The organism is Alicycliphilus denitrificans K601, assembly GCF_000204645.1.
GTDB classification, from domain to species: domain Bacteria; phylum Pseudomonadota; class Gammaproteobacteria; order Burkholderiales; family Burkholderiaceae_C; genus Alicycliphilus; species Alicycliphilus denitrificans.
The window spans coordinates 109,551-167,221 of sequence record NC_015422.1 but is presented as its reverse complement, the minus strand read 5'-3'; the positions used below and the strand labels follow the sequence as shown (position 1 = coordinate 167,221).

The following is a 57,671-nucleotide window of genomic DNA, read 5'->3' as shown; positions in this document are numbered from 1 at the left end:
GCACCGCAGTGAGCTGCAGGCGCTGATCCTGGAAGTCTTCGCCGCACTCACGGCGGCACAGGTCGTGGAGCGCCTGGATGCGGCGGCAATAGCCAACGCCCGCGTCAACGACATGGCCGGCCTGTGGGCGCACCCGCAGCTCAAGGCGCGCCAGCGCTGGCGCAGCGTGGGCACGCCCGCGGGCGAGGTGCCGGCCCTGCTGCCGCCGGGCGTGAACAGCGCCTTCGAGTACCGCATGGATGCGGTGCCCGCCGTGGGCCAGCACACCGCCGCCATCCTGGCCGCGCTGGGCTGGACGGACGGGCAGATCGACGCACTGCAGGCGCCACAGGCCACCTGAATCAAAAATCATAGCTATCTACGCTTGCCCCACAAGCCCTGGAGACACCAATGAAGCAAGAAATCCAAGTGAGCATCCACCCCCTGGCCCAATTCGCCGCCCAGCTGCAGTGGAGCGACGTGCCCGCGCCCGTGCAGGACCGCGCCGTCGACCTGTGGGTGGACTGGTTCGGCTCCGTGCTCGCCGGCTGCAAGGCGCGGCCGGTGGCCAGCATCGCGCGCTTCGCGATGTCGCAGGGCCCGGCCAGCGGCCCCAGCGAGGTCATCGCGCAAGGCGCGAGCAGCTCGCCCATGATGGCCGCACTGGCCAACGCCGCGGCCAGCCACTTCGCCGAGCAGGACGACGTGCACAACGGCTCGGTGTTCCACCCGGCGGCCGTGGTGTTCCCGCCCGCGCTGGCCGTGGCGCAGGCCATCGGCGCCAGCGGCGCCGAGCTCATGGCAGCCTGCGTGGCGGGCTACGAAGTGGGCATACGCGTGGGCGAGTTCCTGGGCCGCAGCCACTACAAGGTCTTCCACACCACGGCCACGGCCGGCACGCTGGCCGCCGCTGCCGCCGTGGGGCGCCTGCTGCAGCTCACGCCCGCGCAGATGCAGCACGCCTTCGGCTCTGCCGGCACGCAGTCGGCGGGGCTGTGGGAATTCCTGCGCACCGCTGCCGACAGCAAGCAGCTGCACACGGCCCACGCCGCGGCGGCCGGCCTGATGGCGGCCTACCTGGCCAGGGACGGCTTCACCGGCGCGCAGGACATCTTCACCGGCGCGCAGGGCATGGCCGCCGGCATGTCCAGCGACGCCAATCCCGCGAGGCTGACCGACGGCCTGCCGAACGGCGGCGTGGGGCGCTGGGCCACGGCCGAGACCAGCTTCAAGTGGCATGCCTCGTGCCGCCACACGCACCCGGCCGCCGACGCGCTGCAGCAGGTCATGCGCGAGCACGGCCTCAAGCCCGCCGACATCGCCCAGGTGACCTGCCACGTGCACCAGGGCGCCATCGACGTGCTGGGGCCGGTGGTCTCGCCCACCACGGTGCACCAGAGCAAGTTCTCCATGGGCACGGTGCTGGCATTGGCCGCGCATTTTGGCCATGCGGGTTTGACCGAATTCGACGCGCAGTTCCTGGCGCCGGACACTGTCGCCTTGCGCGAGAAGGTGCGCATGGAGCTGGACGCCGAGGTCGACGCCGCCTACCCGCAGCGCTGGATCGGCAAGGTCACCGTGCAGACCACGGACGGCCGCCGGCTGCATGGCCGCGTGGACGAGCCCAAGGGCGACCCCGGCAACACCCTCTCGCGCGAGGAGATCACCGCCAAGGCGCTGCGCCTGGCCGCCTATGGCGGCGCCGTCGGCACGGCCCAGGCCACGAGCGCCGTCGCGTCCCTGTGGCAGGTGGCGCAGTGGCCGCGGGTGGGTGATCTGCTGGCCGCCGGCGCGTGACAATACGGCACCGCCGGTTTTCCATTTCCAACCAAGAAGTCGCATCCGCGCCCATGACCCTGGAGACACAAGCATGAAGTCTTTCACCCTCACCACCCGCCGCGCCGTTGCAGGCGCCTGCGCACTGCTGGCCCTGGGCCTGGCCGGCGCGGCGCAGGCCGCCTGGCCCGACAAGCCCGTCACCCTGGTCGTGCCCTACAGCGCCGGCGGCCCCACCGACGTGGTGGCGCGCCTGCTGGCCGTGCCCATGGGCCATTCGCTCGGGCAGACGGTGGTGGTGGAGAACACCGTGGGCGCGGGCGGCACCATCGCGCCAGCCCGCGTGGCCAAGGCGAAGAACGACGGCTACACCATCCTGATCCACCACATGGGCATGGCCACGGCGCCCGCGCTGTACAAGAAGCTGCCCTACGACCCGCTCAAGGACTTCGAGTACATCGGCCAGGTGCTGGACGTGCCCATGACCCTGCTCTCGCGCAAGGACTTCCCCGTCAACACCTTCCCCGAGCTGCTGGACTACGTGAAGAAGAACCAGGACAAGGTGACGCTCGCCAACGCCGGCATCGGCGCCGTCTCGCAGCTGTGCGGCATGCTGTTCATGCACCAGGTCGGCGTGAAGCTCACCACCGTGCCCTACAAGGGCGCGGGCCCGGCCATGAACGACCTTATGGGCGGCCAGGTGGACCTGCTGTGCGACCAGACCACGCAGACCGCCCCCGTGATCCAGGACGGCAAGCGCGCCAAGGTGTTCGGCGTGACCACGCCCAAGCGCCTGTCGTCCATGCCCAACCTCCCCACGCTCGACGAGCAGGGCCTCAAGGGCTTCGACGTGAAGGTGTGGCACGGCATGTACGCGCCCAAAGGCACGCCTAAGGAGGTGATCGAGCAGCTCACCAAGGCGCTCAACGTGGCGATCAAGGACGAGAACGTGAAGAAGCGCATCGCCGAGCTGAGCTCCGACCTCGTCTCGCCCGACAAGGCCACGCCCGAGGGCCTGCGCAAGCACCTGGAGGCCGAGGTCGCACGCTGGGACAAGGTCATCAAGGCCGCCGGCGTGAGCGCCGACTGACCCGTCCCCATACGCCTGACCGCCTCCCCGCCATGACCGACCTCGTGCGCAACGCCTGCTCCTTCCTGTTCGTACCCGCCACCCAGCCCGATCGGCTGCCCAAGGCCCTGGCCAGCGGCGCCGACATGGTGATCGCCGACTGGGAGGACGCCGTGACGCCGGCCGACAAGGAGCGCGCGCGCAGCGCCCTGGCCGGGGCCGTGGCCGCGCTCGATGGCGCGCGGCGCGCGCGCCTGCTGGTGCGCATCAATGCCGAGGGCACGCCCTGGTTCGCCACCGACCTGCAGGCCCTCCAGCAGCTCATGGCGCAGGGCCTGGCCGGCGCCGTGGTGCCCAAGGCCGAGAGCGCGCAGACCCTGCAGGCCGTGGCCCGCGCCGCGGGGCCGCAAGCCGCGCTGCTGCCGCTCGTGGAGTCCGTGGCCGGGCTGTACGCCGTGGACGTGCTGGCGGCGGCGCCCCAGGTGGCGCGGCTGGCCTTCGGCCATCTGGACTTCCAGGTGGACGCCGGCATGGCCTGCGGCCCGGACGAAGCCGAGCTGCTGCCCATGCGCATGGCCGTGGTCCTGGCCGCGCGCCGCGCCGGAATGGCCGCGCCGCTGGACGGCGTGACCGTGGACACGCGAAACCCCGAGCGCATGGCCAGCGACGCCGAGCGCGCGCGGCGCATGGGCTTCGGCGGCAAACTGTGCATCCACCCGGCGCAGGTGCCGGTGCTGCACGCCGCCTTCGACCCCGGCGAGGCCGCCGTGGCCCATGCGCGCCGCGTGCAGCAAGCCATGCAAGAGGCCGGCGGCGGCGTCTGCGTGCTCGACGGCCGCATGGTGGACGCGCCCGTGCTGGCGCAGGCGCGGCAGACCCTGGAGCGCCACGCGCACGCGCAGCGGCGCAGCGCCTGAATCCGCACGTCCGCACGCGCCCGCCAGCCCCGGCCGGCGCGTGCCACAATTTCCCGTGACCGTTCCCGCTTCGACCTCCACCCACTCCCGTGCGCAACCGCTGTGGGTCATGCTGCTGGCCCTGCTGTCGGGCTTCGCGCTGAGCCAGTCCTACCGCACCATCACCGCCATCGTGGCCCAGGGCCTGCAGGCCGATTTCGGCCTGTCGGCGCAATCGCTGGGCGCATTCGCCGGCCTGTTCGGCCTGTCGTTCGGCGTGGCGCAGCTGCTCATGGGCATCACCATGGACCGCTACGGCCTGCGCCGCACGGTGCTCGCGTCCGCCCCGCTGTCCATCGCCGGCGCCGCGCTGTCGGCGCTGGCGCCCAGCCACGGCTGGCTCATGGCGGGGCAGCTGCTGATCGGCATAGGCTGCTCGCCGGCCTTCCTGGCCTGCACGGTGTTCATCGCCCGGCATTTCCCGAGCGAGCGCTTCGCCTTCTTCTCGGGCCTGAGCCTGGGCATGGGCGGCCTGGGCCTGATGCTCACCGGCACGCCGCTCGCCTGGGTGGTGCAGCACTGGGGATGGCGCACGGGCTTCGGCATCCTGGCGGTGCTGAGCGCCCTGTCCTGGCTGCTCATCTTCGCGCTGGTGCACGAGCCCTCCCTGCCCGGCAGGGCGCCCCACGCCCAGGAGAGCTGGGGCGATTCCCTGCGGGGCCTCGCCGAGCTCCTCACCCTGCCCCACACCTGGGGCATCCTGGCGCTGGGCATGTCGTGCTACGCGGCCTTCCTGTCGCTGCGCGGCCTGTGGCTGGGGCCGCTGCTGATGGACCGCTTCGGCTTCTCGCTCGTGGACAGCGGCAACGTGGCGCTGGTGCTGTCGCTGATCTCGCTGTTCGCCCCCGGCGCGTTCGGCCGCATGGACCCGGGCCCGCTGCGCCGCCGCGCCTGGGTCGCCAACGCCTCGCTGCTCATGGCCGCCATGTTCGCCGCCATGGCCCTGCTGCAGCAGGCCGGCGCCACCGTGGCGCTGATGATCCTGCTGGGCCTGCTGTGGGGCTTCAGCGTGCTGCAGTACACCGACGTGCGCGCCTCCTACCCGCCCGAACTCACGGGGCGCGCCCTGTCCCTCTACACCATGTCCATGTTCCTGGGCGTGGCGCTCATGCAGTCGGCCACCGGCGCCGTGGCCGCCTGGGCCGCTGGCCGGGGCATCGAGCCCTACCTCGCCGTGCTGCTGGCCATCGCCGGCTGGCTGGCGCTGGCCTCGCTGGCGTTCAGGATGCTGCCGGCGTCGCCGCTGCTGCGGCGCTGACCGCCGGCGCGCAAGCAGGTCACAGCACCGGCGCCAGGAAGCTCGGCGCCAGGCCGGACAGCTGTTCGGCCGCGGCCCGCAGGGGCGGCAATATCTCACGCTCCGCGCGCGCGCGGTCGAAATCGGACGTCAGCAGACTCGCGCCCAAGGCCGCCACCACCTTGCGGCGCTCATCGTAGATGGGCAGCGACAGCCCGCTGACATGCGCGTCATATTCCCCCTCGACCCAGGCGTGGCCTTGCTGGGCGATGCGCGCCAGCTCGTGGCGCAATTCGGCAGGGTCCGTCTGCGTCTGTCCGGTGAGCGGACACAACGGGGTCTGGCTGAAATACTGGTCCTGGTAACCGGCCCCCTGGTAGGCGAGCAGGACGCGGCCGGGCGCCGTGGCATAGGCCGGCAGGCGGCTGCCCATTCCCAGGTGCGGCGACATCACCTTGGCCGATGGAATGCGCAGCACGAACACCACCTCGTTGCCCTGCATGACCGCGACCGCGCAGGACTCGCGCAACTGCAGGCACACCGTCTCCAGCACGCGCTGCGCGTGCCCCCAGAAGGGCTGCGACGTCAGGTAGGTCAAGCCCAGGCTGAGCACCTTGGGCGTGAGCCGGAAGCCCTTGTCCGGCGTCGGGCAGGCGTAGCCCAGCTCGCACAGCGTGAGCAGGATGCGCCGCGCCACGGTGCGCGGCAGCTCCGTGTCCTGCGCGACCGAGCTGACCGTGTGCGCGCCGGTGCGCCCCATCGCTTCGATCACGCGCAGGCCGCGCGCGAATGAGCGGACGAAACCCTCGCTGTCTGGAGTGGCCATGGTGGTGTTTCTTTCTCTTCCTCAAGGGAGGGTGGGGCAGCGCGGGCGTGGCCCGCCTGCCGCGGTCTGAGAGAGGGGGTTCACGGGATACGAACCCCTCAGGCTCCGAAAAACGGGGATTTTATGGTTGACATGCTAATTCTTTCGGCCTGTAATGACCGTTAAGCGATTTTATAAATCCGCTTAGCGGACAAATCAAGCCGTAGTTCAACAAACAAGGAGACAAATCATGTGGAGCAGGATTTTTCAGATGGGCGCGCCGGTGATTGCAGCCGTGTCGCTGGCCCTGCCGCTGTCCGCGCACAGCCAGGGTGAGGTTTTCAAGGCCTCCAAGCCCATGCACATCGTGGCGCCCAGTTCACCCGGGGGCATCCTGGACCAGACCAGCCGGCTGGTGGCCAAGGCGCTCACCGACATCGTCGGCCAGCCGGTCATCGTCGACAACCACCCAGGCGCCGGCGGCACCATCGGCATCCAGACCATGCTGCGCGCCGAGCCCGACGGGCACACCCTGGTGATGGGCAGCCTGGGGCCCAATGCCGCCAACTACACGCTGCAGGACAAGCTGCCCTACACGGCCGCCGACATGACCGGGGTGATCCGCGTGCTGACCATGCCCGACGTGGTCGTGGTCAACCCCAAGCTGCCGGTGAAGAGCATCGCGGAGCTCAAGGCCTACGCGCAGAACAGCCCCAACGGCGTATCGATGGCGGTGTCCACCAGCGGTTCGTCCGGGCACCTCGCGGGCGCGATGCTGAACCAGCGCGCGGGCATCAAGGCGGTCGAGGTGGTGTACCGCGGCGCATCGCCGGCACTCACCGACCTGGTCGGAGGGCAGGTGGACTACATGGTGGACAACCTGATCACCGCCCTGCCCCTGGTGCGCTCGGGCAAGCTGCGCGCCATCGCGGTGACGACGCGCGAGCGCAGCGCGGAGCTGCCCGACGTTCCCACGCTGATGGAGCTGGGCTACAAGGATTTCGACGTGTCGGTATGGCTGGGCCTGTTCGTGTCGTCCAAGACGCCGGCGGCCACGGTGCAGGCCTTGAACGCCGCGCTCAACAAGGCGCTGTCCGACCCCCAGGTGCAGAAAACCATAGCGCAGCAAGGCGGCTCGGCCACGGGCGGCAGCACCGAGGAGTTCGCCCAATTCGTGCGCAATGAAACCACGCGCTGGGCCGAGGTGATCCGCGCCGGCAACATCAAGCCCTGAACCGCAGCGCACAGGAGGACCGAAGATGAATGCACAAGCACGCCCCATGGACGGGAAGGTGGTCGTGGTCACGGGGGCTGGCAATGGCATCGGCCGGGCCACCGCCCTGCTGCTGGCGGGCCAGGGCGCCAGCGTGGTGGTCAACGACCTGGGGGCCAGCGGCAGCGGCGAGGGCAGCGATGCCGGGCCCGCGCAAAAAGTGGTCGACGAAATCACGGCCGCGGGCGGCGTGGCAGTGGCCAACACCGACAGCGTGGCCACGCCCGAGGGAGCCAACGCCATCATCCAGACGGCGATCACGCGCTTCGGCCGTATCGACGGCGTGGTGAACAACGCCGGCATCCTGCGCGACCGCATCTTTCATAAGATGAACCGCGAGGAATGGCAGGCCGTGATCGACGTGCACCTCAACGGCAGCTATTACGTCAGCCGCGCCGCGGCGCCGTATTTCAAGGACCAGGAAAACGGCGCCTACGTGCACATGACGTCCACCTCGGGCCTGGTCGGCAATTTCGGCCAGGCCAACTACGCCGCCGCCAAGCTGGGGATCGCCGCGCTGTCCAAGTCGATCGCGCTGGACATGGCGCGCTTTCACGTGCGCTCCAACTGCATCGCGCCCTTCGCGTGGAGCCGCCTGATCGGCACCCTGCCCAGCGAGACCGAGGCCGAGAAGAAGCGCCTGGAGCGCATGCAGTCGATGAAGCCCGAACAGGTGGCGCAGGTCGCGGCGTTCCTGCTCGGCAACGCGGCCCGGGACATCAGCGGGCAGATCTTCGCGGTGCGCGGCAACGAGGTCATGGTCATGAGCCAGCCGCGCCCGGTGGCGTCGGTGCACAGCGGCGAGGGCTGGGACGCGCAGTCGCTGGCCGACCGCGCCATGCCCGCGCTGCGGCGCGCATTCACGCCGCTGGAGCGCTCGCCCGAAGTGTTCAACTGGGACCCCGTCTGATCGGGGGGAGCACATCCATGGCCATCGACTACGACACCCTGCGCCAGTGGCAGATCGCCGACCAGCGCGACCGCTATGGCGTGGATGACTGCATCCGCTACGCCTTGAGCCTGGGCATGGGCGCCGATCCGCTCGACGAAGCCAACCTGCGCTACGTGCTGGAAGGCGAGAACATGTCCGTCATGCCCACGTGGCTGGCCTGCGTGGGCGCGCCCGGCGCCTGGGCGAGCGACCCCGGCACGGGCATCGACTGGATGCAGATCCTGCACGGCGAGCACCGCATGCGCTTTCATGCGGCGCCGCCGCCCAAAGGCGAGGTGCTGAGCCAGACGCGCATCAGCCGCGTGGTGGACAAGGGGGCCGGTAAGGGCGCCCTCGTCGTGACCGAGCGCCGCGCCAGCAACGCCGCCACGGGCCAGCTATTGGCCACGGTGGAGCACGTGTCCTTCTGCCGCGCCGACGGCGGATTTTCCTCGCCCGCCCAGCCCGGCGACTGCGCACCGCAGGCCCTGCCGGCGGTGCCCGAGCGCGAGCCGGATGCCACGATGGATATGGCTACGCTGCCCGGCGCCGCGTTGCTGTACCGCCTCAACGGCGACCGCAACCCCATCCATGCGCAGCTCGGCGCGGCCAGGGCGGCAGGGTTCGACCGGCCCATCCTGCACGGCCTGTGCACCTTCGGCATGGCCGCACGCGCCCTGGTGCGCATGGCCTGCGGCAACGACCCCGCACGCCTGGCCAGCATTGCGGCGCGCTTTTCGGCGCCCGTGTTCCCGGGCGACACCCTGCAGGCGCGCCTGTGGTTCGAGCGCGATGGCGATGCGCGCCAGGCACGTTTCTCGGTCTGGGCCAGGGAGCGCGGCCGCATGGTGCTGAGCCACGGCGTGGCCGACATCCGCAAGCCCCTGGCCAGCGCCGGCACCGCACGAGGACAAGCCCATGTCACCGCTTGAGCAATGGGCGCGCGAGCGCCCCGAGGGCATCGCCTACCGCATGGTGCCCTCGGGCCATGCGGTGAGCTGGCGCGAACTGGAGCTGCGCTCGCGCAAGCTGTCCGCTGCCATGATGCAGGCCGGCCTGCGCGCGGGCGACGGCATCGCGCTGATGCTGGAGAACCACCTGCGCTATTTCGAGATCCTCTGGGCCGCGCACCGCATCGGGCTGTACTACACGCCCATCAGCCGCCACCTGAAGACCGAGGAGATGGGCCACATCGTGCGCGACTGCGACGCCAAGTGGCTGTTCTGCTCGGCCCGGACCGCGGGCGAGCTGGATGCGCAGGTGTTGCGCGGCCTGCCCGTCAGGCGCGTGATGCTGGATGGGCAGGCCGATGGCTTCGATGAATATGAAGCGCTGATCGCCGCATACGCCGACGACGTGGCCTTGCCCGAGACGCCCGAGGGCATGGACTTCTGCTACTCCTCGGGCACCACGGGCCTGCCCAAGGGCATCAAGCGCGCGCTGGCCGATGCCGGCAAGCACTTCGCCAGCAAGAGCGACCCCCGCACGCACTGGAAGGACTTCGACGCCAGCTCCGTCTACCTCTCGACCGCACCCTTCTATCACACGGCCCCCGTGCGCTGGAACATGGCCGTGATGCGCGCGGGCGGCCACTGCGTGATGATGGAAAAGTTCGACGCCGGGCTGGCATTGCAGGCGATCGACCGGTTCAAGGTCACGCATGCGCAGTTCGTGCCGACGATGTTCATCCGCATGCTGCGCCTGCCCGACGACGTGAAGGCGCAATACGACCCGGGCAGCCTGCGCTATGCGGTCCACGCCGCTGCCCCCTGCCCGGCCACGGTCAAGCGCGCCATGATCGACTGGTGGGGCCCCATCCTGTACGAGTTCTACAGCGGCACCGAGCTGGTGGGTCGCACCTCGCTGGATTCGCACGAATGGCTGGCGCACCCCGGCTCCGTGGGCCGCGCCGAAGTCGGCCAGATACACATCGTGGACGAGGCCGGGCGCGAGCTGCCGCCGGGCGAGAACGGCGTCATCTACTTCTCGGACGGCCCGCGCTTCGAATACCACAAGGATCCCGCGAAGACCCATTCAGCCTACAACGACAGGGGCTGGGCCACCTATGGCGACATCGGCCACGTGGACGAGGAGGGGTATCTCTACCTGACCGACCGCCTGGCCAACACCATCGTCTCGGGCGGCGTGAACATCTACCCGCAGGAGGCCGAGAACGTGTTGCACGAGCACCCGGCTGTGCTCGACGTGGCCGTGGTCGGCGTGCCCGATGCCGAGTTCGGCGAAGCCGTGAAGGCCGTGGTGCAGCTGCAGCCACCGCACCAGGCATCCCCCGCGCTGGCGGCCGAGCTCATCGCGTACTGCCGCGAGCGCATTTCGACCCTCAAATGCCCGCGCAGCGTGGATTTCGTGGACACCCTGCCGCGCGCCGAATCGGGCAAGCTGCTCAAGCGCCTGGTGAAGGCACGGTACTGGAACGGCGGCCGGGGCATCGCGCATTGAGGACCCCCATGACGAATCCAACGAGAGAGCAGCCATGCCCATGACTTCCGTTTCCGAAACGCCGCGCCCCATGTTCGGCGCCGAGCACGCGCTGTACCGCGCCAGCGTGGCGCGCTTCATCGCCAACGAGATCACGCCGCACCACGCCGAGTGGGAACGCGAAGGCCGGGTGCCGCGCCAGCTCTGGCGCGACGCGGGCGCGGCCGGGCTGCTGTGCCCCAGCATTGCCGACGCATACGGCGGCGGCGGGGGCGACTACCTCTACAGCGCCATCGTGGTGGAAGAAATCGCGCGCGCGCTGGCCACGGGCGTGACGGGTTTCACCACGCACTCCGAGAACGTGGCTCCGTACCTGCTCGAATTCGGCTCCGAGGCGCAGAAGCGCGAGTTCCTGCCCAAGATGGCCAGCGGCGAAGTCGTCGGTTCGCTGGCCATGACCGAGCCCGGCGCGGGCAGCGACCTGAAAGCCATTCGCACCACGGCCAAGGCCGTCGATGGCGGTTTCGAGATCACGGGCCAGAAGACCTTCATCACCAACGGCGCGCATGCCGACCGGGTGATCGTCTTCGCCAAGACCAGCCCGGAAGCGGGCGCGCGCGGCATCAGCCTGTTCTGGGTGGACACGAAGACCCCCGGCTTCGCCGTGGGCCGCGTGCTCGACAAGATCGGCCAGCTCGCGCAGGACACGGCCGAGCTGTTCTTCGACAAGGTGTTCGTGCCGCGCGACGCCTTGATCGGCGAGCTGAACGCGGGCTTCGGCTACGCCATGAGCGGGCTGGTCCGCGAGCGCCTGCTGATCGCGCTGCGCTGCGCGGTGGCGCTCGAAGTGGCGCTCGATTGGACGATCGATTACGTGAAGCAGCGCCAGGCCTTCGGCCATGCGCTGATCGACAACCAGTACATCCGCTTCCGCCTGGCCGACATCAAGACGCATGCCGCCGCCACGCGCGCTTTCGTGGACAGCTGCCTGGCGCAATACCTGCAAGGCCAGCTCACGGCCGACGGCGCGGCCATGGCCAAGCTGTGGGCCAGCGAGGCCACGCGCGCCATCGATGACCTGATGCAGTTCTTCGGCGGCAATGGCTACATGCGCGAGTACCCCATCGCCCGCGCGTATGCGGACGTGCGTCCCAACCGCATCTATGGCGGCTCGTCGGAAATCATGCGCGAAGTGATCGCGCGCGGCCTGTGAACTTTTCAAAGAGAGATTGCGCATGAATCCATCGCTGTCCAAATCCGTGGCCATCGTCGGCGTGGCCGAATCCGACCTGGGCAAGGTGCCCGGCAAGTCGGCGCTCGAGCTGCAAGCCCAGGCGGCCATGCTGGCGCTGGCCGACGCGGGCCTGAAGCTGGCCGACGTGGACGGCGTGTTCGCCCACACGGACGACCGCTTCTCCAGCCTGCAGGTGTCCGAATTCCTGAACCTGCGGCCGCGCTTCGTCGATTCGACCAGCGTCGGGGGCATGTCCAACCTGCTGCATGTGCAGCGCGCCATGGCGGCCATCGCGGCCGGCATGTGCGAGGTGGCGCTCATCACCTATGGCAGCACGCAGCTGTCCGATGGCTCGCGCAAGGGCGGGGCCGTGGCGGCCGACCTGCCGCACACGCCGCGAGGGCAGTTCATCCTGCCCTATGGCCACCTGAGCCCCATCGGCTACTACGCCATGGTGGCCCAGCTGCACATGCACCGCTATGGCACCACGCCTAGGGACCTGGCCGAGGTGGCCGTGGCCGCGCGGCGCTGGGCGCAGCTCAACCCCAAGGCCTACCGGCGCGAACCCACCAGCATCGATGAGGTGATGGCCTCACCCCTGGTGGCCGAGCCGCTGCGCCAGCGCGACTGCTGCCTGGTGACGGACGGCGGCGGCGCCATGGTCGTGGTGTCTGCCGGGCGCGCCAGGGACCTGCGGCAAAAACCCGTCTACGTGCTGGGCGCGGCCGAAACCCACGCGCACCATTACACGCCCTTCAACACCGACGACTGGCTGGACACGGGGGTGGCCTCCACGGCCGAAGCCGCCTTGCGCATGGCCGGCGTCACGCGCGCCGACATCGACGTGGTGCAGATCTACGACCATTTCACGATCGGCGTCATCCAGTCGCTCGAAGAGCTGGGCTTTTGCCAGCGCGGCGAGGGCGGCGCCTTCGTGGCCGATGGCGCGCTGGCGCCGGGCGGGCGCCTGCCCGTCAACACTTCGGGCGGCGGGCTGTCTTATGGCCACCCGGGGATGTTCGGCATGTTCGTGGCCATCGAGGCCGTGCGCCAGCTGCGCGGCGAATGCGGCGAGCGCCAGCTGCCCAAGGCGGAACTGGCGCTGTGCCACGCGCCCGGCCTGGTCTTTTCCTGTAACACCACGATGATTCTGGGAGTCTGACATGAGCGAAGCACCTGCACGCCCCCTGCCGCAGCCCACCGACCTCACCCGCCCCTACTGGCAGGCCGCCGCACGTGGCGAGTTGCACATGCAGCACTGCGGCGCCTGCGGCCGCTGGCAGTTCTATCCGCGGCCGTTCTGCATCCATTGCGAAGCCGAGGCGTTGCAGTGGCGGCCCGTGGCGGGAACCGGCAAGGTCTACACCTATACCGTGAACCACCGCGCGCCCAACCCGTTCATGAAGGCGCGCCTGCCCTATGTGGTGGCGATGATCGAACTGGACGAAGGCCCGCGCCTGATGGCCAACGTGCTGGATGCGCAGCCCGGCGACATGGCCATAGGCCGGCGCGTCGAAGTGGCGTTCGAACGCGTGTCCGACGACATGGCGCTACCGCAGTTCCGGCTGCTGGCCGAATAGCCTCCGGGCCCTCGCCGCCGGTGTTCCGGCCAAGCGCGGCAAGCCGGCCCGGCGCAAGACCATGGCATCAGACCGTGAAGCCGATGCCGCCCGGCGATACCGCCTACCGCCGCCAGACCGCCTTGGCGCCCTGTGCGGCCAGCTGTGCCAGCACTTGCTCGGTATGCGCGCCGGGCGCGCACATATCGCCCAAAAGGTAAGGCGCCCCGTCGAAGCGCGGCGCCGGCACGGCCTGGAAGGCGCCCTGGTGCTCGCGATATACGCCACGCGCCCGCATGTGGGGGTGCTCGGCCGCCTCCACGGGGCTGAGCACGGCGCCGAAGCACACGTCGGTGGGCTCCAGCAGGGCCTGCCAGTGCGCGCGCGGCTGCGTGAGGAACAGGGCCGCCAGCCGGGCGCGGCGCGCGGGCCAGGCGGCCTTGTCCCACTGGTCGCCGGCGAAGTCCGGGTCGCCCGCAAGGCCCAGCGTGGCCAGCAGCAGGGCGTAGAACTGCGGCTCGATCGCGCCAAGGGTGACGTGCTTGCCGTCGGCGCAGACGTAGGTTTCGTAGAAGGGCGAGCTGTCGTACATGCTGCGGCCGCGTTCGTCGGCCACCACGCCGCGCTGGCGCGCGCTCAGGTTGAGGTTGAGCATGTGGGCCGCGCCGTCCACGATGGCCGCGTCCACCACCGTGCCGCTGCCCGTAGCGCGCGCCTGTAGGATGCCCGACAGCAGCCCCGTCATCAGGTACATGGCGCCGCCGGCGATGTCGCCGAGCACGGCAAAGGGCGACACGGGGCGCGCATCGGCCGGGCTGCTGCCCCACAGCGCGCCGCTGACGGCGGCGTAGTTGGCGTCGTGCCCGGCGCGCGGCGCCAGCGGCCCGCTCTGGCCCCAGCCGGTCATGCGGCCGTAGACCAGGCGCGGGTTGAGCGCCAAGCATTCCTCGGGCCCCAGGCCCAGGCGCTCCATGACGCCGGGGCGCATGCCCTCGATGAGTGCGTCGGCGTCCTGCACCAAGGCCAGCACCAGCCGGCGACCCTCCTCGGTCTTGAGGTCGGCGAACACCGAGCGCTTGCCGCGGTTGAGCAGGCTGCCGGTCGGGCTGCCGCCCTGGTCCTTGCGCACCACGGAAATCACGTCGGCGCCCAGGTCGGCCAGGTGCATGGCACAAAACGGCCCCGGCCCCAGGCCGCCGATCTCCAGCACGCGCACGCTGTCTAGCACTTTCATCGCATTCTCCTTGTCGTTTCAGTTGTTCATTGCATGAAACTGGTGCGCCCCATGCGAGAGCGGGGGGAAGGCGCGAAGCGCCTCAGGGGCGTGTTCAGGGCACGCCCGCACCCACCACGGCCTCGACCGAGCGCACCAGGGTACGCAGGCGCGGGCCCAGGTCGGACTCCAGCCTGTCGTACAGCGGGCTGAACACCGGCACCGAGACCGCGAAGATCCACAGCTCGCCGTCCTGGGGCTGGCTCATGGGCACGGCGATGGATTCGATCTCGCTGTGCAGATCACCGTGGCTGCGGCAAAAGCCGTGGCGCTCCATGTCCTCGCGGGCGTTGACCAGGCGCTGCGCCAGCCAGGCGGCGCGCTGCGGGTCGCTGGCCTGCAGGTCCTGCAGGTAGGCCTCGCGCGCGTCGTCCGCCATGCCCAGCAAGTAGGCGCGGCCCGTGGCGGTGCGCGACAGCGACATGCGCACGCCGATCTCGGGCCGGTAGACGCTGTTGCCCATGCCGTTGGCCAGCTCCACCAGGCACAGCTCGCGCTTGTGGCCCACGCCCAGTTGCACCTGGCCTTCAGTCAGGTCGGCCAGCGACTGCATCAGGGGCCGTGCGAACTGGCGCAGCGCCATGCGCGTGAGCACCGGCGAGGACAGCTGCAGCAAGCCCAGGCCCGGCACGTATTTGGACAGGCGCTCCGAATAGCGCAGCAGCCCGAGTTCGCACAAGGTGTCGGTCAGGCGAAACAGCGTCGGCTTGGGCAGGCCGGTGAGCTCCATCAGCTCGCGCGCGCTGAGCTCGGTACGCTTGTGGCCGAAGCAGCGCAGGATGGAAATGCCGCGCACCAGGGCACTGACCAGTTTGCCGTCCGCATCCGTATTCACATAGACCCCTGAAAAAACCCGGGATTTTCGCCTGATTCAGCACCCGGGCCGCTGGAAGGGCTGCGGCTTTTTTTCCAGGAAGCATTGCACCGCCCCGACCATTTCCACGCCGGTGCGCATGCGCTGGCGGCCACCGCTCATGCCGCGCCCCGCGGGGTGTAGGAGGCGCGCATGTCCCGCCCGCCGCGCAGCGAGGAGCCACCGTCCACGGGGATGACGGCGCCCGTCACGTAGCCGGCCTGCGGCGAGGACAGGAACAGCGCCATGTGGGCGATGTCCTCCAGCGTTCCCATGCGCTGCAGCGGCACGCTGGCGACCGCGTTGGCCAGCGCCTCGGGCGAGGGCGCGAGGCGGCGCATGCCTTCGGTGTCGGCGATCGGGCCAGGCGCGATGGCGTTCACGCGCACGCCATCCTCACCCCATTCCATGGCCAGCACGCGCGTCATCATGTCGATGCCGGCCTTGGCGGCGCAGGCGTGCACCTGGTACATGGTGGGGTTGACGCCCTGGGGCGCCGAGATGTTGATGACGCTGGCGCCAGGCTTCCTCAGCAGCGGGTAGGCCAGGCGCAGCACGTGGAAGCTGCCGTTGAGGTCGATGTCGATCACCGTCCTGAAGCCGTTGGGCGACAGGTCCTTGGCCGGCGCGATGAAGTTGCCCGCCGCGCCGGAGACGAGCACGTCGATGTCGCCGAACAGGGCGTGCGACTGGCGCAGCGCCGCGTCCACCGCGGCGCTGTCGCGCACGTCGGCGCTGATGCCCAGCGCCTGCGCGCCCAGAGCGCGCAGCCCTTCGGCCGCCTGCTGCACCTTGTCGGGCGAGCGGCTCATGACCGTGACATGGGCGCCCGCGCGCGCGAACGCCTGCGCGATGCCGAGGTTGATGCCGCTGCTGCCGCCGGCCACGAACACATGGCGGCCCGCGAAGGAGGAGGTGTCAGTCATGGTGCGTCCTCAATCGAGCTGCAGCTTCTGGCTGCGGATGAGCTCGCCCCAGTCCTTGCGGTCGCGCTCCACCATCTGCGAGAACTGCGCGCTCGCCATGCCGCCGCGGCGGCCGCCGAGCTCGCGGTAGCGCTGGACCACGGCCGGGTCCTTGAGTACGGCGACCAGGTTGTCGGTGAGCTTCTTCACGATCTCCGGGGGCGTTTTGGCGGGCAGGAAGAAGCCCATCCAGCCTACCTTGTCGAAGTCCTTCATGCCCAGCTCGGTCATGGTGGGCACGTCGGGCAGCTCGGGCTCGCGCGTGGCGCCGGTCACGGCCAGCGCGCGCAGCTTTCCGTCTTTGACGTGGGCGAGCGAGCCCGTGAGGTTGTCGAACATGAACTGGGTCTCGCCGGACACGATGGCCATGGTGGCCGGCGCGGAGCCCTTGTAGGGCACGTGGACCACGTCCACCCCCGCGCGCTGGCGCAGCAGCTCGCCCATCAGGTGCGTGGTCTGGCCCACGCCCGCCGACGAAAACGCCAGCTTGCCCGGCTCCTTCTTCGCGGCCGCGACCAGCTCGCCCAGGCTCTTGATGGGCGACTTCACCGGCACCACCAGCACGTTGGCGAACGAGATCATGTCGGTCAGCGCGATGAAGTCGTCCGGCTTGTAGCCGAGCTTCTGGTAGGCGCTGTAGTTGATGGCGTTGGAGCCGGTGTTGCCCACCAGCACGGTGTAGCCGTCGGGCTGGGCGCGCGCCACCAGGCCAGCGCCCAGCATGCCGCCCGCGCCGGGCTTGTTGTCCACCACGATGGGCTGGCCCAGGCGCTCGCCCAGCTTTTGCGCCATGAAGCGCGCCGGCGTGTCGGTGGTGCCGCCGGCGGCGCCGGGGATGACGAAGGTGATGGGGCGCGTTGGCCAGGCGGCATCGGCCCGGGCGGCCGGGGCCGTCGCCAGGGCGCCCAGCGCCAGCAGGGCGCATGCCCCGGTCAGATGGAGCGCGCGGCGGCGGTTGCACGGGGGCATGGTTGTCTCCAATGTACTATCTAAAAGAGAGCTGCTTGCGCCCTGTCCATGGGCGCTGAGGGCCAATTTCACCGTGGCTGCATGCGGATGGCGCCATCCAGGCGGATGGTCTCGCCGTTGAGCATGGGGTTCTCCAGGATGTGCAGCGCGGTCATCGCGTATTCCGCAGGGTGGCCCAGGCGCGCCGGATGGGGCACGGAGGCGGCCAGCGACTGGCGCACGTTCTCGGGCAGCTTGGCCAGGATGGGCGTGTCGAACAGGCCCGGCGCGATGGTGCACACGCGGATGAACTTGGACGCCAGGTCGCGCGCCGCGACGATGGTCATGCCGATCACGCCGGCCTTGGACGAGGCGTAGGGTATCTGGCCGATCTGCCCCTCGTAGCCCGCCACCGAGGCGGTGAGCACGCAGGCGCCGCGCTCGCCATCGACGGGCTCGTTCCTGGCCATGCTCGCGGCGGCCAGGCGCAGCGTATTGAAGGTGCCGATCTGGTTCACGCGGATGATGTTCACGTACTTCTCCAGCGAGCCGGGGCTGCCGTCCTTCTCGACCAGGCGCACGGGCCCGCCGATGCCGGCGCAGTGCACCAGCGCGCGGAAGTTGCCGAAGGCCTCGGCCGCCGCGATGGCCTGCTGCATCTGGGCCTCGTCGGAGACGTCGGCCTTCACGTAGCGCAGGCGGCCGGCGTATTGCTTTTCCATGGCCTGGCCGCGCTCGTCGTTCAGGTCCACGGCGACCACTTGAAGGCCGCGCTCGAGCAGCGCGATGGCCGAGGCCTCGCCCAGGCCCGAGACGCCGCCGGTGACCAGGGCGGTCATTCCTTGTTGCAGTTTCATTTTTGCTCCTTTTTGCCTGTATCGCTTACCCATCAAGCGCTGGCAGCTATCAAAATCAAAGTCGTTCGATGATGGTGGCGTTGGCCATGCCGCCGGCCTCGCACATGGACTGCAGGCCGTAGCGCTGGCCGCTGTCCTCCAGGGCGTGCAGCATCGTGGTCATCAGGCGGATGCCCGAGGCGCCCAGCGGGTGGCCCAGGGCGATGGCGCCGCCGCGCGGGTTCAGGCGCTCGCCGTCGGCCTTTAGCTCCTTCTGCCAGGCCATGGGCACCGAGGCGAAGGCCTCGTTGATCTCGTAGTGGTGGATGTCGTCGAGCTTCATGCGCGCCTTGGCCAGCACGCGCTGGGTGGCGGGGATGGGGGCGGTGAGCATGTACAGCGGGTCGTCGCCCACCACGTCGAAGGCCACGAAGCGCGCGCGCGGGGTCAGGCCGAGCTGCAGCGCACGCTCCTCGCTCATGATCAGCATGGCGGCCGCGCCGTCGGTCATCTGCGAGGCGTTGCCCGCCGTGGTGTTCCACTGGATCTGCGGAAAGCGCGCCGACAGCTCCTCTGTCTCGAACACGGCCTTGAGGCCGGCGAGCTTTTCCACCGTGGTGCCGGCGCGGATCGTCTCGTCCTGCGCCACGCGGCCGGCGGGCGTGTCCATGCCCACGATCTCGCGCGCGAAGCCGCCGCCCGCCTGCGCCGCATGGGCGCGCTGGTGCGAGCGCGCCGCATACGCGTCGAGCTCGGTGCGGCCCAGGCCCCACTTGGCGGCGACGAGGTCGGCCGACACGCCCTGGCCCACCAGGCCGGGCGCGTAGAGCGCATCGAAGCGCGCGCCGGTGGTGTTCTTGCCCATGCGCGAGCTGCCCATGGGCACGCGGCTCATCGACTCCACGCCGCAGGCGATGACGATGTCCTGCACGCCGGCCATGATGGCCTGGGCCGCGAAGTGCACGGCCTGCTGGCTCGACCCGCACTTGCGGTCGATGGTGGTGGAGGGCACGTGCATGGGCAGGCCCGCGGCCAGCCAGGCCAGGCGCCCGGGGGTGTTGGCCTGCTCGCCGGACTGGCTCACGCAGCCGCAGATCACGTCGTCCACGCTGCCGGGATCGATCTTGTTACGTTCCACCAGCTGCTGCAGCACCTGCGAGAGCAGGTCCACGGGGTGCAGCTGGGCCAGCGCGCCATCGGGCTTGGCCCGGGCCATGGGGCTGCGGATGGCATCGACGATGACGGGATTTTTCATGTTCACTCCATGTGTTTTCTGAAACTTATGATCCATTAAAAGAATTTTTTACGCGTTAGTTTGTGCTGAATACCGCGTTTACCCTATGTTTAATGGGACTCACGCCTGAAAAAATCATCCAATCAAATTGTTTTATGAGACTTGCGTTTCGCATTTGAAGGCACATCGCCCCTGGCGGTGCGCCTGGAGACCACAGGTGACAGGCATGCAGGATTTCTTTGGCCGCGCACAGGCGGCCCCCGAACGGGTGGTGGTGTTCATGGCCGACCAGGGCCGCAGCTACACCGCCGGCGCGCTGGCGCAGATGGCGCAGCAGACGGCGCAGTGGCTCGCGGCCCAGGGGCTGCAGACAGGCGAGCGCTTCGCGGTGTTGCTGGAGAACCGCGTCGAGATCCTGGCCCTGGTGCTGGCCGCGCGCCAGGCGGGCCTGTATGCGGCCGTGCTCAGCACCCACCTGACGGCGGACGAGGTGGCCTACATCGTGGGCGACAGCGGCGCGCGCCTGGTGGTGGCATCCGACAAGACGCTGTCCCAGCTCCAGGGCATCGGCCTGCCCTGCTGGACCGTGGACGAGGCCCGGCCGCAGGCCCCGTCGCTGCACGCGGCGCTGGCGGCGCTGCAGGGCCCGCCGGTGGACTTCGCCGACCGGCCGCTGGGGCGCGACCTGCTGTATTCCTCCGGCACCACGGGCCGGCCCAAGGGCGTGCTCAAGGCCCTGTGGCCCGCCGAGCTGCGCGGCCAGGCCGACCCCGAGGCCGTGGGCACCGCCCGCCTCCTGGGCATGGGCGAGGACACGGTGTACCTCTCGCCCGCGCCGCTGTACCACGCCGCGCCGCTGCGCTACACGCTGCGCGCGCTCGAGCTCGGCGGGCGGGCCGTGATCATGGAGCGCTTCGACGCGGAAAACGCCCTGGCGCTCATAGAGCGCTACCGCGTCACCCACAGCCAGTGGGTGCCCACCATGTTCGGCCGCCTGCTCAAGCTGCCCGCGCAAGTGCGCCAGCGCCACGACCTGTCGAGCCACCACATGGCCATCCACGCCGCCGCGCCCTGCCCGGTGGATGTCAAACGCGCCATGCTCGACTGGTGGGGTGACATTCTGATGGAGTACTACGCCGGCTCGGAGGGCTGCGGCACGACCATGATCGATTCGACCGAGTGGCGCCTGCGCCCCGGCTCGGTGGGCCGGCCCACCACGGGCCGGCTGCACATCGTGGACGACGAGGGCCGGGAACTGCCCGCGGGCGAGATCGGCCAGGTGTATTTCTCGGGCGGCGGGCAGTTCACCTACCTGAACGACCCCGAGAAGACGCGCCAGGCCATCAACGACCGCGGCTGGGTCACGTACGGCGACATCGGCCACGTGGACGCCGAGGGCTACCTCTTCCTGAGCGACCGGCGCGCCGACCTGATCCTCTCGGGCGGCGTCAACCTCTACCCGCAGGAGATAGAAAACGCCCTGGCCCGCCACCCCGGCGTGCAGGAGGTGGCCGTGGTCGGCGTGCCCCACCCCGACTTCGGCGAGGTGCCGCTAGCGGCCGTGGTGCTGCACCCGGGCCAGGAGGCCACGCCGGAAACGGCGCGCGCCATCGCCGCGCGGGCCGCCGAGGTGCTGGCCCGGCTCAAGCTGCCGCAGCGCATGGTGTTCGTCGATGCGCTGCCGCGCCTGGAGACCGGCAAGCTGCTGCGGCGCCAGCTCAAGGAGCGGTTCCGCGAGCAACCGCAGGCCGGATTCGCCCTGCGGGACTCATAAAAAAGTAGCTGCTACCGCTTACCCCATAAGCCATGGAGCCATATTTCATTCACAAACCTTGGGAATTCAACAGCCATGCAAGACCTGATCCAGCGCACCATCTACCGCGAGGACCATGAACAATTCCGCGAGCAGGCGCGGCGCTTCTTCGACAAGGAAATCGTGCCCTTCCACGCCCAGTGGGAGCGCGACGGCATCGTGCCCAAGGAAGTCTGGCGCAAGGCCGGGCGCGAGGGCCTGCTCAACACCATGCTGCCCGAGCCCTACGGCGGCGGCGGCGACTTCGGCCACGCGGCCATCCTGATCGAGGAAGTTGCGCGCACCGGCGCCAGCGGCCTGGGCTTTCCGCTGCACTCGGACATCGTCGCGCCCTACATCCACGCCTACGGCAGCACCGGGCAGAAGGACCGCTGGCTACCGCGCATGGCCGCGGGCGAGCTGATCGGCGCCATCGCCATGACCGAGCCCGGCGCGGGCAGCGACCTGAAGTCGGTGCGTACCACGGCCAGATTGGTGAAGGACAGCGAGGGCGACCACTACATTCTCAACGGCAGCAAGACCTTCATCACCAACGGCATCAACAGCGAGATCGTCATCGTCGTCGCCAAAACCAACCCCGAACTGGGCGCCAAGGGCGTATCGCTGATCGTGGTGGAGGAGGGCACGCCGGGCTTCAGCAAGGGCCGCAAGCTGGAGAAGATCGGCCTGATGGCGCAGGACACCTCCGAGCTGTTCTTCGACAACGTCAAGGTACCCGTGGGCAACCTGCTGGGCGAGGAGAACATGGGCTTCAAATACCTGATGAAGGAGCTGGCGCAGGAGCGTCTGGTGGTCGCCGTGCGCGCCGCCGCCTCCATCGAGGCCTTCCTGCAGAAGACCGTGGACTACACGCGCGAGCGCAAGGCCTTCGGCCAGACGGTGTTCGAGTTCCAGAACACGCGCTTCAAGCTCGCCGAGGCCAAGGCCCAGGCCACCATGCTGCGCGTGTTCGTGGACGACTGCATGCGGCTGCACATGCAGCGCCAGCTCACGCCCGAGCGCGCCGCCATGGTCAAGCTCAACGCCACGGCGCTGCAGAACCGCCTGCTCGACGAATTCCTGCAGCTGCACGGCGGCTACGGCTACATGACCGAATACCAGGTGGGCCGCGCCTGGACCGATGCGCGCATCGGCCGCATCTACGGCGGCAGCGACGAGATCATGAAAGAGATCATCGCCCGCACCCTGTAAACCCCGCACCACAACCACAAGGAGACACCCTCATGGCAATCACCCGGCGCAAGACCCTGGCGCGATGCCTGCCCCTGATCGCACTGGCCGCAGCCTGCGGCATGGGCGGCGCGCAGGCGCAGGACAGCTACCCGAGCAAGCCCATCCGCGTCATCGTGCCCTACCCCGCCGGCGGCGGCACCGACACCATCGCGCGCCTGATCGGCACGCAGCTGTCGCAACGCCTGGGCCAGCCCGTGGTCGTCGAGAACAAGCCCGGCGCCAGCGGCATCCTGGGCAACGACATCGTGGCCAAGGCGCCCGGCGACGGCTACACCGTGCTCATGGGCATCACCGCCCTCGTGCAGATCCCGGCGCTGTACAAGAAGGTGCCCTACAAGCTCGGCGACCTGGCACCGGTATCGCAGATCGCCAAGTCGGCCGACCTGCTCATGGTGCCACGCAGCTCGGGAGTGACCACGCTGCAGCAGTTCGTGGACAAAGCCAAGGCCGCGCCCGGCACGCTCAACTACGGCAGCTACGGCAACGCCACCTCGTCGCACATGAACGGCGAACGCTTCAAGCAGAAGGCCGGCATCGACATCACCCACATCCCCTACCAGGGCTCGGGGCCGGAGATGGCGGCCCTGCTGGGCGGGCAGCTGACGCTGGCCTTCGTCGACGCCACGGGCGCCTACCCGCACATCAAGTCCGACAAGGTCAACATCCTGGCCATCACCGGCTCCCAGCGCCACCCCGCCCTGCCGCAGGTGCCCACCATGACCGAGTCCGGCTACCCCGGGCTGGAGGCCAACGGCTGGTTCGGCATGTTCGTGCCGGCCAGCACGCCCAAGGCCATCGTGGACAAGCTCGGCGCCGAGGTGGCATCCATCGTCAAGTCGCCCGAGCTCAACAAGCGCCTGACGGACATGGGCCTGATCGCCGTGGGCTCGCTGCCCGACGACTTAAAGGCCCAGGTCGACAAGGACGCCGCCCACTGGAAGAGCGTGGCAGAGTCGGCCAGAATCTCCATGGACTGATTGACCCGCCGCCACACACAACTACACGAGGAGACAACGATGGCACACGACACCCCCCTTGCACGCTGCAGCCGCCGCCAGTTGCTGGCCATGGCGGCTGGCGCCGCGGCCGCCGGGCCGCTCCACGCGCAGGCCCAGGCTGGCTTCGCCACCCGCCCGGTGCGGGTGGTGGTGCCGTTCGCCGCGGGCGGCGCCACCGACGTCATCACCCGCGTACTGGGCGAGCACATGGCCAGGCGCTTCGGCCAGCCCGTGGTGGTTGACAACAAGCCCGGCGCGGCCGGCCTGATCGCGGGCGAGGCGGTGGTCAAGTCGGCGCCTGACGGCATGACGGCGCTGCTGGGCACCACCTCGACCATGCTGACCAACAAATACCTCTACCAGAAGACCGCCTACGACCCGCTGACCGATCTCACCCCGCTGGTGCGCGTGTGCCTGGCGCCGATCGCCCTGGTGGTCTCGGCCGACGTGCCGGCCCGGAACATGCAGGAGTTCATGGCCTGGATCCGCGCCAACAAGGGCAGGCTGTCCTACGGCTCCTACGGCATAGGCTCGCACGGCCAGCTCGCCTGCGCCACGCTCAGCGACATCGCGGGCGCCGACATGTCGCACGTGGCCTACAAGGGCGAGGCGCCGATGGTGCAGGACCTGCTGGGCGGCCAGATCAAGATGGGCATGGGCAGCCTGCTGTCGCTCAAGGCGCACATCGATGCCGGCAAGCTGCGCGCGCTGGCGATGACCGGCCCGCGCCGCGTGCCCCTGCTGCCCGACGTGCCCACCTTCGCCGAGGCCGGCTACCCGCAGGACGCGCTGGCCCTCGTCGGCTGGCTGGCAATCGCCGGCCCCAAGGGCATGCCGGCGCAAGTGGCCCGCCAGTGGGCCGAGGCCGCCAACCAGGCGGTGGCCAGCCGCGACGGCATGGCGCGCATCATCGCCGCCGGCTTCGTGCCCGTGGACGACGACACGCCCGAGAAATTCGCCCGCCTGTGGGCGCAGGAGGCGCCGATCTGGGGCCGCCTGCTGCAGGCGGCGGGCGTGCAGCCGACCTGAAAACGCCGCCGGCGGCCTATTTCAGTCCTGCCGGCGCGCGATCAGCTTGAAGCTTCCGGTGGCCAGCGCCACCAGGGTACCGTCCTCCGCGCGCACCTCGCCGCGCGCGAAGCTGATGGAGCGGCCGCGCCGCTCGCAGTGGGCGGTGGCGATCAGGTCGCCGCCGGCGGCGGTCACGAAGTGCAGCGTCAGGTCGATGGTGGCCACGCCATAGGCGGCAGGGTCGTGCGAGCGCACGGCCGCCGCCAGGGTGCAGTCGAGCAGCGTGGCGATCGAGCCACCATGCACGTCGCCGCGGCTGTTGGCCTGGTCCGGCTGGAAACCCAGGCGCACCTGGGCCATGTCGTTGCCTATGCGCTCGCCGCGCAGCGCCATGGCGCGCGCCATGGCCATGGGCAAGCCGAAGAACATGTCGGGCGGCTCGCCGGCGAAGGGGCTCGGGGGGATGTCGTTGATGGCGATGGAATGGTGTTGCATGGGGAGGGATTGTCAGTCCACCTTGGCGCCGGTGGACTTGACCACGGCGGCCCAGCGGGCGATCTCGCTGTCGATGTGCGCCTGCAGCGCCTCGGGCGTGGAGCCCACGGGCTCGTAGCCACCGGCGGCCAGCTGCGACTGCAGCTGGGGCTGGCGCAGGGCCGCGGCGATTTCCCGGGCGAGGCGCTGCCTGATATCGGGCGGCGTGCCGGCCGGCGCGATGAGCGCGTACCAGCCCGTCACCTCGAAGCCGGGTATGCCCTGCTCCTGCACCGTCGCCACCTCGGGCGCCAGCGCCGAGCGCTGCGCGCTGGTGACGGCCAGCGCGTGCATGCGGCCGCTGCGGATGTGCGGCATGGAGGTGGAGATGCTGTCGAAGGTCAGATCGATGTCGCCGGCCAGCATGGCGTTGACCACGCCGGCGCTGCCCTTGTAGGGTACATGCGTCATTTTCACGCCGGCGATGCTGCTGAAGTACTCGGCCGCCAGGTGCCCGGTGTTGCCGTTGCCTGCCGAGCCGAAGGTGAGCTTGCCGGGCGCCGCCTTGGCGGCCTGCACCAGCTCCTGGATGTTCCTGGCCTGCAGCTTGGCGCTGGCGGCCACCACCATGGGCAGGTTGGCCACCAGCGACACGGGCGCGAAGTCCTTGCGCGTGTCGTAGGGCAGCTTGGGGTACAGGCTGTCGTTGATCGCATGGGCGGCCAGCACCATGAGCACCGTGTAGCCGTCGGGCTTGGCGCGCGCCAGGTACTGCGTGGCCAGCGTGCCGCCCGCGCCGGGCTTGTATTCGAGCACCACGGGCTGGCCCAGTTGCTGCTGCAGCTGCACGGCCAGCGGCCGGCCCAGCAGGTCGGCGCTGCCGCCGGGCGGGTAGGGAATCACGAGCTGTATCGGCTTTGCGGGCCAGGCGTCGGCGGCCTGGGCGGCGGGCGCAAGCAGGGCGCCGACCCCCAGCGCCAGGCCGGCGAGCATGGCGCGGCGCGGCCGCGAGGGACGGATGGGCATGGCTCTCTCCTGATAAATCAATGGGCCGCGGGGTTCGCCCGCAGGTACTGCTCGCGTAGCTCGCGCTTGAGCACCTTGCCGATCTCGCTGCGCGGCAGGCGCTCGGCCAGCCGCAGGTCGGCCACGCGCTGGGTCTTGCCCACGCGGGCGTTGAGCCATTCGCGCAGCTCCCGCGCGCCGGGCTGCGCGCCGGCGCGCGGCACCACATAGGCCACGGGGGTCTCGCCCCATTGCTCGGAAGGCACGCCGACCACCGCGCATTCGGCCACCTGCGGGTGCTGCTGCAGCACGCCCTCGATGTCGCTCGGATAGACGTTGAAGCCGCCCGTGATGATCATGTCCTTCATGCGGTCGCCGAGCACGATGAAGCCGTCCTCGTCGAGCCGGCCCACGTCGCCGCTGCGGATGAAGCGCTGGCCCTGGGCGTCGAACCACTCGGCCTCGCGCGTCTTGTCGGGCAGGCGGTGGTAGCCGCTCATCATGCCGGCCGAGCGGCCGACGATCTCGCCCTGCGCGCCGGGCGGCAGCTCGCGCCCCTGCTCGTCGATGAAGCGGATGTCGGCGCCCTCGCCGGGGCGGCCCACGGTGTGCAGCTTGTGCGGGAAGTCGTGGCAGTGCAGCTCGCAGCGCACGCCGCCCTCGGTCAGGCCGTAGTACTCGATGAGCCGGCCGGGCCAGCGCCGCAGCACCTCGGCCTTGAGGGCGGCGCCGAAGGGCGCGCTGGTGCAGAACTTGTGCCGCAGCCGGCTCAGGTCGGTGCCGTCGAACGCGGGGCAGGCCATGAGGCGCTGGTACTGCACGGGCACCAGCATGGTGTGGGTGGCGCCGTGCCGCTCGGCCAGCTCCAGGTAATGCGCGGCGTCGAACTTGCGCATCAGCACCAGCGTGCCGCCCAGTGCCAGCGTGGGCAGAGCCGCCACCAGCGTGGTGTTGGAATACAGCGGCGTGGCGCACAGCGAGACGGCGTCGGGGCCGTAGCCGTTGGTGACGGCGCGGCGCACATGGGCCCAGCGCATGGCCCAGGACTGCACGATGCCCTTGGGCACGCCCGTGGTGCCCGACGAGTAGATCACGTTGAAGGCCCAGTCGGGCGCGGGCGCGATCGGCGCGGGCGCGCCGCCGCCCTGCGCCAGCCATTGCGACCAGGGCTCGCCGGCCTCGGGCGCATCGTCCAGCGCCACGCAGCGCAGCGCAGCGCCCGCGTGCAGGGGCCATTGCGCGGCGACCTCGCGGTCGCGCAGCACCAGGCGCGCGCCGCAGTTGTCCAGCATGGCGCTCAGGTGCTCGGCCGTGGCCGAGGGCGCCAGCGGTGCCACCGCCACGCCGGCGCGCAGCGCGCCGAGGTAGGCCAGCAGGTACTCGACCGAGGTGCCGGCGCAGACGGCCACCACGTCGCCGGGCCCCAGGCCTCCCTGCTGCAGGCTGCGCGCCACCCGGTCCATGCCCGCGCACAGCGCGGCGTAGTCCAGGCTCCGTTCTTCCAGGATCAGGGCGGTGTGGCCGGGGCGGTGCGCGGCCTGGCGCGCGATCAGTTCGGGCAGCGAGCCGAAGGGCTGGGCCAACAGGTGTTCGATGTCTGCTTGCATGGGCATGGAATCATTCGAGCGACAGGCCGGCGGCCTTGACGATCTGGGCCCAGCTCTTGCGTTCCTGGGCGATGAAGGCATCGTACTCGGCCGGCGTCTCGCCGCCGGGCACGCCGCCGAGCTCGGCGAAGCGCTGGCGCACATCGGGCTCGTGCATGGCCTTGCGCGCCGACTGCTGCAGGCGCAGGATCACCGCGTCGGGCGTGCCGGCCGGCGCCAGCAGGCCGAACCAGGCCGTGACCTGCATGGGCACGCCGGCCTCGGCCATGGTCGGCACGTCCGGCAACTGGGCCGCGCGCTCGCCGCTGGTGATGGCCAGCGCGCGGAACTTGCCCGACTTGATGTGCGGCATGGAGCTCGGCAGATTGTCGATCATGAAGTCCACCTGCTGCCCGAGCAGCGCCGTCACGGCCGGGGCCGCGCCGGGGAACGGCACCAGGGTGACCTCGATGCCGGCCTTCTGGCGGAACATCTCGGAGGACATGTGCGGCGACTGGCCCACGCCCGAGGTGGACACGTTGAGCCGGCGCGTCTTCGCCAGGCCGACCAGGTCCTTCACGCTGCGCGCGGGCGAATCGGCATGGACCACGAGGATGTTGGGCACGGAAATCACGTTGGTGATGCCGCGCAGGTCGCTCTCCTTGTAGCTCAGCTGCTTGTAGAGGCTGAAGTTGATGGCGACGGGGCCGATGTTGCCCATGAGCAGCGTGTAGCCGTCGGGCTTGGCGCGCGCCACCTGCGCCGTGCCGATGCTGCCGCCGCCCCCGCCCTTGTTCTCGACGACGATGGCCGTGCCCAGGTCCTTGCCCATCTTCTCGGCCAGCACGCGCGCCGCGATGTCGGTGGTGCCGCCCGCGGCGGCGGGCACGACGATGGTGATGGGCCGCTCCGGCCAGGCGGCCCAGGTGGCCAGTGGAAGTGCTGCCAGGCAGAAGGCGATCAGGCGGCGGCGCAGGGGCATGGCGTTTCCTTGTCGTGTGCGAAGTCGAGCCCGCCACCATAAGGGGCTTCGCGCCATGCGGACTCAGGGTTTCATGGGAGGCGCGCTTCGTGATTCGGCAACCCACGCTTTGGCGCGCTGAAAGGACGGCGTCAGCATTCGACGATGTTGACCGCCAGCCCGCCGCGCGAGGTCTCCTTGTACTTGCTCATCATGTCGGCGCCCGTCTCGCGCATGGTCTTGATGACCTGGTCCAGGCTCACGTGGTGCGTGCCGTCGCCGCGCAGCGCCATGCGCGCGGCGTTGATGGCCTTGACGGCGGCGAGCGCGTTGCGCTCTATGCAGGGGATCTGCACCAGGCCGCCCACCGGGTCGCAGGTCAGGCCCAGGTGGTGCTCCATGCCGATCTCGGCCGCGTTCTCCACCTGCGCGGGCATGCCGCCCAGCACGGCGCACAGGCCCGCGGCGGCCATGGAGCAGGCCACGCCCACCTCGCCCTGGCAACCAACCTCGGCGCCCGAGATGGAGGCGTTCTCCTTGTAGAGGATGCCGATGGCGCCGGCCGTGAGCAGGAAGTCGATCACGCCGGCCTCGCTCGCGCCGGCAATGAAGCGCCAGTAGTAGTGCAGCACCGCCGGCACGATGCCCGCCGCGCCGTTGGTGGGCGCGGTGACCACGCGGCCACCCGCGGCGTTCTCTTCGTTCACCGCCAGGGCGAACAGGTTCACCCAGTCGATCACCTGCAGCGGATCCTGCAGCGTGTCGGGAGCGCCCTGCAGCGCCTGGTGCAGCGCAGGCGCGCGGCGGCGCACCCGGAAGCCCCCGGGCAGCACGCCGCCCGTGCGGCAGCCGCGCGCGACGCAGTCCTGCATGGCGCCCCAGATGGCCAGCAGGCCCGCGTCGATCTCGGAGTCCGTGCGCCAATGGCGCTCGTTGACGCGCATGACCCGCGCCATGGAGCCGCCCTGGGCCGCGGCCTGCGCCAGCAGCTGCTCGCCGCTGTGAAAGGGCAGCGGCAGCACCTCGGTATCGGGCGCGATTTCGGCCTGGCGTCGGGCATCGACGGCGGCCTCCCCGCTGACGATGAAGCCGCCGCCGACCGAGTAGTACACCTGCGCGTCCAGCAGGCCGCCCGCGGCGTCGAAGGCCTCGAAGCGCATGCCGTTGGCGTGCAGCGGCAGCGCCACGTCGGGCACCAGCAACAGGTCGGCGGCCTCGTCGAACGCGACCTCGGGGCCGTCCGCCAGCGGCAGCCGGTGCCGGGCGCGGATGCGGGCGATCAGGGGTTCGATGGCATCCACGTCCACCGTGTCCGGCGCGTGGCCGCACAACCCCAGCAGCACGGCGCGGTCGCTCCCATGGCCGCGGCCCGTGGCGCCCAGCGAGCCGTAGAGCGTGCAGCGCACGCGCGCCACCCGGGGCAGATGGCCCTCGCGCGCCAGGCGCTGCACGAACAGGCGCGCGGCGCGCATGGGCCCCACGGTGTGCGAACTGGACGGCCCGATGCCGATCTTGAACAGGTCGAAAACGCTGACAGCCATGGAGGACTCCTCTCTGCCGGTGGTCCGAAGACAAGCACTGCGCCCACGCCAGCCAGCGGCGCACTCGTCCACTATGGCACGGTGGTGGCTCGCAAGTGCCGTCCAACGCCGGGCTTCGCCTGGATTTACCGTACCATTTACAAGCTTTTTTGGTCTCCAAGGCTTGCGGATCAAGCGCATAAAGCTATCACTATCATAGCAATCTCTTCTTTTCGGCCTTCGGCAAGGGACCCCAACATGGAAAACTTCCCCCAAGACATCTACACGGAACCCGAGCCGGACGCCGATACGCTGGCCAACCTGGGGCCGCTCACCGGCATGGCCGGCATATGGACGGGCACGCGCGGCCTCGACGTCAATCCGAAGGCCGATGGCCCCGAAAGGCAGGCCTTCATCGAGCACATGGAGCTGCAGCCGATCGACGCGCAGACCAACGGGCCGCAGCTGTTCTACGGGCTGCGCTACCACACGCGGATCGTCAAGCCGGACGGCGTGGAGACGTTCCACGACCAGGTCGGCTACTGGCTGTGGGAGCCGGCCACGGGCACGGTGATCCAGACGCTTTCGATACCGCGCGGACAGGCGGCGATGGCCGTCGGCCATGCCGAGGCCGGCGCGAGAACGTTTCGCCTCCAGGCTGTCCGCGGGTCCACGGTGAACGGAATCGTGTCGAACACGTTCCTGGAGCATGCGTTCAGGACGGAGAGCTACACCATCACGGTATCGATCCATGACGACGGAACGTGGTCCTACGAGCAGGACACGGTACTCATCATCCCGGGCCAGGCGGAGCCGTTCCACCACACGGACCGCAACACGCTGCGCAAGATTGGAGAGCCTGTGCCCAACCCCACGGCGCGGGCAGCGGCGAGAACGCCCGGGGACGCCCAGGGCCGGTAGTGCACCTGGGCCGAGGGGCTTCTTGCGCAAGCGCCAGGGCCCGCTCCCCGGCTCAGCTTTTGAGCCCCAGCCGCCGCGCCAGCTTGTGCAGGTTGCTCGAATCCACGTCCAGCGCGCGCGCGGCCTGGGCCCAGTTGCCCTGGTGGCGGTCCAGGGCCGCGATGATGGCCTGGCGCTGGCAGGCATCGACGGTGTCGCGCAGGGTGCCCGCGGGCGCTGCCGGCGCGGCGCCCGCTGCGGGGCCGGGGGCGGCGGGCGCGGCGGGGCCGTCTGCGGCGGGCACGTCCAGCGCGTCGAGGTCCAGCAAGCCTTCCTCCAGCGTGACGATGGAGTTGCGGTCCGCGCCGCGGCTCAGGGCCTTCAGGGCGGCGCGGCTGATCACGTGTTCGAGCTCGCGCACGTTGCCGGGCCAGCGGTAGCGGCGCAGCGCGGCCTGCGCGTCGGGCGACAGGCGCAGGCTGCGCAGCCCCAGGCGGGCGCGGTTGAAGTCCAGGAAGCGCCCGGCCAGCAGCAGCACGTCGTTGCCGCGTTCGCGCAGCGGCGGTATGGGCACGGGATAGACCGACAGGCGGTGGTACAGGTCGGCGCGGAAGGCGCCGCTGGCCACCTGCTCGCGCAGGTTGCGGTTGGTGGCGGCGATCACGCGCACGTTCACGCTGCGCGGGCGGTCGGCGCCCAGGCGCTGGATCTCGCCGTTCTGCAGCGTGCGCAGCAGCTTGGCCTGCACCGACAGGGGCAGCTCGCCCACCTCGTCGAGGAACAGGGTGCCGCCCTCGGCGGCCTCGAAGCGGCCGGGCCGGTCGCTCACCGCGCCCGAAAAGGCGCCGCGCACGTGGCCGAAGAGTTCGCTCTCGGCCAGCGATTCGGGCAGGGCCGCGCAGTTCACGTGCACCAGCGGCCGGTCGTGCCGCGGCGACTGGTGGTGCAGCAGGCGCGCGAACAGTTCCTTGCCCACGCCGGTCTCGCCCAGCAGCAGCACGGGCAGCTCGGAGGCGGCGACGATGCCCAGCTCGTGCAGCAGGCGCTTGAGCGCGGGGCTCTCGCCGACGATCTCCAGCTCGCCCACACCGCCGCGCTCGGACGATGCCAGCGCCGCGCCGCCCTCCCCGGGCCCGGAGGCCGCCATGCGCAGCGTGCGCAGCTCCTGCTCCAGTCGCGCCACGCGCACCACCGCCTCGACCAGCGGCACGCTCTGCGCCAGGCGCCGGCGCGCCGCGGCGCCGAAGGTGCCGGTGGCCAGCGCGTCGAGCGTAAGCACGCCCCAGGGCCGGCCCTCCACGTGCAGGCCCACGCCCATGCAGTCGTGCACGGGCAGCGGCTCGCCGACCAGGGTGTCGAGCAGGCCGTCGTACGGGTCGGGCAGGGTGCTGTCGTGCTCGAAGCAGGTCACCTCGTGGCGCGCCAGGATCGCGGCCAGGCGCGGGTGCTGCCCCACGACGAAGCGCCGCCCCAGGGTGTCGCTGACCAGGCCCGCGACGGCCATCGGGCGCAGGCGCTCTTCCTCCAGGCGCAGCAGCGCCACGGCACCGCAGCCGAACTGGGCGCGCAGCACGTCCACCAGGCGCTGCAACCGCACGGCCTGGGGCAGCTCGGTGCCCAGGTCGGCGCACAAGTCCACCAGGACGGTCGCGAGCTCGGCCTCTTTCACGGTCATAAAAACCCTATGAAGGTAAATTTCACCAAATTTGATTTGGGTTAATTTTACCTACACCAGTGTAAACCCTTGATTTTCTGCAGTGCAACATGCTGGCACCAAGCTTGCGTAAAAGCCGGCATTCTTCTTAGTGAAACGATGGAGGCCCTGCATGGGGAAATACGCCAAGTATTGGTACACGCTCATAGGCGTGTTGATCGTCACCTTCAGCCTGTTGGGCTATTACGGTGCCGAGGTTTATCGCACTGCGCCGCCGATTCCGGGGCAGGTGCTGGTGCAGGGCAGCGACAAGCCGCTCTACACCAAGGACAGCATCCTGGACGGCCAGACCGCCTGGCAGTCCGTGGGCGGCATGCAGCTGGGCTCCATCCTGGGCCACGGCGCCTACCAGGCCCCGGACTGGACGGCCGACTGGCTGCACCGCGAGCTCACCGCCTGGCTGGAGCTGGCCGCGCAGAAGGACTACGGCAAGTCCTTCGCCGAGCTCGACGCGGGCCAGCAGGCCGTGCTGCGCGACCGGCTCAAGACCGAGTACCGCACCAACACCTATGACCAGGCCAAGGACACGGTGGTGATCTCGCCGCTGCGCGCCCAGGCCATCGCCGAGACGGCCCAGTACTACGACAAGCTGTTCAGCGACGACCCGTCGCTGCACAAGTCGCGCGAGAGCTTCGCCATGAAGGAGAACACCCTGCCCAGCGCCGAGCGCCGCGCGCAGATGGCCGGCTTCTTCTTCTGGACCGCCTGGGCAGCCGCCACCGAGCGCCCCACCGACGTGGGCGGCGGCAACGGCGCCACCTACACCAACAACTGGCCGCACGAGCCCCTGATCGGCAACCAGCCGACGGGCGAGAACATGGTCTGGTCCATCATGAGCGTGGTCATCATGATGGCCGGCGTGGGCTTCCTCGTGTGGGGCTGGGCGTTCCTGCGCAAGCATGACGAGCAGGACCCCGTCCCGCCCGCGCACGACCCCCTGAGCCGCGTGGCCCTGACGCCCTCGCAGCGCGCGCTGGGCAAGTACCTGTTCCTGGTCGTGGCGCTGTTCGTTTTCCAAGTGTTCATCGGCGGCTTCACCGCCCACTACACGCTCGAAGGCCAGAAGTTCTACGGCATCGACCTTTCGCAGTGGTTCCCCTACGCGCTCACGCGCACCTGGCACATCCAGGCCGCCCTGTTCTGGATCGCCACGGGCTTCCTGGCCGCAGGCCTGTTCCTGGCCCCGGTGATCAATGGCGGCAAGGACCCCAAGTACCAGAAGCTCGGCGTGGACGTGCTGTTCTGGGCGCTGGTCGTGGTCTGCGTGGGCTCCTTCATCGGCAACTACCTGGCCATCGCCCACATCCTGCCCAAGGAGTGGAGCTTCTGGCTCGGCCACCAGGGCTATGAGTATGTGGACCTGGGGCGCCTGTGGCAGATCGGCAAGTTCGCCGGCATCGCCTTCTGGCTGCTGCTGATGGCGCGCGCCATCTTCCCCGCGCTGCTGGCCCCCAACGGCCAGGACAAGAACCTGCTGGCCCTGCTGACCTCGTCGGTCGTGTGCATCGGCCTGTTCTACGGCACCGGCCTGTTCTACGGCGAGCGCACCCACATCTCGGTGATGGAGTACTGGCGCTGGTGGGTGGTGCACCTGTGGGTGGAGGGCTTCTTCGAAGTCTTCGCGACCACGGCGCTGGCCTTCATCTTCTCGACCCTGGGCCTGGTGTCCTACCGCATGGCCACGGCCGCCAGCCTGGCATCGGCATCGCTCTTCATGCTGGGCGGCGTGCCCGGCACCTTCCACCACCTGTACTTCGCCGGCACCACCACTCCCGTGATGGCCGTGGGCGCATCCTTCAGCGCGCTGGAAGTCGTGCCGCTGGTGGTGCTGGGCCATGAGGCCTGGGAACACTGGCGCCTGCAGCACAAGACGCCGTGGATGGCCAACCTGCGCTGGCCGCTGATGTGCTTCGTGGCCGTGGCCTTCTGGAACATGCTGGGCGCCGGCGTGTTCGGCTTCATGATCAACCCGCCGATCTCGCTGTACTACATCCAGGGCCTGAACACCACGCCGGTGCACGCCCACGCCGCCCTGTTCGGTGTCTATGGCTTCCTGGCCCTGGGCTTCACGCTGCTGGTGCTGCGCTACGTGCGCCCGCAGATGGTGTTCAACGAGCGCCTGATGAAGACCGGCTTCTGGTGGCTCAACGCCGGCCTGGTGCTGATGATCTCCACCAGCCTGCTGCCGATCGGCCTGTTCCAGTTCCACGCCAGCGTGACCCACGGCCTGTGGTACGCCCGCAGCGAGGAGTTCCTGCAGCAGCCCTTCCTGGAAACCCTGCGCTGGATCCGCACCTTCGGCGACGTGGTGTTCATCACCGGCGCCTTGTGCGTGGCCTGGCAGGTGGCGAGCGCCGTGCTGTTCGGCGCACGCACGCCGGCCGCACCCAGCACCGGCGCACTGGCTGGCGCGAGCCGCTGAGGCGCCTTCCCCCGGGGCGTGGCGTCACGAGCGCCGCGCCCCACAACGACGACGAAAGAGTCACCCGCCATGAACATCGACCGTTTCAAGCATGACCACGTGGACATCCTGGGGCAGATCGACCGGCTGCGCCAGCTCGCCCACGCTGGAGTGGAGGGCAACGCCGCCGCGATCGCACGCGGCATCGTGGCCATCAGCTCCACCATCAAGCTGCACCTGGCGGTGGAAGACCGCCTTCTGTACCCGGCGCTGAGCCAGTCCGGCAACCCCGAGCTGGCGCGCCTGAGCCAGCGCTTCCAGCACGACATGGGCTCCATCGCCACGGCCTTCATGGCCTTCGCGCGGCGCTGGAACACCGCCGAGAGCGTGCGCGGCGATCCCCAGTCCTTCCGCCGCGAAGCCAACGACGTGCTGCGCCGCGTCTACGAGCGCATGCAGCGCGAGAACCGCGAGTTCTACCCGCGCATCGAGGCCGAGGAGGCGATGGCGACGCACTGAAGAAAACTACTTTTTTGATAGCTGCAAGCTTTTATAAATAGGAACCTTCAGCCATAAACAACTCCATCGGCAAGACCTCCGGGCGACTTGCCTTTAGCCGGCATCGCGCCGGCTTTTTTTGCTTTTGCGGCCCCCTGCCTTGGTGCCATTGAAAAGTCCTGCAGGACGCCGCCAGACGTTTGATTTTTACAATTACAAACGCATAAAGACAGTTTTGTACACTCCGTAAAAGAAAGTCGTGCACCACCGTGGGACGTGCGCCCATTCACAGGTCAGCGTTTCAAGATGATGCACCCCACACATCGAACGGAGCTTCGCAAATCCCTCTACTGGCTCGCCGGCCTGCTGGCCGGGCTGTTGCTGGTGCAGCTGTTCCCGGCGCCTGACGCCGCCCGGGGCCTGGCGCGCTACCTGCCGCTGCACACGAGCATGGAGGTGCTCTCCATCGCCATGGCGGCCATGGTGTTCGGCATTGCCTGGGCCACGCAGAAATACCGGCCCAACGGGCGCGACCTCGTCCTCGGCCCGGGCCTGCTGGGCGTGGCCATCCTGGACATGAGCCACTGCCTGTCCTACGCGGGCATGCCGGACTTCATCACCCCCAACGGGCCGGAAAAAGCCATTCTTTTCTGGCTGGCGGCGCGCAGCCTCGCGGCCCTGGCCCTGCTGTGCGCGGCCTTCTGGCCGCAGCGCCACGACAACCGGCTGGGCCCGCGCGCGCGCTGCTGGAGCCTTGCGTGCGTGCTGCTGTTCGTGGGCGCGGTGCACTACGTGGTGCTGCTCCACCCGCAGTCGGTGCCGCCCACCTTCATCCCAGACGTGGGGCTGACGAAATTCAAGATCGACTTCGAGTACGGCCTGATCGCCGCCTACGTGCTGGCGGGCATGGGCTTTCTGACGCATCTGCGCCAGGACCGCGAATTCGGCCTGACGCGCCTGGCGCTGGCCGCATTCACCATGGCCATGGGCGAGTTCTTCTTCACGCTCTACGCCAACGTCACCGACATCTACAACGTGACCGGGCACCTCTACAAGATCATGGCCTGTGCCTTCCTGTACCGGGGCCTGTTCGTGGAGACGGTGCAGGCGCCGTACCAGGAGCTGCAGGCTTCCGAGGCCCAGCACCGGGCCATGCTGGACACGCTGCCCGACCTGCTGTTCGAGCTGAACCGCCAGGGCGTCTACCTGTCGGTGCACGCCAACGACGCGAGCAAGCTGGCGGCGCCGGCCGGCCAGCTGCTGGGCAGGCGGCTCGGCGAGATCCTGCCCGCGCAGGCCGCCGCCGCGTGCCTCGACGCGCTGGCCGAGGCCGAGCGCAGCGGCGTGGCCCGCGGCCAGCGCTTCCGCCTAGCGCTGCCGTCCGGCGTGCACCACTTCGAGCTAGCCATCGCCAGGAAGGCCAATCCCGCGGGGCGCGAGGACACCTACCTGACCCTGGTGCGGGACATCACCGCCACGGTGCACGACGAGCAGCGCATCGCGTTCGAGGCCCGCCTGAACGCGAGCCTGCTGGACCTGCAGCACAGCGACGTCCAGGAGCTCGAGGCGGACTTCCTGCAGCGTGGCATCCGGCATGTCGAGCGGCTCACGCACAGTCCGTTCGCCGTCCTGCATTTCGTGCACGATGGCCAGGACCCCGAGCTCGCGGCCTGTTCGGCGGGAGCGGCGGGCGGCATGCCGGCCCAGGCGGAAGTCTGGCGCCAGGAGTGCGCCGCCCAGCGCATCCAGAACCAGCCGCCGCCCGGCGACGCCCTGCTGCGCTGGATGAGCCTGCCCGTGCAGGAAGGCGGCCGCACGCGCATGCTGCTGGGCGTGGCCAACAAGGCCGAGGACTACGACAGGCAGGACGCCCAGGCGCTGCAGGCCCTGGCCTACGCCATCTGGAGGCGCGTGGTGCAGCGCCGCCAGGATGCGGTCATCCTGCGCCTGTCCGAAGCGCTGGAGCAAAGCCCGCACCAGGTGGTCATCACCGACGTGAGGGCCAACGTGCTGTACGTCAACCGGGCCTTCAGCGAAGTCAGCGGCTACAGCGCGCAGGAAATTCTGGGGAAGAACCCCCGGATGCTGCAGTCCGGTCTCACGCCCCGCTCCGTCTACGAGGAGATGTGGCGCAGGCTGCCCCAGGGCCAGCCTTGGCAGGGCGAACTCGTCAACCGGCGCAAGAACGGCCATATCTACACCGAAATCGTTTCCCTCTACCCGATCCGTGACCTCTCCGGCCAGGTGACGCATTACGTCGCCCACAAGGAAGACATCACTGTGCAGCGCGAGGCCGAGGAGCGCATCCAGGCCCTGTCGAATTTCGACACGCTGACCGGCCTGCTCAACAAGAAGTCCTTCGACGAGCGGCTGGCCCTGGCCATCGAGAGGGCCGGAGCGAGCCACGGGCGGCTTTCCATGCTGTGGTTCGACCTGGACAACTTCAAGCTGATCAACGAGTCGCTCGGCCACACGGCCGGAGACGAGCTGCTGGTGGAGGCGGCCAACCGCCTGCGCTCCTGCCTGGGGACCCAGAACGCGCTGGCCCGCTATTCGGGGGACGCCTTCGTGGCCATCGTGCCGCAGGCAGACCAGGCCAGCGTCGCGCTCATGGCGCAGGAGGCCCTGCGGCTTCTGCAAACCGCCACATCGGTGCAGGGCCATCCCGTGTCGGTCAGCGCATCGGCGGGCGTCGCCGTGTATCCCGACGATGCCCGGACGGCCGGCACCCTGGCCTCGGCGGCCGAGCTCGCCATGTACCGCGTCAAGGAGGACGGGCGCAACGGCCTGCGCTTCTTCGCGCCCGAAATGCAGGCCCACACGCAGCGCTCGCTGGAGCTGGCGGCGGGCCTGAAGGACGCGGCGCGCAAGGGCGAGCTGTTCCTGGTCTACCAGCCCCAGCGCGCGCTGGGCAGCGGCGCGCTGGTCGGCGCCGAGGCGCTGCTGCGCTGGCGCCACCCGCAGTGGGGGCTGGTGTCGCCGGCGGAGTTCATCCCCATCGCCGAGCAAAGCGGCGCCATCACGGCCATCGACTTCTGGGTGGTGGAACAAGCCGCGCAGCAGCTGCGCGCGTGGGACGCCGCCGGCCTTCCGCCGCTGGTGGTCGCGGTGAACGTGTCGGCGGCGCAGTTTGCCCGCCCCCAGCTGGCCGAGGAATTGCTGCACATCCTGCAGCGCGTGGACGTGTCGCCGCAGCGCATCGAGGTGGAACTGACGGAGGCCGTGGCGCTCAAGCACCCGGAGCTGGCCGAGACCACCATCCGGCGCCTGCACGACATGGGCTTCAAGGTGGCGCTGGACGACTTCGGCACCGGCTATTCGTCCATGAGCTACCTCAAGCGCTACACCATCGACAAGCTCAAGATCGACCAGTCCTTCGTGCGCGAGCTGGCCGAGAAGACCAGCGACATGGCCATCGTGACGGCCATCGTCCGCATGGCGCACAGTCTGCACCTGTCGACCCTCGCCGAGGGCGTCGAGACGGCCGAGCAGGCCGCCCTGCTGCACGACTGCGGCTGCGACGAAATACAGGGCTACTGGTACAGCAGGCCCCTGGAGCCTCGCGCCTTCGAAGCATTCGCCAAGGGCCTGCCGCAGCGCGGCGCCTGACCCCGCCCCACTCCTCCCGATGCGCCGGCCTTGCCCGTCCAAGGCCGGCGCTTTGCGCTTCGTCAAACTACCTATAGTGTTTCAAATGTATCTTCAACGCTATATGTAGTGCTCAAGGAAAGCCATGACGCCACCACCAGCCCCTGTCGCCACCCTGCCGCGCGACGTGATCCAGAGGAACGGCGAGCGCGCCGCGTTCGATGCCGAGCGCATCCGCTCGGCCATCGCGCGCGCGGGCAGCGCTACCGGCGATTTCGGTGCCGACGAGGCGCAGTTGCTCACCGCCCAGGCGACCAAGGTGCTCATCCACCGCTTCCGCGGCGAGGCGCCCGCCATCGAGCAGATCCAGGACGTGGTGGAGCAGACGCTGATCGCCGCCAACCACCTGCAGACCGCGCGCGCCTACATGGCCCACCGCCAGCGCCACGCGCTGCTGCGCGCCGACCGGCAGACGCTGGTGCACGTGGAAAGCTCCATCAACGAATACCTCACGCGCGCCGACTGGCGCGTGAACGCCAACGCCAACCAGGGCTACTCGCTCGGCGGGCTGATCCTCAACGTGGCGGGCAAGGTGACGGCCAACTACTGGCTTTCGCATGTCTACGCGCCCGAGATCGGCGAGGCGCACCGCAGCGGCGACATCCACATCCACGACCTGGACATGCTCAGCGGCTACTGCGCCGGCTGGTCGCTGCGCACGCTGCTGCACGAGGGGCTGAACGGCGTGCCGGGCAAGGTAGAGGCGGGGTCGCCCAAGCACATGAGCTCCGCCGTGGGGCAGATCGTGAACTTCCTGGGCACGCTGCAAAACGAATGGGCCGGCGCGCAGGCGTTCTCGTCGTTCGACACCTACATGGCGCCCTTCGTGCGCAAGGACGGCATGGACTACGCCGCCGTGCGCCAGTGCATCCAGGAGCTGGTCTACAACCTCAACGTGCCCTCGCGCTGGGGCACGCAGACGCCGTTCACCAACCTCACCTTCGACTGGACCTGCCCGGAGGACCTGCGCGATCAGGTGCCGGTGATCGGCGGCGTGGAGATGCCGTTTTGCTACGGCGAGCTGCAGGCCGAAATGGACCTGATCAACCGCGCCTACATCGACGTCATGACCACGGGCGACGCCAAGGGCCGCGTGTTCACCTTCCCCATTCCCACGTACAACATCACGCCCGACTTCCCCTGGGAGAGCGAGAACGCCGCCGCCCTGTTCGACATGACGGCCAAGTACGGCCTGCCGTACTTCCAGAACTTCATCAACTCGGAGCTGTCGCCGAACATGGTGCGCTCCATGTGCTGTCGGCTGCAGCTCGACCTGCGCGAGCTCTTGAAGCGCGGCAATGGCCTGTTCGGCAGCGCGGAGCAGACCGGCAGCCTGGGCGTGGTCACCGTCAACTGCGCGCGCCTGGGCTACCTGCACGCGGGCGACGAGGCGGGCCTGTTCGCCGCCCTGGATCGTTTGCTCGAACTCGGCAAGCAAAGCCTGGAAGTCAAGCGCAAGCTCATCCAGCGCCTCATGGACCAGGGCCTGTTCCCGTACACCAAGCGCTACCTGGGCACGCTGCGCAACCACTTCAGCACGCTGGGCGTGAACGGCATCAACGAGATGGTGCGCAACTTCACGCACGACGCGCACGACATCACCAGCACATGGGGCCACGCCTTCGCCCTGCGCCTGCTGGACCATGTGCGCGCACGCATGACGGCTTTCCAGGAAGAAACCGGCCACCTCTACAACCTGGAGGCCACGCCTGCCGAGGGCACGACCTACCGCTTCGCCAAGGAAGACAAGAAGCGCTGGCCCGCCATCCTGCAGGCCGGCACGGCCGAGCAGCCCTACTACACCAACAGCTCGCAGCTGCCCGTGGGCTTCACCGACGACCCGTTCGAGGCGCTGCAGCGGCAAGAGGCCCTGCAGGGCAAGTACACCGGCGGCACCGTGCTGCACCTTTACATGGGCGAGCGCATCTCCAGCGGCGCGGCCTGCCGCGAGCTGGTCAAGCGCGCGCTGACCAACTTCCGCCTGCCCTACATCACCGTCACGCCGACGTTCTCCATCTGCCCCACGCACGGCTACCTGGCGGGCGAGCACCCGTTCTGCCCCACGTGCGATGAAGAGCGGCTGGCGGCCAAGCGCCGGCACCTGCTCGCGGCTTGAAGCCAAATCGGCCTCCATCCCTTACCCATCAAGCGCAAGCAGCTATCAAAACCGTAGTTTTCAACCCCCCAAGGAGTTCACCATGAGCCATTTCTCCACCACCGAACAAGCCGCCCTGGCCGCCGTGCAGCTCACCGACGACGAGCGCCAGCCCTGCGAGGTCTGGACCCGCGTGATGGGCTACCACCGCCCCGTGGCCAGCTTCAACGTGGGCAAGCAGGGCGAGCACAACGAGCGCCAGTTTTTCTCCGAGCACGCGCGTGGCTGCAGCAACGCCTGCTGAAGCGCTGCGCATCGGCGGCCTGACGCCGCTCACCACCATCGACTTCCCCGGCCGCCTCGCGGCCGTGGTGTTCTGCCAGGGCTGCCCCTGGCGCTGCGGCTATTGCCACAACACCGGGCTGCTCGACGCCGCCACGCCCACGGCCCACGCCTGGGCCGACGTGCAGCAGTTGCTGCACGCGCGGCGCGGCCTGCTCGACGGCGTGGTGTTCTCGGGCGGCGAGCCCACGCTGCAGGCCGGCCTGCCCGACGCGCTGGCGCGCGTGCGCGCGATGGGCTTCGCCACGGGGCTGCACACCGCCGGCATGTACCCCGAGCGGCTGGCCACCCTGCTGCCGCTGCTCGACTGGGTGGGGCTGGACATCAAGGCGCCGCTGCACCGCTACGACGCGATCACGCGCACGCCGGGCAGCGGGGCGAAGGCATGGGAGTCGCTGCGGCTCGTGCTCGCCAGCGGCGTGGCCCATGAGTGCCGCACCACCTGGAACGCGGGCCTGTACGGCGATGACGACCTGCAGGCCCTCGCCGACGCCCTGGCGGCCGAGGGCGTACAGCACTGGGCGCTGCAGGAATGCCGCACGGATGGCGCGCCCGCCTGGGCCCCTCCGCAGGCCGTCGCACAGCGCTGGCCCGGCACCTTCACGCTGCGCCGCGCCTAAGGGCTACTGCCGGCACACCCGCACCACATCCTCGCCATAGGCCTCCAGCTTCTTCACCCCCATCCCGCTGATGCCCTGCAACTCATCCAGCGTGGCCGGGTTGCGCTCGGCGATGGCAGCGAGCGTGGCGTCGTGGAAGATCACGTAGGCCGGCAGGTTGTGCTCGCGCGCCACCTCGGCGCGCCAGGCCTTGAGGTTGATGAAGCGCACCTGCGCGTCCTGCCCCAGGTTGGCGGCGGCCACCGGCGGGGTGGCGGCGCGGCGGGCCCGCTTGGGCTTGGCGGCGGCCTGGGCCTGGGCCGTGGCCTCGCGCAGCTGCACGTGCTGCTCGCCGCGCAGCACGGGGCGCGAGCCGTCGGTGAGCACCAGCGTGTCGAAGCTGTGGCCGCTCTCCAGCATCACCTTGTGCAGGCCCACGGCGCCGGTGGCCAGCAGCTGGCGCAGCACGCCGCGCAGCTGCGCCTCGGTGTATTCCTTGCCGACGCCGAAGGTGGAGAGCTTCTCGTGACCGAACTGGCGCACCTTGTCCGTGTCCTTGCCGCGCACGATGTCCATGATGTGCCCGGTGCCGAAGCTGATGCCGCTGGCCTGGTGCACGCGGTAAATGGTCGAGAGGAGCTTTCTCGCCGCGTCCGTGCCGTCCCACACGGCGGGGGGATTGAGGCAGTTGTCGCAGTTGCCGCAGGGTTCGGACTGCTCGCCGAAGTAGCCCAGCAGCCGCACGCGGCGGCAGTCCGTGGCCTCGGCCAGGGCCAGCAGCGCGTCGAGCTTGCCGCGCATGACGGCCTTGAACTCCTCGCCCGCGGGGCTTTCGTCGATCATGCGGCGCTGGTTCACCACGTCCTGCAAGCCGTAGGCCATCCAGGCGTCGGCGGGCAGACCGTCGCGGCCGGCGCGGCCCGTTTCCTGGTAGTAGCCCTCGATGTTCTTGGGCATGTCCACGTGGGCGACGAAGCGCACGTCGGGCTTGTCGATGCCCATGCCGAAGGCGATGGTGGCCACCATCACGATGCCGTCCTCGCGCAGGAAGCGGTCCTGGTTCTGCTGGCGCACCTCGGCGGGCAGGCCCGCGTGGTAGGGCAGCGCGGTCAGGCCCGCGTCGCACAGCGCCTGGGCAAGCTCTTCCACGCGCTTCCTGGACTGGCAATAGACCACGCCCGCATCGCCCAGGTGCTCGCGGTCGATGAAGCGCATGAGCTGCGTGAGCGGCTCCTTCTTCTCCTCTAGCCGATAGCGGATGTTGGGCCGGTCGAAGCTGCTGACGAACTGCCGCGCCTCCTGCAACCGCAGCCCCTCGACGATGTCGGCGCGCGTGAGCGCGTCGGCTGTGGCGGTGAGCGCAATCCTGGGAACGCGGGGATACCGTTCGTGCAGGATGGACAGTTGCCGGTATTCGGGCCGGAAGTCGTGGCCCCACTGGCTCACGCAGTGCGCCTCGTCGATGGCGAAGAGCGAGAGCAGCCCGCGCTCGTGCAGGCCGTCGAGCAGGCCGAGGAAGCGGTCGGTGGTCACGCGCTCGGGCGCGGCGTAGAGCAGCGTGATCTCGCCGCGCGAGAGGCGCCGCTCCACGTCCAGCGTCTGCTGCCAGTCGAGCGTGGAGTTGAGGAAGGCCGCCTCCACCCCCGCCTCGTGCAGCGCGCCCACCTGGTCGTGCATGAGCGCGATGAGCGGCGAGACCACCACCGTCACACCCCTCCCCGCGTCGCGCCGCACGATGGCCGGCACCTGGTAGCACAGCGACTTGCCGCCGCCCGTGGGCATGAGCACGAGCGCGTCGCCGCCGGCGATCACGTGGTCGATGATGGCCTGCTGCGGGCCACGGAACTGGTCGTAGCCGAAGACGTCGTGCAGGACGAAATGCGCGGGAGACAAGGAAACTCTTCTTTTGATAGCTGTTAACGCTTGTTGAGTAAGCGTCAGGGCCATATTTGACCAATATTCCAGGCGACAGGGCAAGGCTGGCGCCAAGCGCCTATTGTGCGTGCTCCGGATGCGGCCCCCCGCGCGCGGCCCCCGAATGATGCCCAAACCATTCGCAAATCGAATTCATTGGTCCGCTTATTGAATTGGACATGAATCGCTGACTCCATCACCATTGGCGCGCAACCAACTATTACAGGAGACAAGCCATGAAGACCATCCTGCGCGCCACGCTCGCCGCGTGCGCCCTCGCCATCGGCGCCACGGCGGCCCTGGCGCAGGCCTATCCCAATGCGCCCGTGACCCTCGTCGTACCCTTCGCGGCCGGCAGCGGCACCGATTCGGTGGCGCGCGCCGTGGCCTCGGGGCTGGCCGCGCGGCTCAAGCAGCCGGTGGTCGTGGACAACAAGCCCGGCGCCAATGCCCAGGTGGCCGCGCAGTTCGTCGCCAAGGCCAAGCCCGACGGCTACACGCTGTTCATGACGACGAACACCTCGCACTCGGCCAACCCCGCGCTGTACAAGAACCTGAAGTACGACCCAATCAAGGACTTCACGCCCGTGGCACGCGTGGGCGAGCTGCCCTTCGCACTGGCCGTGCACCCCGCGCTGCCGGTGAAGACGCTGGCCGAGCTGCTGGACTACGCGCGCGCCAACCCGGGCAAGCTGAGCTACGCCACGCCCAACAGCACCTCGCTGGTGGCCATGGAGAGCATCAAGCACATCGCCAAGATCGACGTGCTGGGCGTGCCCTACAAATCCAGCCCCCAGGCCATGACCGACCTGGTGGGCGGCCAGGTGCAGGTGTACGTGGCCGACCTGGGTTCGGGCATGGGCATGCTCAAGACCGACAAGGTGCGCACGCTGGGCATCACCACGGCCGAGCCCACGCCGCTGCTGCCGGGCGTGCCGCCCATCGGCAAGACCGTGAAGGGCTTCGACCTGACCTCGTGGAACGGCATCTTCGGCCCCGCGGGCCTGCCCCCGGCCGTGGTGCTGCGCCTGAACACCGAGCTGCAGGCCGTGCTGGCCGACAAGGATCTGCAGGACAAGCTCGCGCAGATCGGCTTCCAGGTCTGGCCCAGCAAGACGCCCGAGGAATTCGCCCAGTACGTGGCCGGGCAACTGACGCACTGGCGCACGCTGATCCAGCAGGCCGGCATCCAACCCGAATGAGGCCCGGGAGCGCCACATGACCACATCCCGCTACCTGGTGCGCGCCGCCGGCGTGCCCAGCTACCAGCCCGCCAACCACCACCACACGCACAACCAGCGCCTGATCGGCCCCGAGACCGTGGGTGCCAAGCAGATGGAGGTGCTGCTGGGCACGCTGCACAAGGGCGGCGGCGCGTTGCCGCACGCCCATCCCGGCATCGAGCAGGCCTGCTACCTGCTCGAAGGCACGGCCCGGGCCCAGGTGGAGGACGAGGCCTTCGACATGGTGCCGGGCGACATGTGCTTCTTCCCGGCCGACAAGATGCACGTCTTCACCGTCACCAGCGACCAGCCCGTCAAGCTGCTCGTGATCTATAGCCCGCCCTACGGCGAATCGCCCGACAAGGTAATCCGACCATGAACTTCGCACTCACCCCCGAACAGGAACAGATCAAGGCCGCCATCGAGCGCGTCTGCGAGCCCTTCGACGCCGACTACTGGCTCAAGAAAGACCAGGAAGGCGGCTTCCCGCACGACTTCCACCAGGCGCTGGCCGAGTCCGGATGGCTCGGCATCGCCATGCCCGAGGAATACGGCGGCGCGGGCCTGGGGATCAGCGAGGCCGCGCTGATGATGCACACCATCTCGGCCACGGGCGCGGGCCTGTCGGGGGCGTCGGCCGTGCACATGAACATCTTCGGCCTGCACCCCGTGGTCGTCTTCGGCACCGACGAGCAGAAGAAGCGCTGGCTGCCGCCGCTGATCCAGGGCAAGGACAAGGCCTGCTTCGGCGTGACCGAGCCCAACGCGGGCCTGAACACCCTGAAGCTGCAGACGCGCGCCGTGCGCGAGGGCGACCACTACGTGGTGCACGGGCAGAAGGTCTTCATCTCCACCGCCCAGGTGGCCAACAAGATCCTGCTGCTCACGCGCACCCGGCCGGCAGAGGAATGCAAGGGCACCGAGGGCCTGACGCTGTTCTACACCGACCTGGACCGCAGCAAGGTCGAGGTACGCGAGATCGCCAAGCTGGGCCGCAAGTGCGTGGACACCAACCAGCTGTTCATCGACGGCCTGCGCATTCCCGTGGAGGACCGCGTGGGCGAGGAGGGCAAGGGCTTCTCCTACATCCTGCACGGCATGAACCCCGAGCGCATCCTGATCGCCGCAGAGGCCGTGGGCCTGGGCCGCGCCGCCCTTGCGCGCGCGGCGGGCTACGCGGCCGAGCGCGAGGTGTTCGGCCGCCCCATCGGCAAGAACCAGGCCATACAGCACCCGCTGGCCGAGGCCTGGATGGACCTGGAGGCCGCGCACCTCATGGTGCAGAAGGCCGCCTGGCTGTACGACCAGGGCGCCAACTGCGGCGCCGAGGCCAACGCCGCCAAGTTCCTCGGCGCCGAGGCCGGCTACCGCGCCTGCGAGCGCGCCATCTTCACGCACGGCGGCATGGGCTACGCCAAGGAATACCACGTGGAACGCTACATGCGCGAGTCGTGGATACCGCGCCTGGCGCCCGTGAGCCCGCAGCTCATCCTGTGCTTCATCGCGGAGAAGGTGCTGGGCCTGCCCAAGTCGTATTGAGAGCATCCAGGAGGGACGACGTCAGTGGCCGGGCAAAGCCCGCTCCGCGGCGTCCCTGGCACCAGCCTGCTCCGCGGCCTCTCGGCGAGTAGCGCCAATCGCAATGTGAACGGGCCCGCTGGCATCATGTCCGGCATGAAACTGCACCAGCTGCGCTACTTCGCCGTGCTGGCCGAGGAACTGCACTTCGGCCGCGCGGCCGAACGCCTGGCCATCACGCAGCCGCCGCTGTCCTCGGGCATCAAGGCGCTGGAGGAGGAACTGGGCGTGCGGCTATTCGAGCGCACGAGCAAGTACGTGGCCCTGACCCCCGCGGGCCATGCGTACCTGGCCGAGGTGCGCATGGTGCTCGACCACGTGGCGCGCGCGGGCGAGACGGCGCGCGCCGTGGCCGCGGGGCTGCAGGGTCGGCTGGACATCGGCTTCACGGGCTCCATGGTCTACCGCGACATGCCGCGCATCGTGCGCGCCTTCGGCGAGCGCGCGCCGGGCATCGATGTCCAACTCCGCGAGCTGTCCTCCAGCGAGCAGATCGACGCCCTGCTGCACCGCCAGCTGCACGCCGGCTTCATCAACACCGCCGCCGTTCCGCCGGGCCTGCTTTGCCGGCCGCTGGCGGCGGACCATTTCGTCTGCTGCCTGCCGCAGGGGCATGCGCTCGCGCACGGGGCCAGCGTCGCACTGCCCGCGCTGGAGCAGGAGAGCTTCGTGATGTTCGCGCGCGACGTCGCGCCCGCCAACCACGACAACGTGATCGCGCTGTTCCAGCGCGCCGGCATCCACCCCCGCACGCGCCACGCGGCGCGCCAGTGGCTCACGGTGGTGTCGCTCGTGGCGCTGGGCATGGGCGTGGCGCTGGTGCCGGCGTCGCTGGCCCAGGCGGGCGTGCAGGGCGTGTGCTTCCTGCCCATCGCGGGGCTGCACCACCCCACCGTGGGCGTGCTCGCCTGGCACGAGGGCACCGACGCGCCCGCGCTACGGGTCTTTCTGGAAAGCGCGGAGCCCTTTCTACAATCGGGTCCATGACCCTGCCCCACTACACCCGCGCCCAGCAGCTGCCCGCCATCCTCGAACAGCGCATCGCCATCCTCGACGGCGCCATGGGCACCATGATCCAGCGCTTCAAGCTCACCGAGGAGCAGTACCGGGGCGAGCGCTTCAAGGACTTTGCGCGCGACGTGAAGGGCAACAACGAACTGCTCAGCCTCACGCGGCCCGACGTGATCCGCGACATCCACGAGGGCTACCTCGCCGCCGGCGCCGACCTGATCGAGACCAACACCTTCGGCGCGACCAGCATCGCGCAGGAGGACTACGGCATGGCCGACCTGGCCTACGAGATGAACCTGGAGAGCGCCAGGCTCGCGCGCGCGGCCTGCGGCAAGTTCAGCACGCCGGACAAGCCCCGCTTCGTGGCCGGCGCGCTCGGCCCCACGCCCAAGACCGCCAGCATCAGCCCCGACGTGAACGACCCCGGCGCGCGCAACGTGACCTTCGAGCAGCTGCGCGCGGCCTACCTGGAGCAGGCGCTGGCGCTCATCGCGGGCGGAGCCGACGTGCTGCTGGTGGAGACCATCTTCGACACGCTGAACGCCAAGGCCGCCCTGTTCGCCATCGACGAAGCCTTCGAGCAGACCGGCGAATGCCTGCCCATCATGATCAGCGGCACGGTCACCGACGCCTCGGGCCGCATCCTCTCGGGCCAGACCGTGACGGCCTTCTGGCACAGCGTGCGCCACGCCAACCCGCTCTCGATCGGCCTGAACTGCGCCCTGGGCGCGGCGCTGATGCGCCCCTACATCCAGGAGCTTGCCAAGGCCGCGCCCGACACCTTCATCAGCTGCTACCCCAACGCCGGCCTGCCCAACCCCATGAGCGACACCGGCTTCGACGAGACGCCCGAGGTCACGAGCCGCCTGGTGCACGAGTTCGCCACCGAGAGGCTGGTGAACATCGTGGGCGGCTGCTGCGGCACCACGCCGGACCACATCGGCGCCATCGCGCGCGCGGTGGCGCCGGTGGGCGCGCGCAGGCTGTTTTCGGCCGTGTCCTGAAACAGCGCGGCGCGCACGGCGCCGTGGCGGGCCGGGTGCGCCCGCATACGGAGTTTTGATCCATCATCGCGGGGTGTCGGCCGAACAAGGGCCTGCGTCCCGACGGGTTCGGGACGGGGCGTTCAGGAGCCCCCATGCACCCCCACATCCCGAGAGAGGTCTTCGCCGGTTTCCTGCGCACGCGCCGCATGGTCCGGCACTTCCGCCGCCGGGCCCTGCTGGAGACCCTGGGCCGCACCGGCGTCAGCCGGGAACTGCCCGCGGCGCAGTCCAGGGCGCTGGCCGCGGCGGCGGACGCCGATGCCGGGGCCCTGCTGCGGCAGCTCGGCAGCGCCGAGACCGGCCTGACCGAGGCGCAGGCCGACGCCATACGCGAGCGCGCGGGCCCCAACGAGGTGGAGCACGAGAAGCCGCTGCCCTGGTGGGTGCACCTGTGGCACTGCTTTCGCACCCCGTTCAGCCTGCTGCTGACGCTACTGGCCGCCATCTCGCTCTTCACCCGCGACATGAAGGGCGCCCTGGTGATAGGAACCATGGTGGTGCTGGCCACCCTGCTGCGCTTCTGGCAGGAAGGCCGGTCCAGCAAGGCGGCCGACGCGCTCAAGGCCATGGTCGGCAACACGGCGACGGTGCTGCGCGGCAGCCTGCCCGAAGACGCCGGCGTGCGCCGCGTGGAGCTGCCGATCAGGCTGCTGGTGCCCGGCGACCTGGTCGTGCTGTCGGCCGGCGACATGATCCCGGCCGACTGCCGCGTACTCGCGGCCAAGGACCTGTTCGTGGCGCAGGCGGCCATGACCGGCGAGTCCATGCCGGTGGAGAAGTCGGCCGCCCGATGCGGCGCGGGCGCCGGCAACCCGCTGGAGCTGGACAACATCGTGTTCATGGGCACCAACGTCGTTTCCGGCTCGGCCACGGCCGTGGTGCTGGCGACGGGCGGCGGCACCTACTTCGGCGCCCTGGCCGGCCGCGTCATCGCCACCGACCGCGCGCCCACCTCGTTCCAGTCGGGCGTGAACAAGGTCAGCTGGCTGCTCATCCGCTTCATGTCCGCGATGGCGCCGCTGGTGTTCTTCATCAATGGCTTCTCCAAGGGCGACTGGCTCGAAGCCCTGCTGTTCGCCCTGGCCATCGCCGTGGGCCTGACGCCCGAGATGCTGCCCATGATCGTGACCTCCACGCTGGCCAAGGGCGCGGTGTTCCTGTCGCGCAAGAAGGTCATCGTGAAGCGGCTGGACGCGATACAGAACTTCGGCGCCATGGACGTGCTGTGCACCGACAAGACCGGCACGCTGACGCAGGACAGGATCTTCCTGGCGCGCCACGTCGATGCCTGGGGCGAGGAGTCCGGCGACGTGCTGGAGCTGGCCTACCTCAACAGCTACTACCAGACGGGCCTGAAGAACCTGCTGGACGTGGCCGTGCTGGAGCACGCCGAGGTGCACCGCGAGCTCGAACCCGCCAGGAACTTCCGCAAGGTCGACGAGATCCCGTTCGACTTCGACCGCCGCCGCATGTCGGTGGTGGTGGCCGAGCACGGCGCGCACCATCTGCTCATCACCAAGGGCGCGGTGGAGGAAGTCCTGGCCGTGTGCACCCAGGTGCGCCACGGCGCGGCCACCGAGCCCCTGACGCCCGCGCTGCTGGAGCGCATCCGCGCCGTGACGGCCGGGCTCAACGAGGAAGGCCTGCGCGTGGTGGCCGTGGCCGCCCGGCAGGGACCGCCCACGCAGGACGTCTACGGTCTGGCCGACGAAAGCGCCCTGACCCTGGTCGGCTACGTGGCCTTCCTCGACCCGCCCAAGGACTCCACGGCCGCGGCGCTGAAGGCGCTGGCCGGGCGCAGCGTGGCCGTGAAGGTGCTGACCGGCGACAACGAGCTGGTGGCCGCCAAGATCTGCCGCGAGGTGGGCCTGGCGCAGCAGGGCGTGCTGCGGGGCGGCGACGTGGAGCGCATGGGCGACGAGGAGCTGGGCCATGCCGTGGAGCGCCACAACCTCTTCGCCAGGCTCACGCCCATGCACAAGGAACGCATCGTGCGCCGGCTCAAGGCCAACGGGCACGTGGTGGGCTTCATGGGCGACGGCATCAACGACGCGCCGGCGCTGCGCGCGGCCGACATCGGCATCTCGGTGGACAGCGCGGTGGACATCGCCAAGGAGGCCGCCGACATCATCCTGCTGGAGAAGAGCCTGATGGTGCTGGAGCAGGGCGTGCAGGAGGGCCGGCGCACCTTCGCCAACATGCTCAAGTACATCAGGATGACGGCCAGCTCCAACTTCGGCAACGTGCTGTCGGTGCTCACGGCCTCGGCCTTCATACCGTTCCTGCCGATGCTGCCCATACACCTGCTGGTGCAGAACCTGCTGTACGACATCTCGCAGATCGCCATTCCGTTCGACAACGTGGACGAGGAGCTGCTGCGCCGGCCACTGCGCTGGCAGCCGGGCGACATAGGCCGCTTCATGGTGTTCTTCGGGCCCGTCAGCTCGGTGTTCGACATCACGACCTTCGCCATGATGTGGTTCGTCTTCGGCGCGCAGACGCCCGCGCAGCAGACGCTGTTCCAGTCGGGCTGGTTCGTCGTGGGTCTGCTGACGCAGACCCTGATCGTGCACATGATCCGCAGCCCCGGTCTGCCCTTCGTCCAGAGCCGCGCGGCCACGCCGCTGCTGGTGATGACGGGCGCCATCATGGCCGTCGGCATCTTCCTGCCCATGGGGCCGCTGGCACACTACTTCAGGCTGCAGGCGCTGCCGCCGCTGTACTTCGCGCTGCTGCCGGCCATCGTGCTGGGCTACATGGCAGCGACTCAGGCCATGAAGGGCATCTACCGGCGGCGCTGGGGCTGGCAATAAACAGCGGCAGGACTAGACTGTCCGCCGACAGGAACGCAGGCAAGGCAGGCGCACCATGGACTGGACCACCCACCATGTCTTCAACCAGTTTCCCGAGCTTTACGACTACGACCCGCTGGCCACCGACCCGGCGCTTTGCGAGGCGCTGGCGCGCACGGGCGCCGGCTGGGCCCGCCCCGCGCTGAACGGCTACGCCGCGCGCCTGGGGCGCACCGAAACCTATATGCTGGCCGAGCAGGCCAACCGCCATCTGCCCGAGCTGCGGCGCTTCGACTCGCGCGGGCGGCGCATCGACGCGCTGGAGTTCCACCCGGGCTGGCACGCGCTCATGGCGCTGTACCGCGGGCAGGGCCTCGTGAGCCAGCCCTTCAGGGAGGCGCGCGCGGGCCGCTGGGCCGCCTGGGCCGCGGGCTTCTACCTGCACGGCCAGGTGGAGCAGGGCACGCTGTGCCCCGCGACGATGACGCAGGCCGCCATCCCCCTGCTGCAGAAGGAACCGGCGCTCTGGGCGCAGCTGCAGGAGCGCCTCTACAGCGACGCCTACGACGCGCGCGACCTGCCCGTGCAGGACAAGGCCAGCATCTGGCTCGGCATGGGCATGACGGAAAAGCAGGGCGGCTCCGACGTGCGCGCCAACACCACCGTGGCCACGGCCGTGGGCGCGGGCGGGCGCGGCGGCGAATACCTGCTGCGCGGGCACAAGTGGTTCTTCTCGGCGCCGCAATGCGACGCGCACCTGGTGACGGCGCGCGTGCAGGAGGGCGGCCCGTTCGCATGCTTCTACGTGCCGCGCTGGCGCCCCGACGGCAGCCGCAACGCGGTGCGCGTGCAGCGCCTGAAGGACAAGCTGGGCAACCGCAGCAACGCCAGCGGCGAGGTGGAGTTTGAGGACGCCTGGGGCGTGCTCATGGGCGAGGAGGGCCGCGGCATCCCCACCATCATCGAGATGGCCGGCTACACGCGCCTCAACTGCGTGGCGGGCAGCGCCGCCATCCTGCGCCAGGCGACGGTGCAGGCCATCGCCTATGCGCGCCAGCGCCACGCCTTCGGCAAGGCCCTGGCGGAGCAGCCCCTGATGCGCGCCGTGCTGGCCGACCTGGCGCTGGAGAGCGAGGCCTCCCTGGTGCTGCTGATGCGCCTGGCCGAGGCCTTCGAGCGCGAGGGCGACGGCGACCCCGCCCAGCGTGCCTGGAAGCGCGCCATGACGCCCGCCGCCAAGTTCTGGGTCTGCAAGCGCGCCGTGGAGCTGACGGGCGAAGCCATGGAGGTCTTCGGCGGCAATGGCTACGTGGAGGACGGCGTGATGGCGCGGCTGTTCCGCGAGGCGCCCGTCAACTCCATCTGGGAGGGCTCGGGCAACGTCATGTGCCTGGACGTGCTGCGCGCCCTGGCCCGCGAGCCCGGGGCCGCCCGCGCCCTGCTGGCCGAGCTGCAGCCCGCCGCGCAGGGCGAGCCGCGCATCGCCGCCGCGCTGCAGGGCCTGCAGGCGCTGCTGGCCGCATCAGCCGATGAACTCGAAGCCCTGGGCCGCGTGCTCGCGCAGCGCCTGGTGCTCGTGGCCCAGGCCTGCCTGCTGCGCGCGCATGCGCCCGCCTGCGTGGCCGACGCGTTCATCGCCACGCGCCTGGGCGACGGCGGCGCGGGCCGCGTGGCGGGGGCCATCGACACGCGCGGCATGGACGTGGACGCCATCCTGGCGCGCGCCTTTCCCGCCTGAAACGTCATTCACAGTCAAAATGGCCCCCAACGCTTGCCAATCAAGCGTGACCAGCTCTTCTATCAATAGCTAACCCAGGCGCGTGCTGCGCGACAATCCACCATGTTTTCCATCCAAGACATCCAGGACGCCGCCGCCCGCCTGCGCGGCCAGGTGCTCGACACGCCCTGCGTGGAATCGCGCACGCTCTCGCAGGTCACAGGCGCGCAAGTGTTCCTCAAGTTCGAGAACCTGCAGTTCACCGCCTCGTTCAAGGAGCGCGGCGCCTGCAACAAGCTGAGCCAGCTCACCCCCGAGGAGCGTAAGCGCGGCGTCGTGGCCATGAGCGCCGGCAACCACGCCCAGGGCGTGGCCTACCATGCGCAGCGCCTGGGCCTGCGCGCGGTGATCGTCATGCCGCGCTTCACGCCCGGCGTGAAGGTGGAGCGCACGCGCGGCTTCGGGGCCGAGGTGGTGCTGCACGGCGACACCCTGGAGGAAGCGCACCGGCACGCCCATCTGCTCGCCGGGCAGCAGGGCCTGACCTTCGTGCACCCCTACGACGACGAGGCCGTGGCCGCCGGCCAGGGCACGCTGGCGCTGGAGATGCTGGCCGAACAGCCCGACCTGGACGTGCTGGTCGTCTCGGTCGGCGGCGGCGGCCTGCTGGCCGGCATGGCCACGGCGGCGCGCGCCCTCAAGCCCAGTCTGGAGATCGTGGGTGTGCAGACGGCGCGCTTTCCGGCCATGGTCAACGCCGTCAAGGGCACGCAGCACGAGCAGGGCATGTCCACGATCGCCGAGGGCATCGCCGTGGGCCAGCCGGGCCGAATGACGCGCGAAGTGATCGCCCGCCTGGTCGACGACCTGCTGCTGGTGCAGGAGGGCGACATAGAGCAGGCCGTGCTCATGCTGCTGGAGATCGAGAAGACCCTGGTCGAGGGCGCGGGCGCGGCCGGCCTGGCCGCCCTGGTGCGCTACCCCGAGCGCTTTCGCGGCAAGAAGGTGGGGCTGGTGCTCTCCGGCGGCAACATCGACCCATTGCTGCTGGCCGCCATCATTGAGCGCGGTATGGTGCGCTCCGGGCGCCTGGCGCGCATCAAGGTCAGCGCGCGCGACGTGCCCGGCGTGCTGGCGCGCATCACCGCCACCGTGGCCGAGGCCGGCGCCAACATCGAAGAGGTGCACCACCAGCGCGCCTTCACCCTGCTGGCCGCGCAGAACGTGGAGATCGAGCTGGTGCTGCAGACGCGCGGCAAGGCCCACGTCCAGCAGGTGCTGGAGCAGCTGCGCGCCGCCCACATGGAGGCCGAGCTGCACTGACCCCGGGTAAGGCCCGTGGGCCGGTCCGGGCGCTGCCGCTACACTTGGCCAAGCTTTCAGGCACCAGGACTTACAGAGGAGACCACCACATGGCACACGAACACCACATCGCACCCAACGCCGCCGACGTCGAGGCGGCCACCGCGACCGATCCCACCGAAACCGTGGTGAACCTGATCCCCGTGGTGCTTCCCGCCGCGGGCGCGGCCATGATCTTCCTGCTGGCGCTGATCGCGGTCACCATGGCCTGACGCATCCCCGCGCATGCACATCCCGGGCCCCGCATTGCGGGGCCTTTTCGTTGCTGCCTCCAGCGCGTGGATCTGAAATTTCATGCATAACCCTATGCATTGTTTGCATTGTTTTGCCCCTTGTCCAGCAGACAAATTCCGGACGTCTTCATAGAATCGTCAATTCAGCCGAACTGCGCATGCGTGCCTACCCTGCGGCGGCACCTCCTGCACCCGCTAGGCGACTGAGTTCCAAGCCGTTTTTTCAAAGGCAGTGCGCACAGGCGTCCGGTGGGCCCCCGCGCCACGCGTCCCGGCTCGCTTCCTTTGAAAAAACCGTTTTCAACTTCAGGAAGCTCCAATGAACGCCCCCTCCATGCAAGGCCTGAGCCTGCAGGCCCCCGCCTATGTCAAGAACGCCCGCCTGATCGCCTGGGTGGCCGAAATGGCCGCCCTGTGCAAGCCCGCCGCCATCCACTGGTGTGACGGCAGCCAGGAGGAATACGACCAGCTGTGCCAGCAGCTGGTCAATGCCGGCACCTTCAAGAAGCTCAACCCCGCCAAGCGCCCGGGCAGCTACCTGGCCTGCTCCGACCCGTCGGACGTGGCCCGCGTCGAAGACCGCACCTTCATCTGCTCCGAGAAGAAGGAAGACGCCGGCCCCACCAACAACTGGATGGCGCCCAACGAGATGCGCGCCACGCTGCAGCCGCTGTTCGACGGCTGCATGGCCGGCCGCACCATGTACGTGGTGCCGTTCTCGATGGGCCCACTGGGCAGCCCGATCGCCCACGTGGGCGTGGAACTGTCCGACAGCGCCTACGTGGCCGTGAACATGAAGATCATGACGCGCATGGGCAAGGCGGTATACGACGTGATCGGCACCGATGGCGAGTTCGTGCCCTGCATGCACACCGTGGGCGCGCCGCTCAAGGCCGGCGAGAAGGACCAGACCAGCTGGCCCTGCAACCCCCAGGTCAAGTACATCGTGCACTACCCCGAGACGCGCGAGATATGGAGCTACGGCTCGGGCTATGGCGGCAACGCCCTGCTGGGCAAGAAATGCCTGGCGCTGCGCATCGCATCCACCATGGGCCGCGACCAGGGCTGGCTGGCCGAGCACATGCTGATCCTGGGCGTGACCAACCCCGAGGGCAAGAAGTACCACGTGGCCGCAGCCTTCCCGAGCGCCTGCGGCAAGACCAACTTCTCCATGCTGGTGCCCCCGAAGGCCTTCGAAGGCTGGAAGGTCACAACCATCGGCGACGACATCGCCTGGATCAAGCCCCAGCCCGACGGTTCCCTGCGCGCCATCAACCCCGAGGCAGGCTACTTCGGCGTCGCCCCCGGCACGAACTACCACACCAACCCCAACTGCATGGCCAGCCTCAACAAGGACGTGATCTTCACGAACGTCGCGCTGACAGACGACGGCGACGTGTGGTGGGAAGGCATGGAAAAGGACACCGGCGTGGTCCCCGGGCACCTGATCGACTGGCAGGGCCGCGACTGGACGCCGCAAATCGCCAAGGAAACCGGCGCCAAGGCCGCCCACCCCAACGCCCGCTTCACCGTGGCCGCCACCAACAACCCGGCACTGGACGAGGCCTGGGACGACCCCAAAGGCGTGAAGATCGACGCCTTTATCTTCGGCGGGCGCCGCTCCACCACCGTGCCGCTGGTGACCGAGGCGCGCACCTGGACCGAGGGCGTGTACATGGCCGCCACCATGGGCTCCGAGACCACTGCCGCCGCCTTCGGCGCGCAAGGCGTGGTGCGCCGCGATCCCTTCGCCATGCTGCCCTTCATGGGCTACAACATGAGCGACTACTTCCAGCACTGGCTGGACCTGGGCGCCAAGATCGCCGGCCAGGGCGCGGCCCTGCCCAGGATCTTCACGACCAACTGGTTCCGCAAGAACGCCGAGGGCAAGTTCGTCTGGCCCGGCTACGGTGAGAACATGCGCGTGCTCAAGTGGATGATCGACCGCATCGAAAGCCGCGCGCAAGGCCTGGAAACGGCCTTCGGCATCGCCCCCGCATTTGCCGAAATCAACTGGAACGGCCTGGAATTCAGCGCCGAGCAGTTCGAGAGCGTGACCAGCATCGACAAGAGCGTCTGGGCCGAGGAACTGAAGCTGCACACCGAGCACTTCGACAAGCTCGCCCACCACCTGCCCCAGGAACTGCTGGCCACCAAGGCCGCCCTGGAAAAGCGCCTGGCCGCCTGAGGGCCGTCCACCCGCGCAACCCCGCACCCCGCATCGGGTGCGGGGTTTTTTATTGCCAGAGGCACACGCACGCGCAAAAAAACAGAGCACCCGAAGGTGCCCTGGCATGTGGCTGACGCGGCCTGGCGGGCCGGTGCTGTCAGCGATAGCGGCGCATGTCCTCGACGGCGATGCCATTCATGGCACGGCTCAGGTCGGCCATGATGCGCGCGTCGTGCAGCGCGGCGTTCCAGGTCCGCTCGTCCTCAGCCGCACGCCGGCGCGCATCGGACCAGGACTTGGCCGCGCCGCGCAGCAGCGCCACGGCGCGGCGTGCCGGCGCGGCCAGCAGTGCCATGCCCACGAAGGCGATCAGCCACATCAGCATCCAGCCGGCCAGCAGATGGCCGTCGCCCCAGGTATCCACCATCTCGTTGGCCACGACCAGCAAGGCCGCCACCAG

47 protein-coding genes and 1 pseudogene (2 of these 48 cut by a window edge) are annotated in these 57,671 nt (G+C 69.4%); 33 read left to right on the top strand and 15 right to left on the bottom strand.

Annotated features, from left to right (window positions below; all coding sequences use genetic code 11):
• From ALIDE2_RS00750 to ALIDE2_RS00730, 5 genes are all read left to right on the top strand, one after another.
• Positions 1-340: the end of a CaiB/BaiF CoA transferase family protein gene (locus tag ALIDE2_RS00750; protein WP_013721186.1), read on the top strand. Its footprint begins 842 nt before the window's first position; 340 of the gene's 1,182 nt are visible here — the last part of the coding sequence; its start codon lies beyond the left edge, outside the window; the stop codon is at positions 338-340.
• A gap of 50 nt (positions 341-390) precedes the next feature.
• Entirely contained in the window at positions 391-1,776 is a 1,386-nt protein-coding gene (locus ALIDE2_RS00745; RefSeq protein ID WP_013721185.1) for an MmgE/PrpD family protein, read from the top strand.
• A 73-nt stretch (positions 1,777-1,849) separates the two neighbouring features.
• Positions 1,850-2,845, top strand: coding sequence for a tripartite tricarboxylate transporter substrate binding protein BugD (locus ALIDE2_RS00740; protein WP_013721184.1), 996 nt, complete (start codon positions 1,850-1,852; stop codon positions 2,843-2,845).
• Positions 2,846-2,877: 32 nt separating this feature from the next.
• The gene (locus tag ALIDE2_RS00735; RefSeq protein ID WP_013721183.1) at positions 2,878-3,741 is read left to right on the top strand and encodes an HpcH/HpaI aldolase/citrate lyase family protein; all 864 of its coding nucleotides are present in this window, start codon (positions 2,878-2,880) and stop codon (positions 3,739-3,741) included.
• Positions 3,742-3,850: 109 nt separating this feature from the next.
• Complete coding sequence (locus ALIDE2_RS00730) at positions 3,851-5,038, top strand: MFS transporter (protein WP_238530171.1); 1,188 nt, start codon at positions 3,851-3,853, stop codon at positions 5,036-5,038.
• Between the two features lie 19 nt (positions 5,039-5,057).
• On the opposite strand, the gene ALIDE2_RS00725 is transcribed toward ALIDE2_RS00730, so the two are convergent.
• A complete protein-coding gene (locus ALIDE2_RS00725; RefSeq protein ID WP_013721182.1) occupies positions 5,058-5,843 on the bottom strand; it encodes an IclR family transcriptional regulator domain-containing protein in 786 nt (261 codons plus the stop codon).
• Between the two features lie 229 nt (positions 5,844-6,072).
• On the opposite strand from ALIDE2_RS00725, the gene ALIDE2_RS00720 reads away from it, so the two are divergent.
• Genes ALIDE2_RS00720 through ALIDE2_RS00690 form a run of 7 tightly spaced genes read left to right on the top strand, consistent with a single transcriptional unit; the run spans position 6,073 to position 13,279 of the window.
• A complete protein-coding gene (locus tag ALIDE2_RS00720) occupies positions 6,073-7,056 on the top strand; it encodes a Bug family tripartite tricarboxylate transporter substrate binding protein (protein WP_013517079.1) in 984 nt (327 codons plus the stop codon).
• Between the two features lie 25 nt (positions 7,057-7,081).
• The gene (locus ALIDE2_RS00715; RefSeq protein ID WP_013517078.1) at positions 7,082-8,005 is read left to right on the top strand and encodes an SDR family oxidoreductase; all 924 of its coding nucleotides are present in this window, start codon (positions 7,082-7,084) and stop codon (positions 8,003-8,005) included.
• Positions 8,006-8,022: 17 nt separating this feature from the next.
• Positions 8,023-8,958: a MaoC/PaaZ C-terminal domain-containing protein gene (locus ALIDE2_RS00710; RefSeq protein WP_013721181.1), complete on the top strand. Its 936-nt coding sequence runs from the start codon at positions 8,023-8,025 to the stop codon at positions 8,956-8,958.
• A complete protein-coding gene (locus tag ALIDE2_RS00705; protein WP_013721180.1) occupies positions 8,945-10,486 on the top strand; it encodes an AMP-binding protein in 1,542 nt (513 codons plus the stop codon). Before ALIDE2_RS00710 ends, ALIDE2_RS00705 begins: the two co-directional genes overlap by 14 nt.
• A 34-nt stretch (positions 10,487-10,520) precedes the next feature.
• The gene (locus ALIDE2_RS00700; protein WP_013517075.1) at positions 10,521-11,678 is read left to right on the top strand and encodes an acyl-CoA dehydrogenase family protein; all 1,158 of its coding nucleotides are present in this window, start codon (positions 10,521-10,523) and stop codon (positions 11,676-11,678) included.
• A gap of 22 nt (positions 11,679-11,700) precedes the next feature.
• Positions 11,701-12,861, top strand: coding sequence for an acetyl-CoA acetyltransferase (locus ALIDE2_RS00695; protein WP_013721179.1), 1,161 nt, complete (start codon positions 11,701-11,703; stop codon positions 12,859-12,861).
• 1 nt (position 12,862) lies between these two features.
• A complete protein-coding gene (locus tag ALIDE2_RS00690; RefSeq protein WP_013721178.1) occupies positions 12,863-13,279 on the top strand; it encodes a Zn-ribbon domain-containing OB-fold protein in 417 nt (138 codons plus the stop codon).
• Between the two features lie 103 nt (positions 13,280-13,382).
• Here ALIDE2_RS00690 and ALIDE2_RS00685 read toward each other — a convergent pair whose 3' ends face one another.
• From ALIDE2_RS00685 to ALIDE2_RS00660, 6 genes are all read right to left on the bottom strand, one after another.
• Positions 13,383-14,492, bottom strand: a complete 1,110-nt coding sequence (locus ALIDE2_RS00685; protein WP_013721177.1) for a CaiB/BaiF CoA transferase family protein — start codon at positions 14,490-14,492, stop codon at positions 13,383-13,385.
• Positions 14,493-14,586: 94 nt separating this feature from the next.
• Positions 14,587-15,366 carry an IclR family transcriptional regulator gene (locus tag ALIDE2_RS00680; RefSeq protein WP_013517070.1) on the bottom strand — a complete coding sequence of 260 codons (780 nt, stop codon included), beginning with the start codon at positions 15,364-15,366 and terminating at the stop codon, positions 14,587-14,589.
• 137 nt (positions 15,367-15,503) lie between these two features.
• A complete protein-coding gene (locus tag ALIDE2_RS00675; RefSeq protein WP_013517068.1) occupies positions 15,504-16,310 on the bottom strand; it encodes an SDR family oxidoreductase in 807 nt (268 codons plus the stop codon).
• A 9-nt stretch (positions 16,311-16,319) separates the two neighbouring features.
• A complete protein-coding gene (locus ALIDE2_RS00670) occupies positions 16,320-17,318 on the bottom strand; it encodes a tripartite tricarboxylate transporter substrate binding protein (RefSeq protein WP_013721176.1) in 999 nt (332 codons plus the stop codon).
• 68 nt (positions 17,319-17,386) lie between these two features.
• Positions 17,387-18,154: an SDR family NAD(P)-dependent oxidoreductase gene (locus ALIDE2_RS00665; protein WP_013517066.1), complete on the bottom strand. Its 768-nt coding sequence runs from the start codon at positions 18,152-18,154 to the stop codon at positions 17,387-17,389.
• Between the two features lie 55 nt (positions 18,155-18,209).
• The gene (locus tag ALIDE2_RS00660; RefSeq protein WP_013517065.1) at positions 18,210-19,388 is read right to left on the bottom strand and encodes a thiolase family protein; all 1,179 of its coding nucleotides are present in this window, start codon (positions 19,386-19,388) and stop codon (positions 18,210-18,212) included.
• Positions 19,389-19,593: 205 nt separating this feature from the next.
• On the opposite strand from ALIDE2_RS00660, the gene ALIDE2_RS00655 reads away from it, so the two are divergent.
• From ALIDE2_RS00655 to ALIDE2_RS00640, 4 genes are all read left to right on the top strand, one after another.
• The gene (locus ALIDE2_RS00655; protein ID WP_013721175.1) at positions 19,594-21,141 is read left to right on the top strand and encodes an AMP-binding protein; all 1,548 of its coding nucleotides are present in this window, start codon (positions 19,594-19,596) and stop codon (positions 21,139-21,141) included.
• Positions 21,142-21,216: 75 nt separating this feature from the next.
• Positions 21,217-22,371 (top strand): acyl-CoA dehydrogenase family protein, encoded by a 1,155-nt coding sequence (locus ALIDE2_RS00650; RefSeq protein ID WP_013721174.1) that lies wholly within the window; start codon positions 21,217-21,219, stop codon positions 22,369-22,371.
• Between the two features lie 32 nt (positions 22,372-22,403).
• Positions 22,404-23,390, top strand: a complete 987-nt coding sequence (locus tag ALIDE2_RS00645; protein WP_013721173.1) for a Bug family tripartite tricarboxylate transporter substrate binding protein — start codon at positions 22,404-22,406, stop codon at positions 23,388-23,390.
• A 39-nt stretch (positions 23,391-23,429) separates the two neighbouring features.
• A complete protein-coding gene (locus ALIDE2_RS00640; protein WP_013517061.1) occupies positions 23,430-24,440 on the top strand; it encodes a Bug family tripartite tricarboxylate transporter substrate binding protein in 1,011 nt (336 codons plus the stop codon).
• A 21-nt stretch (positions 24,441-24,461) separates the two neighbouring features.
• On the opposite strand, the gene ALIDE2_RS00635 is transcribed toward ALIDE2_RS00640, so the two are convergent.
• The 5 genes from ALIDE2_RS00635 to ALIDE2_RS00615 form a co-directional block, all read right to left on the bottom strand.
• Positions 24,462-24,917: a PaaI family thioesterase gene (locus ALIDE2_RS00635; protein ID WP_013517060.1), complete on the bottom strand. Its 456-nt coding sequence runs from the start codon at positions 24,915-24,917 to the stop codon at positions 24,462-24,464.
• Positions 24,918-24,929: 12 nt separating this feature from the next.
• Positions 24,930-25,922, bottom strand: coding sequence for a tripartite tricarboxylate transporter substrate binding protein (locus ALIDE2_RS00630; RefSeq protein WP_013721172.1), 993 nt, complete (start codon positions 25,920-25,922; stop codon positions 24,930-24,932).
• A 17-nt stretch (positions 25,923-25,939) separates the two neighbouring features.
• Positions 25,940-27,508 carry a class I adenylate-forming enzyme family protein gene (locus ALIDE2_RS00625; protein WP_193353135.1) on the bottom strand — a complete coding sequence of 523 codons (1,569 nt, stop codon included), beginning with the start codon at positions 27,506-27,508 and terminating at the stop codon, positions 25,940-25,942.
• A gap of 10 nt (positions 27,509-27,518) precedes the next feature.
• Positions 27,519-28,469, bottom strand: coding sequence for a Bug family tripartite tricarboxylate transporter substrate binding protein (locus ALIDE2_RS00620; protein WP_013721170.1), 951 nt, complete (start codon positions 28,467-28,469; stop codon positions 27,519-27,521).
• A gap of 131 nt (positions 28,470-28,600) precedes the next feature.
• Positions 28,601-29,989 carry an L-serine ammonia-lyase gene (locus ALIDE2_RS00615; RefSeq protein WP_013517056.1) on the bottom strand — a complete coding sequence of 463 codons (1,389 nt, stop codon included), beginning with the start codon at positions 29,987-29,989 and terminating at the stop codon, positions 28,601-28,603.
• A gap of 237 nt (positions 29,990-30,226) precedes the next feature.
• Here ALIDE2_RS00615 and ALIDE2_RS00610 point away from each other — a divergent pair, with 237 nt between their 5' ends.
• The gene (locus ALIDE2_RS00610; protein WP_013517055.1) at positions 30,227-30,889 is read left to right on the top strand and encodes an FABP family protein; all 663 of its coding nucleotides are present in this window, start codon (positions 30,227-30,229) and stop codon (positions 30,887-30,889) included.
• A 52-nt stretch (positions 30,890-30,941) separates the two neighbouring features.
• On the opposite strand, the gene norR is transcribed toward ALIDE2_RS00610, so the two are convergent.
• Complete coding sequence (gene norR / locus ALIDE2_RS00605) at positions 30,942-32,543, bottom strand: nitric oxide reductase transcriptional regulator NorR (RefSeq protein ID WP_013721169.1); 1,602 nt, start codon at positions 32,541-32,543, stop codon at positions 30,942-30,944.
• 151 nt (positions 32,544-32,694) lie between these two features.
• Here norR and ALIDE2_RS00600 point away from each other — a divergent pair, with 151 nt between their 5' ends.
• The 6 genes from ALIDE2_RS00600 to ALIDE2_RS00575 all read left to right on the top strand — a co-directional run bounded on the left by ALIDE2_RS00600 (position 32,695) and on the right by ALIDE2_RS00575 (position 42,186).
• Positions 32,695-35,004, top strand: a complete 2,310-nt coding sequence (locus tag ALIDE2_RS00600) for a nitric-oxide reductase large subunit (protein WP_013721168.1) — start codon at positions 32,695-32,697, stop codon at positions 35,002-35,004.
• Positions 35,005-35,073: 69 nt separating this feature from the next.
• Positions 35,074-35,502 (top strand): hemerythrin domain-containing protein, encoded by a 429-nt coding sequence (locus ALIDE2_RS00595; protein WP_013517052.1) that lies wholly within the window; start codon positions 35,074-35,076, stop codon positions 35,500-35,502.
• A gap of 285 nt (positions 35,503-35,787) precedes the next feature.
• The gene (locus ALIDE2_RS00590) at positions 35,788-39,090 is read left to right on the top strand and encodes a bifunctional diguanylate cyclase/phosphodiesterase (RefSeq protein WP_013721167.1); all 3,303 of its coding nucleotides are present in this window, start codon (positions 35,788-35,790) and stop codon (positions 39,088-39,090) included.
• Positions 39,091-39,214: 124 nt separating this feature from the next.
• Positions 39,215-41,245: a ribonucleoside triphosphate reductase gene (locus ALIDE2_RS00585; protein WP_013721166.1), complete on the top strand. Its 2,031-nt coding sequence runs from the start codon at positions 39,215-39,217 to the stop codon at positions 41,243-41,245.
• An 82-nt stretch (positions 41,246-41,327) separates the two neighbouring features.
• On the top strand, positions 41,328-41,528 hold the full coding sequence (gene nrdD / locus ALIDE2_RS00580) for an anaerobic ribonucleoside-triphosphate reductase (RefSeq protein ID WP_013517049.1): 201 nt from the start codon (positions 41,328-41,330) through the stop codon (positions 41,526-41,528).
• Entirely contained in the window at positions 41,506-42,186 is a 681-nt protein-coding gene (locus ALIDE2_RS00575) for an anaerobic ribonucleoside-triphosphate reductase activating protein (protein WP_013517048.1), read from the top strand. Before nrdD ends, ALIDE2_RS00575 begins: the two co-directional genes overlap by 23 nt.
• 3 nt (positions 42,187-42,189) lie before the next feature.
• On the opposite strand, the gene recQ is transcribed toward ALIDE2_RS00575, so the two are convergent.
• Complete coding sequence (gene recQ, locus ALIDE2_RS00570; protein ID WP_013517047.1) at positions 42,190-44,058, bottom strand: DNA helicase RecQ; 1,869 nt, start codon at positions 44,056-44,058, stop codon at positions 42,190-42,192.
• A gap of 257 nt (positions 44,059-44,315) precedes the next feature.
• Between recQ and ALIDE2_RS00565 the strand changes: the two genes are divergently transcribed.
• From ALIDE2_RS00565 to ALIDE2_RS00525, 10 genes and pseudogenes are all read left to right on the top strand, one after another.
• Positions 44,316-45,281, top strand: a complete 966-nt coding sequence (locus ALIDE2_RS00565) for a Bug family tripartite tricarboxylate transporter substrate binding protein (protein WP_013721165.1) — start codon at positions 44,316-44,318, stop codon at positions 45,279-45,281.
• A 16-nt stretch (positions 45,282-45,297) separates the two neighbouring features.
• Positions 45,298-45,681 carry a cupin domain-containing protein gene (locus ALIDE2_RS00560; RefSeq protein ID WP_013721164.1) on the top strand — a complete coding sequence of 128 codons (384 nt, stop codon included), beginning with the start codon at positions 45,298-45,300 and terminating at the stop codon, positions 45,679-45,681.
• Positions 45,678-46,841, top strand: coding sequence for an acyl-CoA dehydrogenase family protein (locus ALIDE2_RS00555; RefSeq protein ID WP_013721163.1), 1,164 nt, complete (start codon positions 45,678-45,680; stop codon positions 46,839-46,841). The genes ALIDE2_RS00560 and ALIDE2_RS00555 overlap by 4 nt, the downstream gene beginning before the upstream one ends.
• 135 nt (positions 46,842-46,976) lie before the next feature.
• On the top strand, positions 46,977-47,867 hold the full coding sequence (locus ALIDE2_RS00550; RefSeq protein WP_174764488.1) for a LysR family transcriptional regulator: 891 nt from the start codon (positions 46,977-46,979) through the stop codon (positions 47,865-47,867).
• Positions 47,864-48,895, top strand: a complete 1,032-nt coding sequence (locus tag ALIDE2_RS00545; protein ID WP_013721162.1) for a homocysteine S-methyltransferase family protein — start codon at positions 47,864-47,866, stop codon at positions 48,893-48,895. Before ALIDE2_RS00550 ends, ALIDE2_RS00545 begins: the two co-directional genes overlap by 4 nt.
• Before the next feature lie 134 nt (positions 48,896-49,029).
• Positions 49,030-51,750 (top strand): magnesium-translocating P-type ATPase, encoded by a 2,721-nt coding sequence (gene mgtA / locus ALIDE2_RS00540; RefSeq protein WP_013721161.1) that lies wholly within the window; start codon positions 49,030-49,032, stop codon positions 51,748-51,750.
• Between the two features lie 55 nt (positions 51,751-51,805).
• Entirely contained in the window at positions 51,806-53,467 is a 1,662-nt protein-coding gene (locus tag ALIDE2_RS00535) for an acyl-CoA dehydrogenase family protein (protein ID WP_013517040.1), read from the top strand.
• A 99-nt stretch (positions 53,468-53,566) separates the two neighbouring features.
• Positions 53,567-54,769 (top strand): annotated as a pseudogene (locus ALIDE2_RS00530) (threonine ammonia-lyase); the annotation flags it as partial.
• An 89-nt stretch (positions 54,770-54,858) separates the two neighbouring features.
• Positions 54,859-55,020: a hypothetical protein gene (locus tag ALIDE2_RS25245; RefSeq protein WP_013517038.1), complete on the top strand. Its 162-nt coding sequence runs from the start codon at positions 54,859-54,861 to the stop codon at positions 55,018-55,020.
• Positions 55,021-55,360: 340 nt separating this feature from the next.
• Positions 55,361-57,229, top strand: coding sequence for a phosphoenolpyruvate carboxykinase (GTP) (locus ALIDE2_RS00525; protein WP_013517037.1), 1,869 nt, complete (start codon positions 55,361-55,363; stop codon positions 57,227-57,229).
• A gap of 139 nt (positions 57,230-57,368) precedes the next feature.
• On the opposite strand, the gene ALIDE2_RS00520 is transcribed toward ALIDE2_RS00525, so the two are convergent.
• A protein-coding gene (locus tag ALIDE2_RS00520; RefSeq protein ID WP_013517036.1) for a hypothetical protein crosses the window boundary here: on the bottom strand, positions 57,369-57,671 show its 3' portion. It continues 138 nt past the right edge of the window; only the last 303 of its 441 coding nucleotides appear in the window; its start codon lies beyond the right edge, outside the window — the gene reads right to left on this strand; the stop codon is at positions 57,369-57,371.

Coding starts and splice junctions, on each gene's coding strand:
- ALIDE2_RS00590 (WP_013721167.1), top strand. CDS start 35,788: ATGATGCACCCCACACATCGAACGGAGCTTCGCAAATCCCTCTACTGG.
- ALIDE2_RS00560 (WP_013721164.1), top strand. CDS start 45,298: ATGACCACATCCCGCTACCTGGTGCGCGCCGCCGGCGTGCCCAGCTAC.
- ALIDE2_RS00665 (WP_013517066.1), bottom strand. CDS start 18,154: ATGAAACTGCAACAAGGAATGACCGCCCTGGTCACCGGCGGCGTCTCG.
- ALIDE2_RS00745 (WP_013721185.1), top strand. CDS start 391: ATGAAGCAAGAAATCCAAGTGAGCATCCACCCCCTGGCCCAATTCGCC.
- nrdD (WP_013517049.1), top strand. CDS start 41,328: ATGAGCCATTTCTCCACCACCGAACAAGCCGCCCTGGCCGCCGTGCAG.
- ALIDE2_RS00660 (WP_013517065.1), bottom strand. CDS start 19,388: ATGAAAAATCCCGTCATCGTCGATGCCATCCGCAGCCCCATGGCCCGG.
- ALIDE2_RS00640 (WP_013517061.1), top strand. CDS start 23,430: ATGGCACACGACACCCCCCTTGCACGCTGCAGCCGCCGCCAGTTGCTG.
- ALIDE2_RS00550 (WP_174764488.1), top strand. CDS start 46,977: ATGAAACTGCACCAGCTGCGCTACTTCGCCGTGCTGGCCGAGGAACTG.
- ALIDE2_RS00740 (WP_013721184.1), top strand. CDS start 1,850: ATGAAGTCTTTCACCCTCACCACCCGCCGCGCCGTTGCAGGCGCCTGC.
- ALIDE2_RS00630 (WP_013721172.1), bottom strand. CDS start 25,922: ATGCCCATCCGTCCCTCGCGGCCGCGCCGCGCCATGCTCGCCGGCCTG.
- mgtA (WP_013721161.1), top strand. CDS start 49,030: ATGCACCCCCACATCCCGAGAGAGGTCTTCGCCGGTTTCCTGCGCACG.
- ALIDE2_RS00595 (WP_013517052.1), top strand. CDS start 35,074: ATGAACATCGACCGTTTCAAGCATGACCACGTGGACATCCTGGGGCAG.
- ALIDE2_RS00555 (WP_013721163.1), top strand. CDS start 45,678: ATGAACTTCGCACTCACCCCCGAACAGGAACAGATCAAGGCCGCCATC.
- ALIDE2_RS00625 (WP_193353135.1), bottom strand. CDS start 27,508: ATGCAAGCAGACATCGAACACCTGTTGGCCCAGCCCTTCGGCTCGCTG.
- ALIDE2_RS25245 (WP_013517038.1), top strand. CDS start 54,859: ATGGCACACGAACACCACATCGCACCCAACGCCGCCGACGTCGAGGCG.
- ALIDE2_RS00615 (WP_013517056.1), bottom strand. CDS start 29,989: ATGGCTGTCAGCGTTTTCGACCTGTTCAAGATCGGCATCGGGCCGTCC.
- ALIDE2_RS00610 (WP_013517055.1), top strand. CDS start 30,227: ATGGAAAACTTCCCCCAAGACATCTACACGGAACCCGAGCCGGACGCC.
- ALIDE2_RS00700 (WP_013517075.1), top strand. CDS start 10,521: ATGCCCATGACTTCCGTTTCCGAAACGCCGCGCCCCATGTTCGGCGCC.
- ALIDE2_RS00720 (WP_013517079.1), top strand. CDS start 6,073: ATGTGGAGCAGGATTTTTCAGATGGGCGCGCCGGTGATTGCAGCCGTG.
- ALIDE2_RS00695 (WP_013721179.1), top strand. CDS start 11,701: ATGAATCCATCGCTGTCCAAATCCGTGGCCATCGTCGGCGTGGCCGAA.
- ALIDE2_RS00645 (WP_013721173.1), top strand. CDS start 22,404: ATGGCAATCACCCGGCGCAAGACCCTGGCGCGATGCCTGCCCCTGATC.
- ALIDE2_RS00670 (WP_013721176.1), bottom strand. CDS start 17,318: ATGCCCCCGTGCAACCGCCGCCGCGCGCTCCATCTGACCGGGGCATGC.
- ALIDE2_RS00655 (WP_013721175.1), top strand. CDS start 19,594: ATGCAGGATTTCTTTGGCCGCGCACAGGCGGCCCCCGAACGGGTGGTG.
- ALIDE2_RS00710 (WP_013721181.1), top strand. CDS start 8,023: ATGGCCATCGACTACGACACCCTGCGCCAGTGGCAGATCGCCGACCAG.
- ALIDE2_RS00620 (WP_013721170.1), bottom strand. CDS start 28,469: ATGCCCCTGCGCCGCCGCCTGATCGCCTTCTGCCTGGCAGCACTTCCA.
- ALIDE2_RS00600 (WP_013721168.1), top strand. CDS start 32,695: ATGGGGAAATACGCCAAGTATTGGTACACGCTCATAGGCGTGTTGATC.
- ALIDE2_RS00730 (WP_238530171.1), top strand. CDS start 3,851: ATGCTGCTGGCCCTGCTGTCGGGCTTCGCGCTGAGCCAGTCCTACCGC.
- ALIDE2_RS00585 (WP_013721166.1), top strand. CDS start 39,215: ATGACGCCACCACCAGCCCCTGTCGCCACCCTGCCGCGCGACGTGATC.
- ALIDE2_RS00525 (WP_013517037.1), top strand. CDS start 55,361: ATGAACGCCCCCTCCATGCAAGGCCTGAGCCTGCAGGCCCCCGCCTAT.
- ALIDE2_RS00685 (WP_013721177.1), bottom strand. CDS start 14,492: ATGAAAGTGCTAGACAGCGTGCGCGTGCTGGAGATCGGCGGCCTGGGG.
- ALIDE2_RS00705 (WP_013721180.1), top strand. CDS start 8,945: ATGTCACCGCTTGAGCAATGGGCGCGCGAGCGCCCCGAGGGCATCGCC.
- ALIDE2_RS00650 (WP_013721174.1), top strand. CDS start 21,217: ATGCAAGACCTGATCCAGCGCACCATCTACCGCGAGGACCATGAACAA.
- ALIDE2_RS00675 (WP_013517068.1), bottom strand. CDS start 16,310: ATGACTGACACCTCCTCCTTCGCGGGCCGCCATGTGTTCGTGGCCGGC.
- ALIDE2_RS00565 (WP_013721165.1), top strand. CDS start 44,316: ATGAAGACCATCCTGCGCGCCACGCTCGCCGCGTGCGCCCTCGCCATC.
- ALIDE2_RS00735 (WP_013721183.1), top strand. CDS start 2,878: ATGACCGACCTCGTGCGCAACGCCTGCTCCTTCCTGTTCGTACCCGCC.
- ALIDE2_RS00715 (WP_013517078.1), top strand. CDS start 7,082: ATGAATGCACAAGCACGCCCCATGGACGGGAAGGTGGTCGTGGTCACG.
- ALIDE2_RS00545 (WP_013721162.1), top strand. CDS start 47,864: ATGACCCTGCCCCACTACACCCGCGCCCAGCAGCTGCCCGCCATCCTC.
- ALIDE2_RS00635 (WP_013517060.1), bottom strand. CDS start 24,917: ATGCAACACCATTCCATCGCCATCAACGACATCCCCCCGAGCCCCTTC.
- norR (WP_013721169.1), bottom strand. CDS start 32,543: ATGACCGTGAAAGAGGCCGAGCTCGCGACCGTCCTGGTGGACTTGTGC.
- ALIDE2_RS00725 (WP_013721182.1), bottom strand. CDS start 5,843: ATGGCCACTCCAGACAGCGAGGGTTTCGTCCGCTCATTCGCGCGCGGC.
- ALIDE2_RS00690 (WP_013721178.1), top strand. CDS start 12,863: ATGAGCGAAGCACCTGCACGCCCCCTGCCGCAGCCCACCGACCTCACC.
- ALIDE2_RS00535 (WP_013517040.1), top strand. CDS start 51,806: ATGGACTGGACCACCCACCATGTCTTCAACCAGTTTCCCGAGCTTTAC.